This window comes from Pseudomonas sp. MEJ086 (assembly GCF_030209025.1).
GTDB lineage: Bacteria > Pseudomonadota > Gammaproteobacteria > Pseudomonadales > Pseudomonadaceae > Aquipseudomonas > Aquipseudomonas fulva_A.
Map to the genome: position 1 here is coordinate 112,355 of NZ_JARVSV010000025.1, position 57,671 is coordinate 170,025.

Annotated in this window: 48 protein-coding genes and 2 pseudogenes (2 of these 50 running past the window's edge); 33 read left to right on the plus strand and 17 right to left on the minus strand. The window is 62.7% G+C overall.

Going from position 1 to position 57,671, the window contains the following annotated elements; genetic code table 11:
- The 11 genes from sdhD to QRN22_RS16740 all read left to right on the plus strand — a co-directional run.
- Positions 1-98, plus strand: the 3' portion of a protein-coding gene (gene sdhD / locus QRN22_RS16690) for a succinate dehydrogenase, hydrophobic membrane anchor protein (protein ID WP_042553719.1). It extends 271 nt beyond the left edge of the window; the window shows 98 of its 369 coding nt (coding positions 272-369); its start codon lies beyond the left edge, outside the window; its stop codon occupies positions 96-98.
- A 3-nt stretch (positions 99-101) separates the two neighbouring features.
- Entirely contained in the window at positions 102-1,874 is a 1,773-nt protein-coding gene (gene sdhA, locus QRN22_RS16695) for a succinate dehydrogenase flavoprotein subunit (protein WP_042553718.1), read from the plus strand.
- A gap of 11 nt (positions 1,875-1,885) precedes the next feature.
- On the plus strand, positions 1,886-2,605 hold the full coding sequence (locus QRN22_RS16700) for a succinate dehydrogenase iron-sulfur subunit (RefSeq protein WP_042553717.1): 720 nt from the start codon (positions 1,886-1,888) through the stop codon (positions 2,603-2,605).
- Between the two features lie 250 nt (positions 2,606-2,855).
- Positions 2,856-5,687 (plus strand): 2-oxoglutarate dehydrogenase E1 component, encoded by a 2,832-nt coding sequence (locus QRN22_RS16705; protein WP_042553716.1) that lies wholly within the window; start codon positions 2,856-2,858, stop codon positions 5,685-5,687.
- 72 nt (positions 5,688-5,759) lie between these two features.
- Positions 5,760-6,989: a 2-oxoglutarate dehydrogenase complex dihydrolipoyllysine-residue succinyltransferase gene (odhB, locus tag QRN22_RS16710; RefSeq protein ID WP_042553715.1), complete on the plus strand. Its 1,230-nt coding sequence runs from the start codon at positions 5,760-5,762 to the stop codon at positions 6,987-6,989.
- 95 nt (positions 6,990-7,084) lie between these two features.
- Positions 7,085-8,521 (plus strand): dihydrolipoyl dehydrogenase, encoded by a 1,437-nt coding sequence (lpdA, locus tag QRN22_RS16715; protein ID WP_042553714.1) that lies wholly within the window; start codon positions 7,085-7,087, stop codon positions 8,519-8,521.
- Between the two features lie 200 nt (positions 8,522-8,721).
- A complete protein-coding gene (sucC, locus tag QRN22_RS16720; protein ID WP_042553713.1) occupies positions 8,722-9,888 on the plus strand; it encodes an ADP-forming succinate--CoA ligase subunit beta in 1,167 nt (388 codons plus the stop codon).
- Positions 9,888-10,775 carry a succinate--CoA ligase subunit alpha gene (gene sucD / locus QRN22_RS16725; protein ID WP_042553712.1) on the plus strand — a complete coding sequence of 296 codons (888 nt, stop codon included), beginning with the start codon at positions 9,888-9,890 and terminating at the stop codon, positions 10,773-10,775. Before sucC ends, sucD begins: the two co-directional genes overlap by 1 nt.
- 277 nt (positions 10,776-11,052) lie before the next feature.
- On the plus strand, positions 11,053-12,366 hold the full coding sequence (brnQ, locus tag QRN22_RS16730; RefSeq protein ID WP_042553711.1) for a branched-chain amino acid transport system II carrier protein: 1,314 nt from the start codon (positions 11,053-11,055) through the stop codon (positions 12,364-12,366).
- A gap of 233 nt (positions 12,367-12,599) precedes the next feature.
- Complete coding sequence (locus QRN22_RS16735) at positions 12,600-13,334, plus strand: DUF599 domain-containing protein (protein WP_042553710.1); 735 nt, start codon at positions 12,600-12,602, stop codon at positions 13,332-13,334.
- Positions 13,331-13,723 (plus strand): MAPEG family protein, encoded by a 393-nt coding sequence (locus QRN22_RS16740; protein ID WP_042553709.1) that lies wholly within the window; start codon positions 13,331-13,333, stop codon positions 13,721-13,723. The genes QRN22_RS16735 and QRN22_RS16740 overlap by 4 nt, the downstream gene beginning before the upstream one ends.
- A gap of 57 nt (positions 13,724-13,780) precedes the next feature.
- Here the strand turns inward: QRN22_RS16740 and QRN22_RS16745 are convergent, their stop codons facing one another.
- Positions 13,781-14,083: a hypothetical protein gene (locus QRN22_RS16745; RefSeq protein WP_042553708.1), complete on the minus strand. Its 303-nt coding sequence runs from the start codon at positions 14,081-14,083 to the stop codon at positions 13,781-13,783.
- Positions 14,084-14,354: 271 nt separating this feature from the next.
- Between QRN22_RS16745 and QRN22_RS16750 the strand changes: the two genes are divergently transcribed.
- Positions 14,355-15,596: a hypothetical protein gene (locus QRN22_RS16750; protein ID WP_042553707.1), complete on the plus strand. Its 1,242-nt coding sequence runs from the start codon at positions 14,355-14,357 to the stop codon at positions 15,594-15,596.
- Between the two features lie 92 nt (positions 15,597-15,688).
- Entirely contained in the window at positions 15,689-17,590 is a 1,902-nt protein-coding gene (gene htpG, locus QRN22_RS16755) for a molecular chaperone HtpG (protein ID WP_042553828.1), read from the plus strand.
- A gap of 530 nt (positions 17,591-18,120) precedes the next feature.
- Here htpG and QRN22_RS16760 read toward each other — a convergent pair.
- Positions 18,121-19,707, minus strand: coding sequence for an ABC-F family ATPase (locus QRN22_RS16760; protein WP_042553706.1), 1,587 nt, complete (start codon positions 19,705-19,707; stop codon positions 18,121-18,123).
- 476 nt (positions 19,708-20,183) lie between these two features.
- Positions 20,184-20,663, minus strand: a complete 480-nt coding sequence (locus tag QRN22_RS16770; protein ID WP_373565144.1) for a hypothetical protein — start codon at positions 20,661-20,663, stop codon at positions 20,184-20,186.
- Between the two features lie 396 nt (positions 20,664-21,059).
- On the opposite strand from QRN22_RS16770, the gene QRN22_RS16775 reads away from it, so the two are divergent.
- The 13 genes from QRN22_RS16775 (at position 21,060) to QRN22_RS16835 (ending at position 33,743) form a co-directional block, all read left to right on the plus strand.
- Positions 21,060-21,788 carry a GntR family transcriptional regulator gene (locus QRN22_RS16775; protein WP_042553703.1) on the plus strand — a complete coding sequence of 243 codons (729 nt, stop codon included), beginning with the start codon at positions 21,060-21,062 and terminating at the stop codon, positions 21,786-21,788.
- On the plus strand, positions 21,785-22,546 hold the full coding sequence (locus QRN22_RS16780; RefSeq protein WP_042553702.1) for an ABC transporter ATP-binding protein: 762 nt from the start codon (positions 21,785-21,787) through the stop codon (positions 22,544-22,546). Before QRN22_RS16775 ends, QRN22_RS16780 begins: the two co-directional genes overlap by 4 nt.
- Position 22,547: 1 nt before the next feature.
- Positions 22,548-23,312, plus strand: coding sequence for an ABC transporter permease (locus QRN22_RS16785; protein WP_042553701.1), 765 nt, complete (start codon positions 22,548-22,550; stop codon positions 23,310-23,312).
- A 26-nt stretch (positions 23,313-23,338) separates the two neighbouring features.
- Positions 23,339-24,322, plus strand: a complete 984-nt coding sequence (locus tag QRN22_RS16790; RefSeq protein WP_042553700.1) for an ABC transporter substrate-binding protein — start codon at positions 23,339-23,341, stop codon at positions 24,320-24,322.
- Positions 24,323-24,339: 17 nt separating this feature from the next.
- Positions 24,340-25,356: a zinc-binding dehydrogenase gene (locus QRN22_RS16795; RefSeq protein WP_042553699.1), complete on the plus strand. Its 1,017-nt coding sequence runs from the start codon at positions 24,340-24,342 to the stop codon at positions 25,354-25,356.
- An 84-nt stretch (positions 25,357-25,440) separates the two neighbouring features.
- The gene (locus QRN22_RS16800; RefSeq protein WP_042553698.1) at positions 25,441-25,863 is read left to right on the plus strand and encodes a PaaI family thioesterase; all 423 of its coding nucleotides are present in this window, start codon (positions 25,441-25,443) and stop codon (positions 25,861-25,863) included.
- Between the two features lie 4 nt (positions 25,864-25,867).
- Positions 25,868-26,656 carry a VOC family protein gene (locus QRN22_RS16805; protein ID WP_042553697.1) on the plus strand — a complete coding sequence of 263 codons (789 nt, stop codon included), beginning with the start codon at positions 25,868-25,870 and terminating at the stop codon, positions 26,654-26,656.
- Positions 26,653-28,188 (plus strand): class I adenylate-forming enzyme family protein, encoded by a 1,536-nt coding sequence (locus tag QRN22_RS16810; protein WP_042553696.1) that lies wholly within the window; start codon positions 26,653-26,655, stop codon positions 28,186-28,188. Before QRN22_RS16805 ends, QRN22_RS16810 begins: the two co-directional genes overlap by 4 nt.
- A gap of 28 nt (positions 28,189-28,216) precedes the next feature.
- Positions 28,217-29,281: an ABC transporter substrate-binding protein gene (locus tag QRN22_RS16815; RefSeq protein WP_042553695.1), complete on the plus strand. Its 1,065-nt coding sequence runs from the start codon at positions 28,217-28,219 to the stop codon at positions 29,279-29,281.
- On the plus strand, positions 29,278-30,585 hold the full coding sequence (locus QRN22_RS16820; protein WP_042553694.1) for an acyl-CoA thioesterase/bile acid-CoA:amino acid N-acyltransferase family protein: 1,308 nt from the start codon (positions 29,278-29,280) through the stop codon (positions 30,583-30,585). Before QRN22_RS16815 ends, QRN22_RS16820 begins: the two co-directional genes overlap by 4 nt.
- Positions 30,582-31,340, plus strand: a complete 759-nt coding sequence (locus tag QRN22_RS16825; protein ID WP_042553693.1) for an ABC transporter ATP-binding protein — start codon at positions 30,582-30,584, stop codon at positions 31,338-31,340. The genes QRN22_RS16820 and QRN22_RS16825 overlap by 4 nt, the downstream gene beginning before the upstream one ends.
- Entirely contained in the window at positions 31,333-32,109 is a 777-nt protein-coding gene (locus tag QRN22_RS16830) for an ABC transporter permease (protein ID WP_042553692.1), read from the plus strand. Before QRN22_RS16825 ends, QRN22_RS16830 begins: the two co-directional genes overlap by 8 nt.
- Positions 32,110-32,120: 11 nt before the next feature.
- Positions 32,121-33,743 carry a gamma-glutamyltransferase family protein gene (locus QRN22_RS16835; protein ID WP_197077013.1) on the plus strand — a complete coding sequence of 541 codons (1,623 nt, stop codon included), beginning with the start codon at positions 32,121-32,123 and terminating at the stop codon, positions 33,741-33,743.
- 158 nt (positions 33,744-33,901) lie between these two features.
- Here the strand turns inward: QRN22_RS16835 and QRN22_RS16840 are convergent, their stop codons facing one another.
- Positions 33,902-34,342: a hypothetical protein gene (locus QRN22_RS16840; RefSeq protein WP_042553690.1), complete on the minus strand. Its 441-nt coding sequence runs from the start codon at positions 34,340-34,342 to the stop codon at positions 33,902-33,904.
- Between the two features lie 313 nt (positions 34,343-34,655).
- On the opposite strand from QRN22_RS16840, the gene QRN22_RS16845 reads away from it, so the two are divergent.
- From QRN22_RS16845 to QRN22_RS26690, 5 genes and pseudogenes are all read left to right on the plus strand, one after another.
- Positions 34,656-35,645 carry an aliphatic sulfonate ABC transporter substrate-binding protein gene (locus tag QRN22_RS16845; protein WP_042553689.1) on the plus strand — a complete coding sequence of 330 codons (990 nt, stop codon included), beginning with the start codon at positions 34,656-34,658 and terminating at the stop codon, positions 35,643-35,645.
- A 74-nt stretch (positions 35,646-35,719) separates the two neighbouring features.
- Positions 35,720-36,553 carry an ABC transporter permease gene (locus QRN22_RS16850; protein WP_042553688.1) on the plus strand — a complete coding sequence of 278 codons (834 nt, stop codon included), beginning with the start codon at positions 35,720-35,722 and terminating at the stop codon, positions 36,551-36,553.
- Position 36,554: 1 nt separating this feature from the next.
- On the plus strand, positions 36,555-37,274 hold the full coding sequence (locus QRN22_RS16855) for an ABC transporter ATP-binding protein (RefSeq protein WP_042553687.1): 720 nt from the start codon (positions 36,555-36,557) through the stop codon (positions 37,272-37,274).
- 178 nt (positions 37,275-37,452) lie between these two features.
- Positions 37,453-38,169, plus strand: a pseudogene (locus QRN22_RS26685) (MCP four helix bundle domain-containing protein); the annotation flags it as partial.
- 261 nt (positions 38,170-38,430) lie between these two features.
- Positions 38,431-39,027 (plus strand): annotated as a pseudogene (locus QRN22_RS26690) (methyl-accepting chemotaxis protein); the annotation flags it as partial.
- Between the two features lie 103 nt (positions 39,028-39,130).
- Here QRN22_RS26690 and ssuD (QRN22_RS16865) read toward each other — a convergent pair.
- From ssuD (QRN22_RS16865) to QRN22_RS16890, 6 genes are all read right to left on the minus strand, one after another.
- A complete protein-coding gene (gene ssuD / locus QRN22_RS16865; protein WP_042553685.1) occupies positions 39,131-40,267 on the minus strand; it encodes an FMNH2-dependent alkanesulfonate monooxygenase in 1,137 nt (378 codons plus the stop codon).
- Between the two features lie 79 nt (positions 40,268-40,346).
- The gene (locus tag QRN22_RS16870) at positions 40,347-41,447 is read right to left on the minus strand and encodes a sigma-54 interaction domain-containing protein (RefSeq protein ID WP_042553684.1); all 1,101 of its coding nucleotides are present in this window, start codon (positions 41,445-41,447) and stop codon (positions 40,347-40,349) included.
- An 8-nt stretch (positions 41,448-41,455) separates the two neighbouring features.
- On the minus strand, positions 41,456-42,643 hold the full coding sequence (locus QRN22_RS16875; RefSeq protein ID WP_042553683.1) for an acyl-CoA dehydrogenase family protein: 1,188 nt from the start codon (positions 42,641-42,643) through the stop codon (positions 41,456-41,458).
- Positions 42,640-43,797 carry an FMNH2-dependent alkanesulfonate monooxygenase gene (gene ssuD, locus QRN22_RS16880; RefSeq protein WP_042553682.1) on the minus strand — a complete coding sequence of 386 codons (1,158 nt, stop codon included), beginning with the start codon at positions 43,795-43,797 and terminating at the stop codon, positions 42,640-42,642. Before ssuD (QRN22_RS16880) ends, QRN22_RS16875 begins: the two co-directional genes overlap by 4 nt.
- Positions 43,798-44,977: 1,180 nt before the next feature.
- Positions 44,978-45,829, minus strand: a complete 852-nt coding sequence (gene sseA / locus QRN22_RS16885; protein ID WP_042553681.1) for a 3-mercaptopyruvate sulfurtransferase — start codon at positions 45,827-45,829, stop codon at positions 44,978-44,980.
- A gap of 118 nt (positions 45,830-45,947) precedes the next feature.
- Positions 45,948-46,226: a peptidylprolyl isomerase gene (locus QRN22_RS16890; RefSeq protein WP_042553680.1), complete on the minus strand. Its 279-nt coding sequence runs from the start codon at positions 46,224-46,226 to the stop codon at positions 45,948-45,950.
- A gap of 151 nt (positions 46,227-46,377) precedes the next feature.
- Between QRN22_RS16890 and QRN22_RS16895 the strand changes: the two genes are divergently transcribed.
- Complete coding sequence (locus QRN22_RS16895) at positions 46,378-47,592, plus strand: PilT/PilU family type 4a pilus ATPase (RefSeq protein WP_197077012.1); 1,215 nt, start codon at positions 46,378-46,380, stop codon at positions 47,590-47,592.
- A gap of 48 nt (positions 47,593-47,640) precedes the next feature.
- Here the strand turns inward: QRN22_RS16895 and QRN22_RS16900 are convergent, their stop codons facing one another.
- The 7 genes from QRN22_RS16900 to alaC all read right to left on the minus strand — a co-directional run bounded on the left by QRN22_RS16900 (position 47,641) and on the right by alaC (position 56,369).
- Complete coding sequence (locus QRN22_RS16900) at positions 47,641-48,159, minus strand: thioredoxin family protein (RefSeq protein WP_042553679.1); 519 nt, start codon at positions 48,157-48,159, stop codon at positions 47,641-47,643.
- Positions 48,160-48,228: 69 nt separating this feature from the next.
- Entirely contained in the window at positions 48,229-48,948 is a 720-nt protein-coding gene (locus QRN22_RS16905; protein ID WP_231570151.1) for a substrate-binding periplasmic protein, read from the minus strand.
- 183 nt (positions 48,949-49,131) lie between these two features.
- Entirely contained in the window at positions 49,132-51,087 is a 1,956-nt protein-coding gene (locus QRN22_RS16910; RefSeq protein WP_042553677.1) for an acetoacetate--CoA ligase, read from the minus strand.
- A 60-nt stretch (positions 51,088-51,147) separates the two neighbouring features.
- Positions 51,148-51,918: a 3-hydroxybutyrate dehydrogenase gene (locus tag QRN22_RS16915; protein WP_042553676.1), complete on the minus strand. Its 771-nt coding sequence runs from the start codon at positions 51,916-51,918 to the stop codon at positions 51,148-51,150.
- Between the two features lie 52 nt (positions 51,919-51,970).
- On the minus strand, positions 51,971-53,362 hold the full coding sequence (locus QRN22_RS16920) for a GntP family permease (protein ID WP_042553675.1): 1,392 nt from the start codon (positions 53,360-53,362) through the stop codon (positions 51,971-51,973).
- A 289-nt stretch (positions 53,363-53,651) separates the two neighbouring features.
- Positions 53,652-55,052 (minus strand): sigma-54 interaction domain-containing protein, encoded by a 1,401-nt coding sequence (locus QRN22_RS16925; RefSeq protein ID WP_042553826.1) that lies wholly within the window; start codon positions 55,050-55,052, stop codon positions 53,652-53,654.
- Positions 55,053-55,124: 72 nt separating this feature from the next.
- Complete coding sequence (gene alaC, locus QRN22_RS16930; protein WP_042553674.1) at positions 55,125-56,369, minus strand: alanine transaminase; 1,245 nt, start codon at positions 56,367-56,369, stop codon at positions 55,125-55,127.
- A 248-nt stretch (positions 56,370-56,617) separates the two neighbouring features.
- Here alaC and ampC point away from each other — a divergent pair, with 248 nt between their 5' ends.
- On the plus strand, positions 56,618-57,671 hold the 5' portion of the coding sequence (gene ampC / locus QRN22_RS16935; RefSeq protein WP_042553673.1) for a class C beta-lactamase. Its footprint extends 110 nt past the window's final position; 1,054 of the gene's 1,164 nt are visible here — the first part of the coding sequence; it begins with the start codon at positions 56,618-56,620; its stop codon lies beyond the right edge, outside the window.

The window sequence follows — 57,671 nt, forward strand, 5'->3', positions numbered from 1 at the left end:
AGTGGGCCACCGTTGTGCGTTTTCTGTTCCAGGCCACGTGTGGCATCGCCATGTTCGTGTTCTTCGTCTGGGGCGTGCAGATTCTTTGGGGTTTCTGATTCATGACTAGCATCCGTACTCTTTCCTATGACGCCATCATCGTTGGTGGTGGCGGTGCCGGTATGCGCGCTGCGCTGCAGCTGGCGCAGGGCGGCCACAAGACCGCAGTGGTAACCAAGGTTTTCCCGACCCGTTCCCACACCGTATCCGCTCAGGGTGGCATCACCTGTGCCATCGCGTCGAACGATCCGAACGACGACTGGCGCTGGCATATGTACGACACCGTCAAGGGCTCCGACTACATCGGTGACCAGGACGCGATCGAATACATGTGTTCCGTTGGTCCGGAAGCCGTGTTCGAGCTCGAGCACATGGGCCTGCCGTTCTCCCGTACCGAGCAGGGCCGCATCTATCAGCGTCCGTTCGGCGGCCAGTCCAAAGGCCCGGACAACCCGACTCAGGCGGCCCGTACCTGCGCCGCTGCCGACCGTACCGGTCACGCGTTGCTGCACACCCTGTACCAGGCCAACCTGAAAGCCGGTACCTCGTTCCTCAACGAGTGGTACGCAGTGGATCTGGTCAAGAACCAGGACGGCGCCGTCGTTGGCGTCATCGCCATCTGCATCGAAACCGGTGAAACCGTCTACATCCGTTCCAAGGCCGTGGTTCTGGCCACTGGCGGCGCTGGCCGTATCTACGCGTCCACCACCAACGCGCTGATCAACACCGGTGACGGTGTGGGCATGGCGCTGCGTGCTGGCGTGCCGGTGCAGGACATCGAAATGTGGCAGTTCCACCCGACCGGCATCGCCGGCGCCGGTGTACTGGTCACCGAAGGCTGCCGCGGTGAAGGTGGTTACCTGATCAACGCCCACGGCGAGCGTTTCATGGAGCGCTATGCGCCCAACGCCAAGGACCTTGCAGGTCGTGACGTAGTGGCCCGCTCCATGGTCAAGGAAGTCATCGCCGGCAACGGCTGTGGCCCTGACAAGGATCACGTACTGCTGAAGCTCGATCACCTCGGTGAGGAAGTGCTGCACAGCCGTCTGCCCGGCATCTGCGAGCTGTCCAAGACCTTCGCTCACGTCGACCCGGTCGTCGCGCCTGTTCCGGTCATTCCGACCTGCCACTACATGATGGGCGGCGTTGCCACCAACATCCATGGTCAGGCCATCACCCAGGACGCCAATGGCGTCGATCGCATCATCGACGGTCTGTTCGCCGTGGGCGAAGTGGCTTGCGTCTCGGTGCACGGTGCCAACCGTCTGGGTGGCAACTCGCTGCTCGACCTGGTGGTATTCGGCCGCGCCGCTGGCCTGCACCTGGAAAAAGCGTTGAAAGAAGGCGTGGAAGTCCGTGGCGCCAGCGAGACCGACATCGAGCAGTCGCTCAAGCGTCTGTCCGGCGTCAACGAGCGTAGCACCGGCGAAGACGTCGCACCGCTGCGCAAAGAGCTGCAACAGTGCATGCAGAACTACTTCGGCGTATTCCGTACCGGCGAATACATGAAGAAGGGCATCACTCAGCTGGCCGATCTGCGCGAGCGCATCGCCAACGTCAAGATCTCCGACAAGAGCCAGGCTTTCAACACGGCGCGCATCGAAGCGCTGGAGCTGCAGAACCTGCTGGAAGTCGCCGAAGCCACTGCTATCGCAGCCGATACCCGTACCGAGTCCCGCGGCGCCCACGCCCGTGAAGACTACGAGGATCGTGACGATACCAACTGGTTGTGCCACAGCCTGTACTTCCCGGGTGAGAAGCGCGTGACCAAGCGTGACGTCAACTTCTCGCCGAAGACGGTCCCGGCGTTTGAACCCAAAGTTCGTACTTATTAAGGGTGGCTACCATGTCTCTTGGCAAAAGCTTGAAAGTCAGCGTTTATCGCTACAACCCGGAAGCGGACAAAGCGCCCTTCATGCAGGAATTCGACGTCGAGATCGACGGCAAGGACCTGATGGTGCTGGACGTGCTGGCCCTGATCAAGGAGCAGGACGAAGGCTTCTCCTACCGTCGCTCCTGCCGTGAAGGCGTCTGCGGTTCCGACGGCATGAACATCAGCGGCAAGAACGGCCTGGCCTGCGTCACGCCGATCTCCACCGTGGTCAAGGGCAACAAGCTGGTGATCCGCCCGCTGCCCGGGCTGCCGGTCATTCGTGACCTGGTCGTCGATATGAGCATCTTCTACAAGCAGTACGAGAAGGTGCAGCCGTTCCTGCAGAACGATACCCCGGCGCCCGCTATCGAGCGCCTGCAGACGCCGGAAGAGCGCGAGAAGCTGGACGGCCTGTACGAGTGCATTCTGTGCGCTTGCTGTTCGACCAGCTGCCCGTCGTTCTGGTGGAACCCGGACAAATTCCTGGGCCCGGCCGCGCTGTTGCAAGCCTATCGCTTCCTGGCTGACAGCCGTGATACCAAGACCGCGGAACGATTGGCGTCTTTGGATGATCCATTCAGTGTGTTCCGCTGCCGCGGCATCATGAACTGCGTGAACGTATGCCCCAAAGGGTTGAACCCAACCAAGGCAATCGGTCACGTTCGCAACATGCTGCTGCAGAGCGGTACCTGATTCACAGTTCTTTAGCTTGACCCGCAACGCCTGCCGCACCGACTTCATGTCGGTGTAGCAGTATAGCCAGGGCATCGGCCTAGCCGCCGATGTCCTTACACGAAAAATATGACGACCAGCAGGGGCATCCGGGCTGGTGCCCGGACTATCTGCGGGATTCTTGGTGGCTTTGTCGAAGTCGCTGTTACATGACTTCGAAAGCCAGTCGGTGTCCTCGCCGGTGGTGTCCCCTTACCGAGGGTGACCAAGCATGCAAGAAAGCGTGATGCAGCGCATGTGGGACAGTGCCCACCTATCCGGTGGTAACGCTGCCTACGTGGAAGAGCTCTATGAGCTCTACCTGCACGATCCCAACGCCGTGCCGGAAGAATGGCGCACTTATTTCGATAAGTTGCCGTCCGAAGGCAGTACCGCCAATGACGTATCGCACTCGACGATTCGTGATCATTTCGTGTTGCTGGCCAAAAACCAGCGTCGCGCTCAGCCGGCATCAGCCGGGACCGTGAGCAGTGAACACGAGAAGAAGCAGGTCGAAGTGTTGCGGTTGATTCAGGCATTCCGCATGCGTGGCCACCAGGCGGCTCAGCTCGATCCGCTTGGGCTGTGGCAGCGTTCTGTTCCTGCTGATCTGTCGATCAGCCATTACAGCCTTACCGACGCGGATCTGGACACCACCTTCCGCACGGGTGGTCTGGCAATCGGCAAAGAAGAAGCTACTTTGCGGGAAATCCGCGATGCTTTGCAGCAGACATATTGTCGCACCATCGGCTCCGAGTTCACCCACATCACCGATTCCGAGCAACGCAGCTGGTTCCAACAGCGTCTGGAAAGCGTGCGTGGCCGCCCTCAGATATCCGCAGAGGCACAAAGCCACCTGCTCGAGCGCCTGACTGCCGCTGAAGGTCTGGAAAAATACCTGGGTACCAAATACCCGGGCACCAAGCGCTTCGGTCTGGAAGGCGGCGAGAGCCTGATCCCGTTGCTCGATGAAATCATCCAGCGCAGCGGTTCCTATGGCACCAAGGAAATCGTCATCGGCATGGCCCACCGTGGCCGTCTGAACGTTCTGGTCAACACCTTCGGCAAGAACCCGCGCGACCTGTTCGACGAGTTCGAAGGCAAGAAGGTCGAGGGCCTGAGCTCCGGTGACGTCAAATATCACCAGGGTTTCTCCTCGAACGTGATGACGCAGGGTGGCGAAGTGCACTTGGCGCTCGCGTTCAACCCGTCTCACCTGGAAATCGTTTCCCCGGTGGTCGAAGGTTCGGTACGTGCTCGTCAGGATCGTCGCAATGATGTGGCGGGCGACAAGGTTCTGCCGATTTCCCTCCACGGTGACGCGGCATTCGCCGGTCAGGGCGTGGTCATGGAAACCTTCCAGATGTCGCAGACCCGTGCTTACAAGACGGGCGGCACCATCCACATCGTGATCAACAACCAGGTTGGCTTCACCACCAACCGTGCTGACGATGCGCGCTCCACCGAGTACTCCACCGACGTTGCCAAGATGATCCAGGCGCCGATCTTCCATGTGAATGGCGATGATCCGGAAGCCGTGTTGTTCGTCACCCAATTGGCTGTCGACTACCGCATGCAGTACAAGCGTGACGTGGTCATCGACCTGGTCTGCTACCGCCGTCGTGGTCACAACGAGGCCGACGAGCCAAGTGGTACCCAGCCGCTGATGTATCAGCAGATCGCCAAGCAGCGCACCACCCGCGAGCTGTATGCCGAAGCGCTGACCAATGCAGGTCGCCTGTCGGCAGAGGCCGTGCAAGCGCCGGTCGACGAGTACCGCACGGCACTGGACAACGGTCAGCACGTGGTCAAGAGCCTGGTCAAGGAGCCGAACAAGGAACTGTTCGTCGATTGGCGTCCATACCTGGGTCATGCCTGGACCGCGCGTCACGACACCCGTTTCGATCTGAAAACCCTGCAGGACCTGTCCGGCAAACTGCTGGAAACCCCGGACGGCTTCGTCGTTCAGCGTCAGGTCGGCAAGATCTATGAAGATCGCCAGAAGATGGGCGCAGGCGGCTTGCCGCTGAACTGGGGCTATGCGGAAACCATGGCCTACGCGACCCTGCTGGTCGAGGGTCATCCGATCCGCATCACCGGTCAGGACGTGGGCCGTGGCACGTTCTCGCACCGCCACGCGCAACTGCACAACCAGAAGGACGGCAGTGCCTACCTTCCGCTGCAGAACCTGTATGAAGGTCAGCCGCGTTTCGATCTGTACGACTCCTTCCTGTCGGAAGAAGCGGTACTGGCATTCGAATACGGCTACGCCACCACCACGCCGAATGCGCTGGTGATCTGGGAAGCTCAGTTCGGCGATTTCGCCAACGGTGCTCAGGTGGTGTTCGACCAGTTCATTTCCAGTGGCGAAACCAAGTGGGGCCGTCTGTGCGGTCTGACCATGCTGCTGCCACACGGTTATGAAGGGCAGGGGCCGGAGCACTCCTCGGCACGTCTGGAGCGTTACCTGCAACTGTGCGCCGAGCACAACATCCAGGTTGCCGTTCCGACCACGCCGGCGCAGATCTACCATCTGCTGCGTCGTCAGGTCATCCGTCCGCTGCGCAAGCCGCTGGTGGTGCTGACGCCGAAGTCGCTGCTGCGCCACAAGCTGGCCGTGTCGACGCTGGAAGATCTGGCCGAAGGCTCGTTCCAGACCGTCATCCCGGAAATCGACGCAATCGATCCGAAAAAGGTCGAGCGTCTGGTGCTGTGCAGCGGCAAGGTCTACTACGACCTGCTGGAGAAGCGCCGTGCCGAAGGCCGCGAAGATATCGCCATCGTGCGTCTCGAGCAGCTCTATCCGTTCCCGGAAGACGACCTGGCCGAAGTTCTCGCTCCGTACAAGAACCTCAAGCACATCGTCTGGTGTCAGGAAGAACCGATGAATCAGGGCGCCTGGTATTGCAGCCAGCACCATATGCGTCGTGCTGCTTCGGCGCACAAGAAGGCGCTGGTGCTCGAGTATGCTGGTCGTGATGCCTCGGCTGCGCCTGCTTGTGGTTACGCTTCGATGCACGCCGAGCAGCAGGAAAAACTGCTGCAGGATGCCTTCACCGTTTAATGCCATCGCGAAGGAGGTAGCTCAATTGGGGGCTACCTCCTCGAACAAACCGAATTTAAGGAACAGAACACAATGGCTATCGAGATCAAAGCCCCTACATTTCCCGAATCGGTCGCCGACGGCACCGTAGCGACCTGGCACAAGAAGCCGGGCGAAGCGGTCAAGCGCGATGAGCTGATCGTCGACATCGAAACCGACAAGGTAGTGATCGAAGTACTGGCCGAGGCCGATGGTGTCATCGCTGAAATCGTCAAGAACGAAGGCGACACCGTACTGAGCAACGAAGTACTGGGCAAACTGACCGAAGGTGGCGCAGCCGCGCCGGCCGCCGCTCCGGCGCAAGCCGCTGCAGCCCCGGCTCAGGCCGCAGCCCCTGCCGCCGCAGCCGCTGGCGACGACCAGATCCTGTCGCCTGCCGCGCGCAAGCTGGCTGAAGAAAACGGCATCGACCCGAACAGCATCAGCGGTTCTGGCAAGGGTGGCCGTGTGACCAAGGAAGACGTGGTTGCCGCTGTCGAAGCCAAGAAAAACGCTCCGGCTGCTGCTCCTGCTGCCAAGCCCGCCGCTGCTGCAGCTCCGGTCGTCGCTGCTGCTGGCGATCGCACCGAGAAGCGCGTGCCGATGACCCGCGTACGTGCCACCGTCGCTCGTCGTCTGGTCGAAGCTCAGTCGAACATGGCCATGCTGACCACGTTCAACGAAGTCGACATGTCCGAGATCATGGCGCTGCGCTCGCGCTACAAGGACCAGTTCGAGAAAGCTCACAACGGCACGCGCCTGGGCTTCATGTCCTTCTTCGTCAAGGCTGCCACCGAAGCGCTGAAGCGTCTGCCGGCGGTCAACGCTTCGATCGATGGCAACGACATCGTTTACCATGGTTATCAGGATATCGGCGTAGCCGTTTCCAGCGACCGTGGTCTGGTCGTACCGGTGCTGCGCAACGCCGAGTCGATGGGCCTGGCCGATATCGAAGCGGGCATCGCCGCCTACGGCAAGAAAGCCCGTGACGGCAAGCTGTCCATCGAAGAGATGACTGGCGGCACCTTCACCATCACCAACGGTGGTACTTTCGGTTCGATGATGTCGACGCCGATCGTCAACCCGCCGCAGGCCGCGATTCTGGGCATGCACAACATCATCCAGCGCCCGGTTGCGGTGAACGGCCAAGTGGTCATTCGCCCGATGATGTACCTGGCACTGTCTTACGATCACCGCCTGATCGACGGTAAAGAAGCCGTGACTTTCCTGGTGACCATCAAGAACCTGCTGGAAGACCCAGCTCGTCTGCTGCTGGACATCTAATACACCAGCCTCGAGCTGCAAGCGCCACGCTTCGAGTAGGAGCGCTCCGTTTTGTAGCTTGAGGCTTGAAGCTTGACGCTGAAAAGGAATCTTTTATGAGCCAGAAATTCGACGTGGTAGTCATCGGTGCCGGCCCTGGCGGCTATGTTGCCGCCATCAAGGCTGCACAACTCGGCCTGAAAACCGCGTGCATCGAGAAGTACCAGGACAAGGACGGCAAGATCGCCCTCGGTGGTACCTGCCTGAACGTCGGTTGCATTCCGTCCAAGGCGCTGCTGGACAGCTCCTGGAAGTACCATGAAGCCCATGACGGCTTCGCCGCTCACGGCATCAGCACCAAGGGCCTGAGCATTGACGTGCCGGCCATGGTCGGTCGCAAGAACACCATCATCAAGAACCTGACTGGCGGCGTTGCCGGCCTGTTCAAGGCTAACGGCGTAACCCTGCTGGAAGGCCACGGCAAACTGCTGGCTGGCAAGAAAGTGGAAGTCACCGACAAGGACGGCAAGACCTCCGTCGTCGAAGCCGAGAACGTGATCCTGGCATCCGGCTCGCGCCCGATCGACATTCCGCCGGCTCCGGTCGACCAGGACGTCATCGTCGACTCCACCGGCGCACTGGAATTCCAGTCCGTACCGAAGAAACTGGGCGTCATCGGCGCTGGTGTCATCGGTCTGGAGCTGGGTTCGGTCTGGGCCCGTCTGGGCGCCGAAGTGACCGTACTCGAAGCGCTGGACAAGTTCCTGCCTGCTGCTGACGAAGCGGTCGCCAAGGAAGCGCTGAAGACCCTCACCAAGCAGGGCCTGCAGATCAAACTGGGCGCTCGCGTGACCGGTTCCGAAGTCAAGAAGAAGCAAGTCACCGTCAACTACACCGATTCCGAAGGCGAGCAGAAGATCGTTTTCGACAAGCTGATCGTTGCCGTTGGCCGTCGTCCGGTCACCACCGATCTGCTGGCTTCGGACAGCGGCGTGGACCTTGACGAGCGTGGCTACATCTTCGTCGATGACCAGTGCGCCACCAGCGTTCCGGGCGTTTACGCCATCGGCGACGTGGTGCGCGGCATGATGCTGGCTCACAAGGCCTCGGAAGAGGGCGTGATGGTTGCCGAGCGTATCGCCGGCCACAAGGCGCAGATGAACTATGACCTGATCCCATCGGTCATCTACACCCACCCGGAAATTGCGTGGGTTGGTAAAACCGAGCAGCAACTGAAGAGTGAAGGCGTTGCCGTCAACGTCGGCACCTTCCCGTTCGCCGCCAGCGGCCGTGCCATGGCAGCCAACGACACCGGCGGTTTCGTCAAGGTGATCGCCGACGCCAATACCGACCGCGTACTGGGTGTACACGTGATCGGCCCAAGCGCAGCAGAGCTGGTGCAGCAAGGCGCTATCGGCATGGAGTTCGGTACCAGCGCTGAAGACCTGGGCATGATGGTCTTCTCGCACCCGACCCTGTCCGAAGCTCTGCACGAAGCAGCGCTCGCAGTAAACGGTGGCGCGATTCACATCGCCAACCGCAAGAAACGCTAAGAAATCGTCTGTCCGGTAGCGGCTCAAGGGTCGCCACCGTACGGACGGTTTTTCGCGAAGCAGAACCAAGGTGCATTGCCCGCGCAGGGCTCAGGCCCATGCGCGGAATGTGCACCTGACTGCCTAGAGGCGGTCACAGGTGGTGCGGCACGCAAGTGCAGCACCGATGCGCAATACCTAAACGAAAACGGTAGACAAGCATGAATCTTCACGAGTATCAGGGTAAGCAGCTGTTCGCTGAATACGGCCTGCCCGTATCCAAGGGCTTCGCCGTAGACACCCCGGAAGCAGCAGCAGAAGCCTGCGAAAAAATCGGTGGTACCGAGTGGGTCGTCAAGGCTCAGGTACACGCTGGTGGCCGCGGTAAAGCGGGTGGTGTGAAACTGGTCAAGAGCAAGGAAGACGCCAAGGCTTTCGCCGCCAACTGGCTGGGCAAGCGTCTGGTGACCTATCAGACTGACGCCAATGGTCAGCCTGTCACCAAGATCCTGGTCGAGTCCTGCACCGACATCGCCAAGGAGCTGTACCTGGGCGCTGTAGTCGACCGCTCCAGCCGTCGCATCGTGTTCATGGCTTCCACCGAAGGTGGCGTGGACATCGAGAAGATCGCTCACGAAACGCCTGAGAAGATCCTCAAGGCCACTATCGATCCGCTGGTCGGCGCTCAGCCGTTCCAGGGTCGCGAGCTGGCATTCCAGCTGGGCCTGGAAGGCAAGCAAGTCGCTCAGTTCGCCAAGATCTTCGTAGGTCTGGCCAAGCTGTTCAAGGATCACGATCTGGCTCTGCTGGAAGTGAACCCGCTGGTCATCAAGGCCGACGGCGACCTGCACTGCCTGGACGCGAAGATCAACATCGACGCTAACGCCATGTACCGTCAGCCGAAGCTGAAGACCTTCCACGACCCGTCGCAAGACGACGCCCGTGAAGCTCATGCCGCCAAGTTCGAACTGAACTACGTTGCGCTCGAAGGCAACATCGGCTGCATGGTCAATGGTGCCGGTCTGGCCATGGGTACCATGGACATCGTCAACCTGCACGGCGGCAAGCCAGCCAACTTCCTCGACGTAGGTGGCGGCGCAACCAAAGAGCGCGTGACCGAAGCCTTCAAGATCATCCTGTCCGACAGCAACGTAGCTGCCGTTCTGGTGAACATCTTCGGCGGTATCGTTCGTTGCGACATGATTGCCGAAGGCATCATCGGTGCAGTGAAGGAAGTCGGCGTCAAGGTTCCGGTTGTCGTCCGTCTGGAAGGCAACAACGCTGAACTGGGTGCCAAAGTCCTGGCCGAAAGCGGCCTGAACATCATCGCGGCAACCAGCCTGACCGACGCTGCTCAGCAAGTCGTCAAAGCTGCGGAGGGCAAGTAATGAGCGTCCTGATCAATAAAGACACCAAGGTTATCTGCCAGGGTTTCACTGGTTCGCAAGGTACCTTCCACTCCGAACAAGCCATCGCCTACGGCACCAAGATGGTTGGCGGCGTGACCCCAGGCAAAGGCGGTACTACCCACCTGAACCTGCCAGTGTTCAACACTGTGAAAGAAGCTGTAGAAGCTACCGGCGCTGACGCTTCGGTCATCTACGTTCCAGCTCCTTTCTGCAAGGACTCGATCCTGGAAGCTGCTTTCGGCGGCATCAAGCTGATCGTCTGCATCACCGAAGGCATTCCTACCCTGGACATGCTGGATGCCAAGGTCACCTGCGACGAGCTGGGCGTTACCCTGATCGGTCCTAACTGCCCAGGCGTGATCACTCCGGGCGAGTGCAAGATCGGCATCATGCCGGGTCACATCCACCTGCCAGGCAAAGTAGGCATCGTGTCGCGTTCCGGCACCCTGACCTATGAAGCCGTCAAGCAGACCACCGACGCCGGCTTCGGCCAGTCCACTTGCGTGGGCATCGGTGGTGACCCGATCCCGGGCTCCAACTTCATCGACATCCTGAAGCTGTTCCAGGAAGACCCGAAGACCGAAGCGATCGTCATGATCGGCGAGATCGGCGGTTCGGCTGAAGAAGAAGCGGCTGCCTACATCAAGGCCAACGTCACCAAGCCTGTAGTTTCCTACATCGCTGGTGTGACCGCTCCTCCCGGCAAGCGTATGGGCCATGCTGGCGCCATCATTTCCGGCGGCAAAGGCACTGCAGACGAGAAGTTCGCTGCACTGCAGGACGCTGGCGTGAAAACCGTGCGTTCCCTGGCTGACATCGGCAAGGCCCTGGCCGAGCTGACCGGTTGGGAAGTGAAGAAGGCGTAAGCCATCTGATCTGATCGAAAGAAGGCCACCCTCGGGTGGCCTTCTTTTTTGTCCCGAAAAAGTTGTTCAGGCGACAGCCGCTTACAGCCAATGGTCAGGTGGGGTGGCACGGGTAGGGCGGTTGCGGCAAAATCGTTAGCCTTGCAACTAATAGGTTTGGTCTCTACCCGAGGCGAGCCTGCAACCAAGGTTCGCGCCACGAGAGCGAACGACGTTTCCCACTATCCATCGGGATTCCCTCTCTCAACTCCGATTTAGCGATGTGGTATTTCTTCAAATGACTTCCCTGAAAAGCCAGGACGTTCTCGCCCTGGGGTTCATGACTTTTGCCCTGTTCGTCGGGGCCGGCAACATCATTTTTCCACCCATCGTCGGCATGCAGGCAGGCCCCCATGTATGGCTGGCCGCGCTTGGCTTTCTGATCACAGCGGTCGGTCTGCCGGTGATCACCCTGGTCGCTCTGGCCAAGGTCGGTGGCGCCATGGACGCGCTGAGCAGCCCGATCGGCAAAGCCGCCGGTGTGCTGCTGGGTACGGTCTGCTACCTGGCGGTCGGCCCCCTGTTCGCCACCCCGCGTACCGCCACGGTGTCCTTCGAAGTGGGCCTGGCGCCGTTGACCGGCGATAGCCCGCTGGCGCTGTTCATCTACAGCCTGGTGTATTTCGTGATCGTACTGGGCGTCTCCCTGTATCCGGGGCGACTGCTGGACACCGTCGGGCGCGTGCTCGGCCCGATGAAGATCCTCGCGCTGCTGATTCTTGGCGGTACGGCCTTCGTACTGACACCCGGTGAAGTGGGGCCGGCAACCGCCGTCTATGAGGCGGCGCCATTCTCCCAGGGCTTCATCAATGGTTACCTGACCATGGATACCCTGGGGGCGCTGGTCTTCGGCATCGTCATCGTCAATGCCATCCGCTCCCGTGGGGTCGAGTCGCCACAATTGATCACCCGTTACGCCATCATCGCCGGGCTGATCGCCGGGGTCGGCCTGGCCGTGGTTTACATCAGCCTGTTCCGCCTCGGTGCGGGCAGCCATTCCATCGCGGCCGGCGCCACCAATGGCGCTGCGGTGTTGCATGCCTACGTTCAGCACACTTTCGGGGCACTGGGCAGCGGCTTCCTGGCCGTGCTGATCTCGCTGGCCTGCCTGGTCACGGCGGTTGGCCTGACCTGCGCCTGTGCGGAGTACTTCAGCCGTCTGGTACCGCTGTCCTATCGCAGTCTGGTGGTGATCCTAGCCGCGTTCTCGCTGCTGGTATCCAACCTGGGTCTGACCAAACTGATCCAGATATCCGTGCCGGTCCTCACCGCCATCTACCCGCCATGCATCGTCCTGATCGCTCTGAGCTTCTGCTGGGGGCTATGGAATTCGGCTGGTCGCGTGGTCGGACCGGTGATGCTGGTGGCAACGCTGTTCGGCATCGTCGATGGCCTGAAGACCGCTGGCCTGGATGGCGGTTTGCCGCAATGGCTGGTCAGCCTGCCACTGGCCGAGCAGGGTCTTGCCTGGCTGTTGCCGGCGGCCATCATGCTGGCCATCGCCAGTGGTTACGACTGGTTGCGTGGCAAGCCGCAGGAAGTGCTGGCCTGAGCATATCCGGTTGATCGAAAGCCGCTCGTATCAAACTGTGTGAAAACTACTGCGCTCGCTCATGCGGCGTTAAAAACCGGCTAAAAATGCTCATTTACAACTCGTAAACTGCGCTTTTTCGCCGGTTTTTGCCTTGCCTGACCTTCGCTCGCTACGTTTTCACACAGCCTGCAATGAGCGGCTTTTTCTTATCTCGCCTGGCTATAATCGCTCCAGCCTTACAAGGAGCTTGCATGCCCATCAGCGAAGAATATCTGCCGCACGTCCTGGCCGTTCTCTGGTTCGTCATCTGTTGGGGCGGCTACACCCGTTACGCCCAGGCGAAAGGTCGCACCACACCCTGTCTGGCCAGCGTTCTGCACCTGTATCGCGAGGACTGGATGCGGCGCATGCTGTTGCGCGACAACCGCATCGCCGACGCCAACGTGATCGGCAACCTCGAGCGCAATGCCTCGTTCTTCGCCTCCAGTACGCTGATCATTCTTGCCGGTATCCTCACCGTGCTCGGCGCCTCGGATCGTGCGGTATCGCTGTTGGCCGACCTGCCATTCGTGCAGGTCGCCAGCCGTGGCATGTCGGAAGCCAAGCTGTTGTGCCTGGGCGTGGTCTTCGTCTATGCCTTCTTCACCTTCAGTTGGTGCATGCGCCAATACAACTTCGCCGCGGTACTGGTGGGCTCTGCGCCGATGATTGGTGAGCGGCACGTCACCGAGCAGGAGCGCAAGGCGTTCGGTGAGCGCACCGCGCGGGTCATCTCGATGGCGGCCAACCAGTTCAACTATGGGCTGCGCGCCTACTATTTCGGCATGGCGACGCTGGCCTGGTTCATCAACCCCTGGTTCTTCATGATGGTCACCGCCGGTGTGGTGGTGGTGCTGTACCGACGCGAATTCCATTCCGATGTGCTGGAAGTGATGGTGTATACACAAACGCCGACGTTCGAGCCGGCCAAGGAGAAAACCGAATGAGTATTCCGTTCTGGTGCATTTTCATCAGCGCCCTGCTGATTTTCGTGGCGAAGGCGCCGCTGGCCAAGGCGATGAAGGAGGAGGGTGGGCGCTACGACAACCATCATCCCCGTGCACAACAGGCGCGTCTTAGCGGATTCGGTGCGCGTGCACTGGCCGCTCATCAGAATAGCTTCGAAGCGTTTCCGTTGTTCGCCGTCGGGGTCTTGATGGCGCACGTCACCCAGAGTAGCGGCTGGCTGGTGGACTGGCTGGCGGTGATCTTCGTGGTCGCGCGGGTGCTTTATCTGCTTTTCTACTGGGCAGACCTGCACTGGCAACGCAGTCTTGTATGGGCGATCGGGATGGGTTGCACGCTGCTGTTGATGCTCACGCCAGCGTTGCGGTGAACCGGGGGGAGGGGCGCGTTACCCGCAGCAGGCTGCGGGTAACGTGAAGATGACCGCTTATTGCTGTTTCTGAGTCGGCGCAGCCGGTGCAGCTGGGTCCGCAGGGGCTGCCGGCTCGGCAGGTGCGGTAGTGGCTGGCGGAGTCTGAGCCTCTTCCTGTTGCTCTTCGGCGCGCTCCTGAGCGGCCTCAGTTTCTTTCTGAGCAGCTTCGTTGCTCTCCTCAGCGGCGTCGTTCATCGACTCCTGAGCTTCGGTACGCGCTTCTTGAGCGTCTTCCGCTTTGTTTTCGGACGGCTTGTCACAGGCCGCAAGGCCCAGCGTGGCAGCGAGCATGAAGGCGTAAGCGACTGACTTTTGCATGGGGGTGTTTCTCCTTATGGGTAAATACCATTACGGTTTTTCGAGGCGTCAAAGTGGATATAAGTTCATTCCCTTTCTACTCGATGCCCGATAACGCACGGTGTGCACCCTTGAAAGCACCAATTCAGGGCCTGTCACAAAATCGGAAAATTCTCGACTTCTCGATGGAATGAGCGCGCTTCGATGATTATCGTGACGCTCACTCCTGCGGTGCGCGCTGGAAAGTGATCGCATCCCATGCCGATCCTGGCAACTGATCTAAGGAAACTGAATGGACGCGTTGTTGATCCTGGGCGGCCTGCTGCTGATACTCGTCGGCCTGGTGTTGCTGGTAATGCGTGGTTTCGCCACCAGCCTGCTATGGGGGTGGGCATGCTTGTTGCCCCCGCTGACGCTGCTGTTCATCGTGCGCCACTGGCGCCGTGCCAGGCATGCGCTGGCCTGCTGCGCGCTGGGCATGATCCCGCTGGTGGTCGGTCTGGCGGTGATGGCAGGTCAGGATCCGCAACGCCTGGAGGCCATCATCGGGCTCGAGTGGCTAAAGCCCGAGAAGCCAGCGCCAGGCGAATTGCATATCCAGCTGCACGGCCAGCTCAACGGTGAGCCGTTCGTGCCTCAGGAGGGAGAACTGATCGACGGCGTGCTCAGCCTGCGTGAAGGCCAGGACTTCTTCGCCCGTCGCGAGCTGATCATTCGTGGTCTGCCGCTGTCTGCCGATGGCCTGCGCCTCGATGTGTTGCCGGAGGACCAGGGACAGTTGCCGGAAATCGAGTTCAACTGGCTGCTGCCGGATCAGGATCTGCCCGAGGCACGTCAGCTCAAGGGGGGCTATACCCTGCATCTGGATCTGCAGCCCGAGGCACCCAACCGCCTGGTGGGTGAATTCCATCTGGTTCTGCCACCGCAGTTCGAGACCACCCTGAGCGGCAAGGTCGAGGTGTTTCGCAACGGCCTGCGTTATCACGAGGGCAGGGTGGATCGCACCGTCGACTCTCGCGACACCCTGGCCTACGTCCTCACCGACCACCTGCAGCGGCGCTTTTCCACCCGCGACGTTCAGCTTTCGCCACTACCGGCTACCGGCGTGACCGGCAGCAACCTGATGCTCGACGTGAGCGCTCGTATCGATGGCCGCGAACAGCGTTTGCCGGTCAGCCTGAGCAAGCACGCCGAGCGGGGCTGGCGTGTCGACGATGACCGCTTCGCCGAATTGCCGGCCGCAGCCCCGCCGGCGCCGGCTGCCGTTCCGCCTCAGCCCGCTGCGCCGCAGCAGCCACAACCTGTGCAGGACCCCCGCAGGGACTTTTCCCTGGTGCGCCTGCTCAGCGAGCCGCAACGCTACGTCAACCAGCCGTTGCGGGTGTTCAGCGAAAAGGGCAGCTCGATTCAGGGGCAGTTCGCCGGGCTCGAGCAGGGGCAGGTCATTCTCAGGCAGCGCCTCAACGGCTCGGGCGAAGCACGCTTTGCCATGCCCGAAGCCGACATCGTTCATGTCGAACTGCTCGACGAGTGAGTCCAGGGTGACTTGAAGTTTTCCCGAGCCGCCCCCACTTGATGGTCATCCGCCGTACCGCGGCTTAGCCATCAATGTGGAGTTAGATGACCATGAGTGTGGAAACTCAAAAAGAAACCCTGGGCTTCCAGACAGAGGTGAAGCAACTGCTGCACCTCATGATCCACTCGCTGTATTCCAACAAGGAAATCTTCCTGCGCGAGTTGATCTCCAACGCCTCCGACGCCGTCGACAAGCTGCGTTTCGAGGCGCTGGCCAAGCCCGAGCTGCTCGAGGGCGGTGCCGAGCTGAAGATCCGCGTGACCTTCGACAAGGACGCCAAGACCGTCACCCTCGAAGACAACGGTATTGGCATGAGCCGTGAAGAGGCCATCGCGCACCTTGGCACCATCGCCAAATCCGGCACCGCCGATTTCCTGAAGAACCTCTCCGGCGACCAGAAGAAGGACTCGAGCCTGATCGGTCAGTTCGGCGTCGGCTTCTACTCGGCGTTCATCGTTGCCGACAAGGTCGAAGTATTCACCCGCCGTGCCGGTCTGTCGGCTGGCGAAGGCGTGCATTGGGCCTCCAAGGGCGAGGGTGACTTCGAGGTCGCCAACGTCGAGAAGGCCGAGCGCGGTACCCGCATCGTCCTGCACCTCAAGAGCGGCGAAGAAGAGTTCGCTGATGGTTGGCGCCTGCGCAACGTCATCAAGAAGTACTCCGACCATATCGGCCTGCCGATCGAGCTGCCGAAAGAAAGCCATGGCGAAGAGCAGGACAAGCCGGCCGAGGAGTGGGAAGTGGTCAACCGCGCCAGCGCGCTGTGGACGCGTCCGCGTACCGAGGTTACCGACGAGCAGTACCAGGAATTCTACAAACACGTTTCCCACGACTACGACAACCCGCTGAGCTGGAGCCACAACAAGGTCGAAGGCAAGCTGGAATACACGTCGCTGCTGTACGTGCCCGGTCGTGCGCCGTTCGACCTGTACCAGCGTGAAGCACCGCGTGGTTTGAAACTCTATGTACAGCGTGTGTTCATCATGGACCAGGCGGACGAGTTCCTGCCCCTGTACCTGCGCTTCATCAAGGGTGTGGTCGACTCCAACGACCTGTCGCTGAACGTCTCCCGTGAAATTCTCCAGAAGGACCCGGTGATCGACTCCATGAAGTCGGCGCTGACCAAGCGTGTGCTGGACATGCTGGAGAAGCTGGCCAAGAACGAACCCGAGCAGTACAAGGCGTTCTGGAAGAACTTCGGCCAGGTCCTCAAGGAAGGTCCCGCGGAAGACTTCGCCAACAAGGAGAAGATCGCCGGCCTGCTGCGCTTCGCGTCGACTGCCGAAGGCGAGGGCGAGCAGGTGGTTTCCCTGGGCGACTACATCGGCCGCCTCAAGGAAGGCCAGGACAAGGTCTACTTCCTTACCGGCGAGTCCTACGCGCAGGTCAAGAACAGCCCGCACCTGGAAGTCTTCCGCAAGAAAGGCATCGAAGTGCTGCTGCTCACCGACCGTATCGACGAGTGGCTGATGAGCTACCTCACCGAGTTCGATGGCAAGTCGTTCATCGACGTTGCCCGCGGTGACCTGGACCTGGGCTCGCTGGACTCGGAAGAGGACAAGAAGGCTCAGGAAGAAGTCGCCAAGAGCAAGGAAGGTCTGGTCGAGCGTCTGAAGGGCGCGCTGGGCGAGCAGGTCGCGGAGGTTCGCGTCTCCCATCGCCTGACCGATTCGCCAGCCATCCTGGCCATCGGCGAACAGGACCTGGGCTTGCAGATGCGCCAGATTCTTGAGGCCAGCGGCCAGAAGGTGCCGGATTCCAAGCCGATCTTCGAATTCAACCCGAACCACCCGCTGATCGAGAAGCTGGATGCCGAGCCGGACGAAGACCGTTTCGGCGATCTGTCGCACATCCTCTTCGATCAGGCCGCTCTGGCTGCAGGCGACAGCCTGAAAGACCCAGCCGCCTACGTGCAGCGCCTGAACAAGCTGCTGGTCGAGCTCTCTGCCTGACCCGCTAGCCGCTATGCAAAACGCCGCTCGATCGAGCGGCGTTGTTGTATCTGCAATCTGGTTTTTTCGATTTGGTAGCCAGGGTCGAGCGCAGCGACACTCGGGAAAATCCCTGGGTATCGCTATGCTCAAGCTAGGCTACGTCCTTGCGGCGAGCGCAAATGGGGAAGCCGATATCCGCTCTCGACACGCTCGACCCACAGGATGGACGTCGCTTTATCCGTCCACCGCTCGTTGCCTGAATGGTGGATGAAAAGCGTCAGCGACGCGCCCCGATCCACCCTACGAATCCATCAATGAGACCGCGCGGCGATCCTGATGAAAGATTACGAATGTGGGAGCGCGCCATGCGCGCGAAAAAACGCGGCCACGGCCCGCTCCCACAGGAGGAAACCTGATCTCGGCTACCCCCAGTGGGGCCGCAGCCTGCAACCGATATGGCCTGGCCTGCGAAGCCAATAATCAGCCCATACAAAAAAGCCCCATCATCCAGCGGATGACGGGGCTTCTGGTCGTGCCGGTTCAGACGATCAGACGATGATGCCCTGGCTGCGCAGGTAGTCGTCGTAGGTGCCGCTGAAGTCGGTGACGCCGTTGTCCGACAGCTCGATGATGCGCGTGGCCAGGGAGCCGACGAACTCGCGGTCATGGCTGACGAAGATCAGCGTGCCCGGGTAGTTCTCCAGCGCCAGGTTGAGCGCTTCGATGGATTCCATGTCCAGGTGGTTGGTCGGTTCGTCCATCACCAGCACGTTGGGCTTCTGCAGGATCAGCTTGCCGAACAGCATGCGGCCTTGCTCACCACCGGAGATCACCTTGACCGATTTGAGGATCTCGTCGTTGGAGAACAGCATGCGGCCCAGTGTGCCGCGGATGACCTGTTCGCCCTGGGTCCACTGACCCATCCAGTCGAACAGGGTCACGTCGTCCTCGAAGTCGTGGGCGTGATCCTGGGCGTAGTAACCCACCTCGGCGCTTTCCGTCCACTTCACGGCACCGGCGTCCGGGCTCAGTTCACCGACCAGGGTGCGCAGCAGGGTGGTTTTGCCGATACCGTTGGGGCCGATGATCGCGACGCGCTCGCCGGCTTCGACGGTGAAGCTGAAGTTCTTGAACAGCGGCTTGCCATCGAAGCCCTTGGACATCTGTTCGATGGTCACGGCCTGGCGATGCAGCTTCTTGGTCTGCTCGAAGCGGATGAACGGACTGACCCGGCTCGACGGCTTGACCTCGGCCAGCTGGATCTTGTCGATCTGCTTGGCACGGCTGGTGGCCTGCTTGGCTTTCGAGGCGTTGGCGGAGAAGCGGCTGACGAAGTTCTGCAGCTCGGAGATCTGCGCTTTCTTCTTGGCGTTGTCCGACAGCAACTGCTCGCGCGACTGGGTCGCAGCGGTCATGTACTCGTCGTAGTTGCCCGGGAACAGGCGCAGCTCGCCGTAATCCAGATCCGCCATGTGGGTGCAGACCGAGTTCAGGAAGTGACGGTCGTGGGAAATGATGATCATGGTGCTGTTACGCGCCGTCAGAATCGTTTCCAGCCAGCGGATGGTGTTGATGTCCAGGTGGTTGGTCGGTTCGTCGAGCAGCAGCACGTCCGGATCGGAGAACAGTGCCTGAGCCAACAGCACGCGCAGTTTCCAGCCAGGGGCGACTTCACTCATCGGGCCGAAATGCTGTTCCAACGGAATGCCCAGGCCGAGCAGCAGCTCGCCGGCACGGGATTCGGCGGTATAACCGTCCATTTCCGCGAACTCGCCTTCGAGTTCACCGACCTTCATGCCGTCTTCTTCGCTCATTTCCGGCAGCGAGTAGATGCGGTCGCGCTCGGCCTTGACCTTCCACAGCTCCTCGTGGCCCATGATCACGGTGTCGATCACGTTGAATTGCTCGTAGGCGAACTGGTCCTGGCGCAGCTTGCCGAGACGCACGTTCGGCTCGAGCATAACCTGGCCGCCGGAAGGGTCGAGGTCGCCACCGAGGATTTTCATGAACGTCGACTTGCCGCAGCCATTGGCGCCGATCAGGCCGTAGCGGTTACCGTTGTTGAACTTAACGGACACGTTCTCGAACAGCGGCTTGGCACCGAACTGCATCGTGATATTAGCTGTGGAAATCAAAGTGCTCTAACTCGCATGTTTCAGAGGTGTGGATTCAGTCTTGGGGCAGTTTTGGGGCAATTCGTAGCGTGTTCACCGCTGCCCAGTCGCCCTCGCCATCGATCCATCGGGCATAGCGGGTCAGCAGAATCTGTATCGAATGGCCCAATTGCTTGGCGATGAAAGCCGGGGCCATGCCTGCCATCAGACACATAGTTGCGTAAGTGAGGCGCGCATTGTACGGAGGACGGTAGCGAATACCCAGCGCTTTCAAGGGCGGGGCCGCTGATGATGCAGGTCACTCGTCTGTTGATCGTCCAGGCGTTCTGCTTGCGAGGGCAGCAGCAGGGCGTTCGCTGTGTGCCGATGTCGACGATGGGGCGCTCAGCGTATGCCCTGGCTTCTCCAGCGCCTCGACTGGGCGGTCGGCCCGCACCGCCGACACGGGAAGTGCTGCGCGTTGCGCAGCGGGAGCTACAGGCCGGGCGGCGCCAGCGCTACCTCTTGTCCTCGCAGTCGATTACCGTGACATTGTTGATGATGTCCTTGCTGTCCGTGAACAGGGTGATATTGCAGAAATAGTCGACGATGGTGACGTTGTCGTAGTAGCCCACATCGCGGTAAACCGGCTGGCTGTAAGCCGGCATGATGCCTGTTGCACCTTGGCCACCAATGGTGACCCACGTTTGTTGCTCACCGACATACTCCACGCCCGTTTTGATGAACTCTTTCTCGGGGCTCAGGTGCGTTTGCAAGCGATTCCAGGCATAGAAACCGCCCGATCCGTATGGCGAAGGTCCCATTCCGTGGTCGGGCTCGCCGAAGACCGCAAAGGCGTTGCTGGCGGGCTGGCCTATCAGCAGCTTGGCAGCTTCCTCCACGTCGTTGCCTTTCTTGGTGTTTACCGTCGAGCAGGCGCTGACTGCAATCAAAGCCATTGCCAGGCAGGTTTCTCTGATTGGTTTCACGCTCTTCACTCCTTGGTACGGGTATCTGCGCCGGGCCAGCACAGGAAATACCCTGAGGCAATCAAGGTAAAAACAAGCCATCGGTTCGTCAAGGCAGGCCCCTCGCTCGGTAGAAATTGCACTCGGGTTGGTGATTCCCACGCGCCGGGCGTGGTGTCAGCGGCGTTGGCCAGCGCTTGGTAGAGCGCCTGGGGAATAACCTTCAAAGGCCCGGCATGAGCGGCATGGCGCTTGAGTTTTTATGCATTAAAGTTTCCTTGAGCTGCTTAGTCTATTCCTGCAGCCTCTATGTTTAGCGGAATTAATTCGTTCGAAATTCGCCTGTTCTGGTCTAGCTTAACGGCCATTCGTAGGCATCGCAGAACCTCTCTGTGAGCTGCTCACCGTTATTGCCAAGGCTGCCGAATGTCTCTTTCCATCGCCCCCGCCGATCGTATGCTGGATGCCGCCAACCAAGGCGATGCCGCCTATGGGCGGATCCGCCGCGACATCCTGTCCTGCCGGCTGACGCCAGGCGCGCTGATTACCGAGCCTGGGCTGATGGAGCTGTACGAGATTGGCAAGAGCAGCTGCCGGATCGCGCTGACGCGTCTGTCCCACGAGGGCTTCGTCAGGTCTCTGCCGCGCAAGGGCTATCAGGTCGCGCCGATCACCGTGAAGGACGTCGAGGAGGTCTTCACCCTGCGCGTGCAGCTCGAGCCGTTGGCGGCTCGGCTGGCGGTCGGCCGCGTCGACATCGAGCGCCTGCGGGAGCTGGAGGCCGCCTGCCGGGTTCGCCACCCCGTTTCTCTGCCTGATCAGATCGATGTATTCATGGACGCCAACAAGGCGTTCCACCTGGAGATCGCCCGGGCCACCGGCAACGAACGGTTGTTGCGTACGTTGTCCGGGCTGATGGACGAGATGACGCGACTGGTGGCGCTGGGGTTCAACGTTCAGGGCACCAAGCCCGAAATCAAGCACGACCACAACGCCATGATCGCCGCGTTCGAGGAAGGCGACGGCAAGCGCGCCGAGCTGATCGCTCGCCGGCATATCGAAACCTTCCAGGCCATGACCCTGGAGAAAGTCTATGCCAGCCTCAGCGAAGCCGGCGCATCGCTGCCGCTGCTGGCGGCGAGGTTCGCCCGATGAATGCCGCACTGCAGCAGGATCTCGCGGTGTCGGCGATCACCTTGCAGGGTATCGGCAAGCGCTTCGACGCCCTCGAGGTGCTGCGCGATATCTCCTTCGAGGTGGGGCAGGGCGAAGTGGTCGCGCTGCTGGGCACTTCGGGGTGTGGCAAGAGCACCTTGCTCAATATCGTTTCCGGGTTGCTCGCCCAGGATCAGGGCCAACTGCGTTTGTTCGGCCAGGCTTCGGCAGCTTTCAGCGACTGGCGGCGCATCGCCTACCTGTTTCAGGAGGACCGCCTGCTGCCCTGGCGCAGCGTGCAGGCCAACGTCGCCTTCGGGCTGGAGGGCAGTGGCGTCGGCAAGGCCGAGCGTGCCCGGCGGGTTGCCGAGGCGCTGCGCCTGGTTGGCCTCGAGGCCTTTGCGAAATCCTGGCCGCATCAGTTGTCCGGCGGCATGCGCAGCCGGGTCGCTCTGGCGCGCAGCCTGGTGGTGAAACCCCAGGTGCTGCTGATGGACGAGCCGTTTTCCAAGCTCGACCCGCACACCCGCAGTCAGATGCACGACGAGCTGCTGCGTCTGCAGGCGCTCACCGGCATGACGGTGCTGTTCGTCACCCATGACGTGGAAGAGGCGGTGGTGCTCGCTGATCGGGTGGTAGTGCTGGAGCCGCGCCCAGGCCGCATTCGCGCCATCCATCCAATGGCCTTGCCGCGCCCACGGGTGCCCACCGAGCCTGCCGTCAACGAACAGGTTCGTCGCCTGCGTCTGGAGGTCTGACATGGATACCGCCAAGCGCTTTTCCAGTCTCGCCCTGCAACGCTTCGCGCTGATCGCCGTGGTCGGCCTGCTCTGGTGGTACGCCGCAGGTCGCCTGCCATCGTTCGTGCTGCCCGGGCCGGAAAAGGTTCTCACCGCACTGGGCAACCTGCTGCAGAGCGACACCTTCCTGCATGACCTGAGCGCCACCCTCGGTCGGGTGCTCAGCGGCTTCGCACTGGCCACGCTGGTCGGCACGCCGCTGGGCCTGGCGCTCGGCAGCAGCCCCGCACTGGCGCGCTTCTTCGAGCCGGTGCTGTCGGTGTTCAACACCGTGTCGTCGGCGATCTGGGCGATCTTCGCCATCATCTGGTTCGGCATCTCCGACGCCACCACGGTGTTCGTGGTGTTCATGACCGCCATGCCGCTGATCCTCACCAACGTCTGGCAGGGCGCGAAGACCGTGGAGCGGCAATACGTGGAGCTGGCGCGCTCGTTTCGCCTGTCGCGGCTGCAGATCCTGCTGAAGATCTCGCTGCCGAGCATCCTGCCGTACTTCTTTTCCGGTGCCCGCCTGGCGTTCGGCTTCGGCTGGCGGGTATCGCTGGTGGCCGAGACGCTCGGCGCTTCCGATGGCATCGGCTATCGCCTGCGCCAGGCGGCGGACCTGGTGCAGAGCGACCAGGTGTTCGCCTGGACCGTGTTGCTGGTCGCCCTGATGTTGGCGCTCGAAGCGGGGGTGCTCAAGCCCCTCGAACGCCGGCTGTTTCGTTGGAAAACCCCCTAGCTCCTCCCTCTATCAAGGATCAATCCATGCGTAAGTTGATTGCCGTCGCCGCCCTGGCCGCGACCGCGGTGCTGCCTTTTGCTGCCCATTCGGCGGACAAGGTCCGTATCGGTTACTGGACCAGCGGTGTGAGCCTGGGCTACGGCTCGGTGCTCGAATCCAAGGATTTCCTCGCCGAACGCGGCATCGAAGCCGAATTCGTGCACTTCCCCGACGTCAATGCGCCGATCCGCGCACTGGCCGCCGGCTCCATCGACCTGGCGTTCGGCGCACCGCTTGCCGGGGTGTTCTCGACGGCGGCCGAAGGCGTGCCGATCCGGATCTTCGCGGCGACCCAGCCAGCCGACGTGCAGTTCGTGGTGCCGGCCGATTCGCCGATCACCTCGCTGGCCGAGCTCAAGGGCAAGAAAATCGGCATGTCGCCGGCCGGCTCTTCGGTGGCGGTGATCGCTGGCGCCGTGCTGGCCGGCAACCATGGCATCCAGACCAACGACTTCTCCCTGGTCGGCGGCAACGAGTCGCGCCTGGCGCAGTTCCTGGCGCAGAAACAGGTGGATGGCGCGGCCCTGCGTTCGGTCACCATCGCCCAGCTCGAAGACGAGCTGAAGGTAAAGCGCCTGGGCAGCTTCGCCGAGGAATGGAAGACCCTCACGCACGCCGAGGCGGTGCCGTACATCGGCGTCGGCACGGTGGCCGCCAAGCTGGTCGACGACAAGCCGGAGGTTGTCGCCCGGGTCATCGCTGGCCTGCGCGACACGCTCGCCTGGGGCAAGGCGAACCCGGATGAAGTCGTCCGCATCCTGCAGAAGAGCGCCAACCTGCCCGAGCAGGATGCCCGCGTGTACGTCGGCCAGTGGGATGCCATGAACCGCATCGCCTTCGAGCCGGCGGACATCGAAACTCTGCGCCGTCAGCACCAGGTGTTCGTCGACGGCGGCCTGATCAAGGGCGAACTCAAGGACGACCTGTTCGCCACCGAACCCTACACCCAAGCCAAACACATCAAGTAATCACGGAGACAACGACTGTGAGCAAGACCATGAAAGCTCTGGTACTCGACGAACACGGCGACCTCGACCAGTTGCGCGTCGTCACCGACAAGCCGATACCGGCAGTGGGCAGCGGACACGTGGTAATTCGCGTTGGCGCATCGTCCTTCAATTACCACGATGTATTCACGGTGAAGGGCATGCCCGGCATCAAGGTGCCGCTGCCGGTGGTCATCGGCCTGGATCTGGCCGGCACCATCAGCGAGCTGGGTGAAGGAGTCGAGGGCTGGAAGGTCGGTGACCGCGTGCTGATCAACCCGCTGAAACCCGACGTCGGTCTGATGGGCGAGATGGTCGACGGCGGCATGGCCGAGTACGCCCTGGTCGATGCGCGGCAGCTGATCCGTCTGCCCGATGCCGTGAGTTTCGAACAGGCGGCGGCCTTGCCGGTGGCGTATGGCACCGCCCACCGCATGCTGATCACCCACAACACCGTGAAGGCAGGGGACCGCGTGCTGATCCTCGGTGCCAGCGGTGGCGTGGGCACCGCCTGCGTGATTCTCGCCAAACTGCTGGGCGCCGAGGTGATCGCCTGTGCGGGCAGCGACGAGAAGGGCGAGCGCCTCAAGACCCTGGGTGCCGACCACGTCATCAACTACCGCGATACCGACTTCTCCAAGTGGGCCATCGGCCAGTACGGCAAGCCGCAGCGCCGCAACTACGAAGGCGGCGTGGACGTGGTGATCAACTTCACCGGTGGCGACACCTGGCTGCCATCGCTCAAGTGCATCAAGCGCGGCGGCACGCTGCTGGTGTGCGGCGCTACCGCCGGCCACGACCCCAAGGAAGACCTGCGCTACGTCTGGAGCTTCGAACTCAACATCAAAGGCTCGAACAGCTTCTACGAAGACAACCTGGTCGGGCTCCTCGACCTGATCGCCGAAGGTCGGATCGACCCGATCATCGACCGCGTACTGCCCCTCGAACAGGCCGCCGAAGGCCTGGCGCTGATCCGTGATCGCGAAGTGCTGGGCAAGGTGGTCGTCACGCCCTGACCGGCTTGCATCGATCAGCACCGTGCAATCGTCCGTTTGCGGGCGATTGCAGCACCTTCGAAACAATTCAACAGGATTGATCTCATGACCGAAACGACACTTCCGAGCGCTGCCGATATCCAGGCCAAACTGCTCAAGGGCCCTTATCACCAATGGCTGGGCCTGCAGGTTCTGGCCGTGGGCGAGGGCAGCATCGAGCTCAGCGCGAAATGGCGCGAAGAATGGGTGGTGAATGTCGAGGGTGGCTACACCCACGGCGGCATACTCGCGGCGCTGGTCGATCTGACCGCGGACTGGGCGCTGGTGTCCAGAACCGGCAAAGGCGTGCCGACCATCGACCTGCGTGTCGACTACCACCGGCCAGCCAAGGGCGATCTGCGCGCCACGGGCACGGTGATCAAGTTCGGCAAGCAGTTCTCGGTGGCCGAGGCGCAGGTCTTCGATGGCGAAGGCCATCTGGTTGCCAGCGGCCGCGGCGTCTATTCCACGCCCGCCCCTAAGGTGTGATCCCATGAGTGCGGCACTGGACCACCTGGTCATCAACGCGCGCTTCGATCTCGATGCGGCCGCAGCCATCTTCGCGGGCCTGGGCTTCACGCTCACGCCCCGCGGGCATCACTCTCTCGGCTCGATCAACAACCTGATCATGTTCGACGAGGGCTACCTGGAGCTGATCGGGCTGCCCGCCGGCGGCGAGCGTCTGCGCCAGGAAATCCTCGACAGCCCACCTGGAATCGACGGCCTGGTACTGGCCAGTGACGACCCCCGTGCCACCCATGCAGCGCTGGTGCAGGCCGGCTTTCTGGTCCAGCCGGTGCAGCATTTCTCCAGGCCGGTGGAGGTCGATGGGGCCTCTCTTGACGCTCGCTTCGGTACCGTCCGGCTGGTGCCTGGGCAGTTCGCCGCTGGCCGGGTGTACTTCTGCCATCATCAAACACCGGAACTGGTCTGGCGGCCCGAGTGGCTGGGCCACGCCAATGGCATTCACCGCATCGAGCGGCTGACGGTGGTCAGCGAGCAACCGGAGCAGACACGTCAGGCGTTCGAGCGCCTGGGGCGTTTCGACGGACGATTCAGCGTCGAGGTCATCGATAGGGCGGCGTGGCGCCCCAGGGATGTGCAAGCTGTAGGGCAAGAGCACGAGCGTGCCGAGCGCTTCGTTTCCATCGGCCTGCGTGGTGGCGATCCGGCAGACCTGGCGCGCCGCGCCACGAGTCTCGGCTTGCCCCATCGGCAGGAGGCCGATCGGGTCACCATCGTCATCCCGGGCTTCGCCACCGTGCTGGAGTGCCTGGCATGAATGCGCAGATCGCCAATTTGGGCAGTGTGATCGGCCGCGACAGTCCGGGTGAGCGACTGGCGTTCATCGGCCTCGACAGCCAGTTGAACGAGTCGCGCTGCACCTACCGTGAACTGGACGAGCTGGCCAATGGCATTGCCTGTGCGCTGCTGGCCCGGGGCTTCGTCCAGGGGGAGCGCATTGCCTTGCTGACCTTCAACTCGGTGGCTTGCATCGCGGCCGTGCTCGGCATCATGCGCGCCGGGCTGGTCGCCGTGCCGGTCAATCACCGATTCCCCAGGACGCTGATCGATTATGTGATCGCCGACAGTGGCGCGCGCCTGCTGTTCTGCGACGCGCCGCATCGAGATGCAGCCCCCGACATGCCGCGCGTATCGCTGGAGGCGGATGAGCTGGCGGCTTTCGCTCAACGGGGGCCTCTGCAAGCCTTCCAGCCGCTCGGTGACGAGCCGGCGATGATGCTTTACACCTCCGGTTCCACTGGCAAGCCCAAGGGCGTGGTGCTCAGCCACCGCGCTCACCTGTGGATCGTGCGCACCCGTTTGCAGGCCACCCCGCTGGCCGACGAGCGTGCGTTGATCGCGGCGCCGCTGTACCACATGAATGCGCTGGCGCTGGCGCTTCTCGTCCTGGCCAGCGGTGCCACCGCGATACTGCTGCCGCAGTTCAGTGCCGTCACCTATATCGAGGCGATCCAGCGTTACCGCTGTACCTGGCTGACCGCCGTGCCGCCGATGATCGCCATGATGCTGCGCGAGCAGGCGCTGCTGGAGCGCGCCGACCTGTCATCCGTGCGGGTGGTGCGCATGGGCTCGGCGCCGGTGAGTGCGAGCCTGCTCGAGCAGATCCACCGCCTGCTGCCGAATGCACGGATCATCAATGCCTATGGCACCACCGAAGGTGGTCCGGTGGTCTTCGGCGCCCATCCGCAGGGGCTGGCCAGCCCGGTGCTATCGGTGGGGCATGCCCACCCGGACGTGCAACTGCGCCTGCGCGATGAGGCAGGGCTGCTGGCGGATGAGGGCGTGCTCGAGTTGAAGAGCCCCGGGCTGATGTCCGGCTACCACAACCGGCCTGACCTGGCCGCGCCGTTCACGGCCGATGGCTTCTACGTGACGGGCGACGTGTTCCGCCGCGATGCCGATGGTTTCCATACCTTCGTGGGCCGTCGTGACGACATGTTCGTCAGCGGTGGCGAGAACATCTATCCCGGCGAGGTGGAAAAGCTGCTCGAACGTCACCCCGCGGTGCAGCAGGCCTGCGTGGTGCCAGTCGAGGACGAGATCAAAGGGTTCAAACCCATGGCTTTCGTCGTGCGGCGCCAAGGCAGCCAGGTCAGCGAGGCCGAGATCAAGGCCTTCACCCTGGAGCATGCGCCGGCCTATCAGCACCCGCGCCGGGTATGGTTCGTCGACACCTTGCCGCTTGCTTCCACCCACAAGATCGACCGCAAGGCCTTGCTCGACAAGGCTCGGCAAAACCTCCAGAACAGTGGCCGGACCACCGGAGCGTTGGAGCGCCAACCCATCTGACTTTCAACACAACCCAGGATCTGCCTCCATGCGCTTCGCCATTCGCTCATTGCTGCCCCTCACGCTGGCAGTTGCCAGCCACGCCCATGCCCTCGACGAGGTCACCGTCGCCCTTGCCATTCCCGCCGCCGTTCACGACGGCGCGCCATATGCCGCAGCCCAGGAACTGGGGCTGTTCACGGAACAGGGGCTGAGCGTCGAGACCGTGGTCTTCCAGGGGGCTGGCGCCTTGTTGCCACAGGTTGCCAGCAAACGGGTGACATTCGGCTTCCCGGTCGCCGAGCCGGTGCTTTCCAGCCACTTCAACAAGAACCCGTTGCCGCTGCGCTACTTTTACAACGGCGTTCCCAGCCAGACTCTGGAATACCAGGTACTCGCCGATTCGCCGATCAAGACCCTGGCCGATCTCGAGGGCAAGAAGATCGGGGTCGGTGCCTTGACCTGGGGCACCTTGCCGAACAGCCGCGCAGCCCTGCGCGTCGCCGGCCTGGAGCCTGGCAAGAACGTCGAATTCGTCGCCGTCGGCGCGCTCGGCGCGGGTTTTCAGGCGCTGCGCAGCGGTCAGGTGGATGCGCTCAACTTCAACAACAGTTGGGGGGACATGCTGGAACTGTCCGGCACGCAAACCCGGCGCATCCAGTATCCCGAGGTGTTTCAGAACAACCCCGGCAACGGCTTCATCGCTCACCAGGACACCTTCAAGGACAACCCCGATCTGATCCGCCGTTTCGGCCGCGCCTATACCGAGGCACAGTTCGTGTGCGAGGTGAACCCGGCGTTCTGCGTCCAGGCATTCTGGCGTCAGCACCCTGAAAGCAAGCCTGCCGATGCCCAGGGCAAGGGCCTCGAAGACGCCAAGACGCTGCTCGCTCGCCGTTTGCAGCGCACCCTGTATTTCCCGGATGGCAGCCCGCGCGTACCGGGGCAATATGACCTGCAGGCGATTCGCGCTGCGGTACAGGCCATGGCCGAGGCGGGCGAGTTCCCCAGTGCCGAGGTGCCGGTGGAGCAGGTGTTCTCCAACGAGTTCGTACCCGCCTTCAACGATTTCGACCGTGACGCGCTGCGCAAGCGTGCGGAGGCGGCGAAATGACCCCGGCGTTCGAAATCGACATTGCCGATGGGCTGATCGACCAGCCCCGGCGCGTTCGGGTGCTGGGGCTGAGCGCGGGTGTGGCGCATCTGACGGCGACCCTGGAACATCCCGATGGCAGCCTGTGGCAGAGCGAGGCCAGCTTCGAAGTCGCTGCCGACGGCGTGCTGGATATCGATGCACAAGTGCCCCTTGCTGGCGACTGGAGCGAGCTGGAGGCGCTGGCGCCGGTGTGGGCGTTGCGCCAGCTGAGCCCGCCCCGCAGGCCGCAAGCCAGCGAGGGGCTGGAACCCCTGTCGATTCGCTTGCAGATAGGCGATGCCGCTGGCGGTAGCGCCTCGGCCACGCTCACCCAGCGCTTTCTCGCCCCCGGGGTGAGCCGCCGTGAAATCCGCGATGAGGGGCTTTCCGCAACCGTGTTCAGCCCTGCCAGCGATGGCCCACACCCGCTGGTGATCGTGCTCAATGGTTCGGGCGGCGGTACGCCGGAGCAACGTGCGGCGCTGTATGCCGCCCATGGCTATGCAGCACTGGCTTTGGCCTTTTTCAAGGCGCCGGGGCGGCCCGAGCATATTTCCGACACGCCGCTGGAGTACTTCGAGCAAGCACTGCTCTGGGCGCGGCGCGAGCTGCAGCCGCGGCATGGCTTCATCGCTGTCGCCGGCTTGTCTCGCGGCGGTGAGCTGGCATTGCTGCTGGGGGCGACCTTTCCCGAGTTGGTATCCGCGGTGATCGGCTACGTGCCGAGCGCGGTGATCCACGGCACCTTGCGGGCAGGGCGTCCGGAGCAGCCACGTGACGCCGACGCATGGACATGGCGTGGCCAGCCGCTGCGCAATGTCTGGAGGGACAACCCCGCGGCGGACTGGCGGGCCTTCGACCAGCCCCCCGAACCCGGGGCGGCGATTCGCCAGGCACCGGCCTTCGTGGCAGTGGAAGCCCATGCAGCCAGCGTCGCGGCGGCACGCATTGCCGTTGAGCGCATCGATGGGCCGATCCTGCTCATCTCGGGGACCGACGATGGTTTCTGGCCGTCCAGCGCTTACAGCGAGCGTATTCAGGCCGAACTGCAGGCGGCAGGGCATGCCTGGCCGGTCAGCCATGCGCGTAACGAAGGGGCAGGTCACGCCATCGGCTTTCCCTGCATGCCCACCACGCAGATCGCCAAGGTTCATCCGGTCGCCGGTGTGCTGATCAGTGGTGGCGGCACCCCGGCAGCCAATGCCCGTGCCAACCGAGAGAGCTGGCAGGCCGTGCTGAAGTTCCTGGCCGATGCGCTGCGTGCACGGGAGACGCAGCCATGAGCGCGGCCCTGACCCTCCAGGCGGTGGGGCTGACCTACCAGACCCGTCGCGGAGAGATTCAGGCCCTGGCCGACGTGAGCATGAGCATCGCCGACGGGGAGTTCGTCGCGGTGCTCGGGCCCTCTGGCTGTGGCAAGTCCACCGTCCTCAAACTGGCGGCAGGCTTGCTCGACGCCAGCCAAGGGCGAGTGGTGGTCGCCGGGCAGGCGATAGAAGGCCCTGGCCGGCATACCGGCGTGGTGTTCCAGAAACCCAATCTGCTGCCCTGGAAAACCGTGCTGAACAACGTGCTGCTACCGGCACGCACGCTTGGCCTGCCCATCGACGAGGCTCGCCAGCGGGCGACGGCGCTGCTCGAGCTGGTCGGCCTCGGCCCGTTCGCCAACGACTACCCGTTCGAACTCTCCGGGGGCATGCAGCAGCGTGTCGGGATCGCCCGCATGCTGTTGCACGATCCGCAACTGCTGCTGATGGACGAGCCGTTCGCCGCCCTCGATGCCTTGTCACGGGAGGCACTGACCCTGGAGCTGCAACACATCTGGAGTCAGCAGCGCAAATCGGTGCTGTTCATCACCCACAGCATTCAGGAGGCGGTGTTTCTCGCGGACCGGGTGCTGGTCATGTCGCCGCGCCCCGGGCGCATCATCGACGAGGTGGCGATCACGCTACCGCGCCCGCGCACCCTGGAAACCCTGGCCGACCCGGCGTTCATCGCGCTCTGCCAACAACTGCGAAGGCACTTCACCCATGCGTAGATTGCTTCCCGTGCTCTATCCACTGACCAGCCTGGCGGTGCTGATCCTGATCTGGGATCTGTCCGTGCGCCTGCTCGAAATTCCCGACTATCTGCTGCCTGCGCCGCTGACGGTCTATCAGGCGCTGGCGGGCGGTTTTGCCGATGGCAGCCTGTGGCCGCACATCGGCGTCACCCTGGGTGAAACCCTCAGCGGTTACGTGATCGGCTGCCTGCTGGCGATCGTCCTGGGCGCCTTGCTGGCCGAGTCGGAAACCTTCGAGCGCTTCGTGTATCCCTTGCTGATCGGCCTGCAGGCGACACCCAAGGTCGCACTGGGGCCGATCATTCTGGTCTGGTTCGGCTTCGGCATGGCCTCGAAGATCGTGCTGGTGGCGCTGGTCTGCTTCTTCCCGCTGTTCGTCAATACGGTGAACGGCATTCGGCGAACCGACCCCGAATTGCTCGACGCCTGCCGTTCGTTTTCCGCGTCGCGGCTCTACCTGCTGATCCACGTGAAGTTTCCTGCGGCGGCGGGCGAGGTGTTCGCCGGTTTGCAGATCGGCGTGTCGCTGGCGCTGATCGGTGCGGTGGTCGGCGAGTTCCTTTCCGCCCAGCGTGGCCTGGGTTATCTGATCGCGTCCAGCTCGGTGAGCATGAGCCTGTCGACCATGTTCGCCGGTGTCATCCTGCTGGCGCTGATCGGTCTGTGCGGTGCGCAGACCGTGCGCTGGCTGCAACGCCGTGTGATCTTCTGGGAGCCGGGCGCTGTCCGATCCCGTAAACATTGATGGAGAACCCGATGTCCTTTGACTGGCACAACCCTTATCCGTCGATCCGCATTCCGTTGTTCGCTCGCAACGTGGTGTCGACTTCGCACCCTCTCGCGGCCCAGGCAGGCCTGCGCCTGCTGCTGGCCGGCGGCAACGCCGTGGACGCGGCAATCGCCGCGGCGGCGATGCTCACCGTGGTCGAGCCGGTGTCCTGTGGCCTGGGTAGCGACGCCTTCGCCCTGGTCTGGGACGGCCAGTCGCTGCAGGGTCTGAACGCCTCGGGCACGGCACCTGCCGCCTGGACACCGGAGTATTTTCGCCAGCGCCACGGTGAGGATGGCAAGGGCCACGCGAAGCGCCCGGTACGCGGCTGGGATTCGATAACGGTACCTGGCGCGGTGGCCGGTTGGGCCGCGCTGCACGAGCGCTTCGGCAAGCGGCCGTTCGCCGACGTGCTGGCTCCGGCTGCCGAGGTGGCCGAGCGGGGCATTACCATCGCCCCGATCGTTGCCCACAAATGGGCGGCCGCGGTGCCCGATCTGCGTGATCAGCCCGGCTTCGCCGAGGCCTTCATGCCTGGCGGCCGGGCACCGCGAACCGGCGAGAAATTCGTCTTCGCCGACGCTGCGCGCACCTTGCGGCTACTGGGCGAGCACGGCGCACGGGCGTTCTACGAGGGTGAGATCGGCGAGGCCATCATCGCCCACGCACGCGCCACCGGTGGCAACCTGAGCGCAGCGGACCTGCGCGACTATCGACCGGAATGGGTGACGCCCATTTCCCAGCGTTATCGCGGTTACGACGTGCACGAGATACCGCCCAACGGGCAGGGCATCGCCGCCCTCATCGCTCTGGGCATTCTCGAGCATTTCGACCTGGCGGCTCTGGCGGTCGACTCGGCTGCTTCGCAGCACCTGCAGATCGAAGCCATGAAGCTGGCCTTCGCCGACGTCTATCGCTACGTGGCCGACCCGCGCAGCATGGAGGTCACGCCAGAGCAGATGCTCGATCCCGCGTACCTCGCGCAACGCGCCAAGGCCATCGATCCGGGCAAGGCGAGCAATCCCGGTTTCGGTCTGCCCAGGTCGGGCGGTACCGTCTACCTCAGCGTCGCCGACGAGAACGGCATGATGGTGTCCTTCATCCAGTCCAACTACATGGGCTTCGGCTCGGGCGTGGTGGTGCCGGGCTATGGCGTCAGCCTGCAGAACCGCGGTGCCGGTTTCTCCAGCGACCCGGCCTCGGCCAACGTGGTGGCACCTGGCAAACGACCGTTCCACACCATCATTCCGGCGTTCCTGACCTGCGACGGCGTGGCGCAGATGAGCTTCGGGGTGATGGGCGGCGACATGCAGCCCCAGGGCCACGTACAGACCCTGGTGCGCATGCTCGACTATGGCCAGCAACCCCAGGCTGCCTGCGATGCGCCGCGCTGGAAGGTCAACCGGGACTTCTCGGTGGACCTGGAAGCGAGCATGAACGCCGACGCCGTGCGCGGTCTCGCGGCCCTGGGCAACCCGTTGAAGTCGGTCGAGGACCCCTACATGGACTTCGGTTCCGGGCAGTTCATCTGGCGGCTCTCGGATGACCCGAACCACGGCTACGTGGCTGCCAGCGACGGTCGCCGGGATGGCCAGGCAGTGGGGTTCTGACGGGCCGTACGGGGTGCTGCCCGGGCACTCTGTGGGTTGTCGCAGGACGATGACTGGCGCTCAGCGTGGCTATCCAGCCGTTCATGATCAGGCGCTATCACCAGTTCGGGCAGCGTGTGCGAGGGCATGCCGAGACAGCGATGCCCGTGCTGGCGGCCCTAGGAGCGATTCACGAGGTCAACGAGATGGTTCAGCAGAAAGTCATTGCTGAACTGTGACAGAAAGGTCTCGGCCGACGAAAAGACGATCCATTGCCCGTGTTCCTTGCGAATGATCAGCGATGGATGCTCGGGAGACAGGTTGCTGACGGTCACCTGCAGAGACGAGTCGACGATGCCGGGTTTGATATCAACGGTGTTGCCGGCCAGGACGATCTTCAGCGACTCGAGCTCGACGATCGCGCCATCGAAGGCGTGCGGTTCTTCGCTGCGGATCAGATCGAGGCCGCCAACTCCCGAAATATCGACATTGATCATCCTGATCAGCTCGCTCAACTGTTCCTTGACCAGGCTGATCTGCCTGTATCGTTCGGCGATGGCGTCATCGGTTCTTTCTCGGTAGATCTTCAGCGCTCTTATCAGGTCGTTCTTGTTGGCCATTGCGTTACTTCCTCCGTGATGTCTCCTGACTCTAGTCCAGCATTTCGACTGGTGCCGAGTGCCACCACCGCTTCGCCTGAAGCGTCGGCCCTGAGTGGCGGGGCCGTTTCCGGCCGCAACTGTTCGCTGAACAACAGCGAATTAACACATTGCCCGTGGCGTGGCAGAAGGGCGCGCTGAAAGCCCCGGAAACCGGGCCCTGGGCGCTGGCACGAGTGCTGCAATGTCCTGCTCAATCGCGGAAAGGATCCGAGCGGCGCCTTCACGGCGGCGTCGGCTGTCGTTCCGCTTCTGTCCCTGTCAGGAGCATTCCATGCGCCAATCCCGTGTCGCCAATTCGTTCGTACGGCTGCTGGCCTTAGCCGCTACCGCTTTCACGCTGTCTGCGCCGTTGCAGGCGGCAGAGCTGCCCAAGGAACTGAAGCTCGACTACGCCTACTACTCACCGACCAGCCTGGTGCTCAAGCGCTTTGGCTGGCTGGAGGAGAGCGTAGGCCCCGATACCAAGGTGAGTTGGGTGTTCAGCCAGGGCAGCAACCGCTCTCTCGAGTACCTGAACAGCGGCGGTGTGGATTTCGGCTCCACCGCAGGATTGGCCGCAGTGCTGAGCCGTGCCAATGGCAGCCCGATCAAGACCGTTTACGTCGCCAGCCGCCCGGAGTGGACCGCACTGGTGGTCGGCAAGGACTCGCCGATCAAGACCCTGGAGGATTTGAAAGGCAAGAAGATCGCGGCCACCAAAGGCACCGATCCGTTCCTGTTCACCTTGCGCAGCCTAGCCACCGTCGGCCTCGACAAGAACGACGTGGAGCTGGTGCATCTGCAGCACCCGGACGGCCGCACTGCCCTGGAAAAGGGTGACGTCGATGCCTGGGCCGGTCTCGACCCGCTGCTCGCTGCCAGCCAGCTGCAGGCTGGCTCGCGCATTCTCTATCGCAACCTCGACTTCAACAGCTACGGCGTGGTGAGCGTCACCGAGACCTTCGCCAAGGAGCATCCGCAGGCCATCGACAAAGTGCTGGCCGCCTATGAAAAGGCCCGTGAATGGGCCCGCGCCAACCCCGAGGAACTCGCCAAGATTCTTTCCGAAGAAGCCAAGCTGCCGCTGGAAGTGGCCAAGCTGCAACTGCAGCGCACCGACTTCAGCAACGCCCAGCCCGGCCCTGAGCATATCGCAGCGCTCAAGGCTGCCGCACCCATCCTGCTCGAAGAGCAACTGGTACGCCGCGGTACCGACGTGAACGCCGTGGTGGACGCACTCATCGAGCCATCGTTCGGCAAGCAGGCCATCGCCGCCAAATAGGCGTGGTTGCAGCGCGGGCCTCTGTTAGCTGTGGCCCGCGCTGCGTTCACCTCGCTTCGACACCGGAGTCTTTCATGACAATCAAGAGCAAGTCGCTGCCGGCTTTGCGCAGTTCCCCATGGAAACCGGGGTTCGATGCCAGTGCCTGGCGTCGGCGCGCCAAGGGATTGGTCATCCCGCTGCTGCTGATCGTGTTTCTGGAAATCGTGGTGCGCATCGGCTGGATTCCGTCCTATCAGATGCCGGCCCCCAGCGAGATCGTGCTGACTCTGCACGAGCTGGCCGAAGGGCCGCTGTGGGGGCATATCGGCGCCAGCCTGGCGCGGGTATTCGCCGGTTTCGCCATCGGCGCCGGGCTGGCCCTGCTGGTGGCCGCCTGGGTGGGCCTTAGCCGTGAGGCTGAAGCCTATCTGGAGCCCACCTTCGCGGGGCTGCGGGCGATTCCCAGCCTGGCCTGGGTACCGCTGCTGTTGCTCTGGCTGGGCATCGACGAGACCTCCAAGGTCGTTCTGATCGCCATCGGCGCGTTCTTTCCGGTTTACGTCAACGGCGTCGCGGCCATCCGCAACATTGATCGCAAGCTGGTCGAGGTGGGCCAGATGTATGGCTTCAGCTCGCGTCGCCTGGTCTCGCGCATTCTTCTGCCGGCTGCGTTGCCCGGGCTGATGACCGGCTTGCGCAGCGGGCTCAGCCTGGCCTGGATGTTTCTGGTCGCCGCCGAACTGATCGCCGCCACCAAGGGGCTCGGTTACCTGCTCACCGATGGCCGGGAAACCTCGCGGCCGGACATCGTCCTGGCCTCGATCATCGTCCTGGCCTTGCTCGGCAAGCTCAGCGACGGCCTGCTGGCCAAGCTGGAGCAGCGTTTGCTGGGTTGGCGTGACGCATTCACGGGCAAGGAGGTTTGAGATGGCTGCGTCATTGCTGGATATCCGTGTGGAGCGCAAGAGCTTCGCTGGCGTGACCGTGCTGCAAAACGTCGCTTTATCCCTGCGCGAGCGGGAGATCGTCAGCCTGCTGGGCCCCAGTGGCTGCGGCAAGAGCACCTTGCTGCGCATCGTCGCAGGCCTGGAGCGTGAGTACACGGGCCGCGTGCTGCTCGGTGAGCAGGGTGGCGCCGTCTCTTTCGTGTTTCAGGAGCCGCGGTTGATGCCCTGGCTCACGGTGGAGCAGAACATCGGCTTTGCTGACGACCGCGACTACGACCGTGAGCGAGTGACACAACTGATCGCCGAAGTGGGCCTGGAGGGTTTCGCCAGCGCGCTGCCCAAAGCGCTCTCCGGCGGCATGGCGCAGCGCGTCGCCCTGGCTCGCGGGCTTTATTCGCGGCCACGGGTATTGCTGCTCGACGAACCCTTCAGTGCAGTGGATGCCTTCACCCGCATGAAACTGCAGGATCTGCTGCTCGAGCTTGCCGAACACCATGCCATCGCCCTCCTGGTGGTGACCCACGACGTGGATGAGGCGCTGTATCTCAGTGACCGGGTACTGGTGATGGGCAATCGCCCCAGCGGTATTCGGCAAGAACTGATCGTCAACCTGCCACGTCCTCGTGACCGCCGTGATGGAGAGCTGTCGCGGCTGAAAGCCGAGGCGCTGACCGAGCTGCACCTGGCTCATGCGATCTGAATGGTGGCAGACCACGCGACAGCGATGTTCGTCGTAATGGCTAAATGCTTCATCTTTACACCCCGCTGCCGATAGAGATGGAAAGGCATACGCGATGCTTTATTTCTAGCTCTATGGGGTGCATGCGATGTTGAGACGGTTGAAAATTGCCAAGCGAACGCTCCTGTGCTTCGCGCTCATGGTCGTGCTGGTATTGGGGCTCGGCGGTTTCAGCTTGCTGCAGTTGGCGAGCATCAGGGGCGAAGGGCTGGAGATCGAAAACGATGCCCTTCCGGGGATAGCCATTGGCGATGACATAGCCCTTGCGTTTGCCAATACGCGTTTCGATGTCATGAAGATGCTCTCCACGCGCGATGCCGCCCAACTCACCGAGGCCTACGAAGAACTGAAGCAGCGCAAGGCGGAGTTCGCTGAGGCCATGGCAGCTTATCGGCCCTTGATAACCTCTGCGGATGAGCGCGCGCTGCTCGACAACATAGACCGTATCTTCCAGGGCTATGGCGGCCAGGCAGAACAGGTGCATCAGCTGGTCAGATCCGGGCAGGGCGAGGCAGGACGAGAGCTGGCGTGGACGCAGATGGCCAGTGTTGCGAAAACCATGGTCGATGAGCTGGGCAAGCTCGAACAGATCAACGATGCGTCCGAGGAGGCATCGAGTGCCAATGCCACTGCCGAGTACGACAAGGCCAAGCTGATCACCCTCATCACGATGCTTATCGCAGTGGTGGTAACGGTGGTGCTGGCGTGGCGTCTGACCAAGAGCCTTTCCGGACCCATCGGGCAAGCGCTGGCGGTATCCGAGACCGTGGCGGCAGGCGACCTGCGGCCGACATGCGCTGACATCTCGGGCATCGACGAAGCGGCCCTGCTGTTGCAATCCATGGAGCGCATGCGTGGCAATCTGCGCTCGACACTGACGCATGTCGGCGATGCGGCGAGCCAGTTGTCCTCGGCCACCGAGGAAATGAGCGCGTTGATGCTGAGCAACAACACTGACCTGGTGACCCAGAATAGCGAGATCGAGATGGCCGCGACCGCCGTGACCGAAATGAGTCAGGCGGTCGACGAGGTCACGCGCAATGCGGTATCGACTTCAGAGGAATCCAGGGCCTCGTCCCGTACGGCGAAGCTCGGTGAGGAGGAGCTCGAGCGGACGGTTCGGTCCATCATCGAGCTGACCGAAAACGTCTCCAGCGCCTCCGAGCAGGCTCAGCTTCTGGCTTCTCGAACACTGGAAATTACCAAGGTGCTGGAGGTCATTCGCTCGGTTTCCGAGCAAACCAACCTGCTGGCGCTGAACGCCGCGATCGAGGCCGCCCGTGCCGGTGATGCTGGCCGCGGCTTTGCGGTGGTTGCCGATGAGGTGCGCGCGCTGGCCCACCGTACCAGTGAGTCGACCCGTGAAATCGAAACCATGATCGGCCACATTCAGCAGGGCACTCGGAGTACCGTATCGGCCCTGGAAGTGAGCAGCGAACAGGCTCAGCGAACCAAGGGCCAGGCTCAGTCAGCCAAGGATGCATTGAGCCTGATCGCCAGCTCCGTAACGGTGATCGATGATCGCAATACGGTGATCGCCAGCGCATGCGAGGAGCAGTCTCAAGTCGCCCGGGAGGTCGACAGCAACCTGGTACGTATCCGTGACCTCTCTGCTCAGTCCGCGGTTCGCGCCGATCAAACGGGCAGTGCCAGCCGTGCGCTTGCCGAACTGGCTACGGGCCTGAGCGTCAAACTGAGGCATTTTCAGCTGTGAGCAGTGGGGCGGCCTGATGCTCGCCCCGGCAAGCGGAGTGCGGGTTTGGGCCGTGTGGGCGCGACGGCCGCGGCTGCCCACGGCTATTCGAATGTGGGGCGGATCAGGCTGCGTTGTCGTTCTTTTGGCCAGCACGAATGTCGAAGGCGCCGCCGGTGAAAGCACCCTCGACGGTGACCTTGCCCTTGCCTGGCAGCAGTGGGAACACCAGTTCGGCGAAGCGGTAGGCCTCTTCCAGATGCGGGTAGCCGGAGAGCACGAAGCTGTCGACGCCGAGGTCTGCATATTCCTGAAGACGCGCCGCTACCGTTTGCGGGTCGCCGACCAGCGCAGTGCCGGCACCGCCGCGTACCAGTCCAACGCCAGCCCACAGGTTGGGCGCCACCTCCAGCTTGTCGCGCTGGCCGCCGTGCAGGGCCGCCATGCGCCGCTGACCTTCGGAATCCATCTTGGCGTAGTTGGTCTGCGCGGCGGCGATGGTTTCATCGTCCAGATGGCTGATCAGCTCGTCGGCGGCCGCCCAGGCCGCGGCGTCGGTCTCGCGCACGATCACGTGCAGGCGTACGCCGAAGCGCACGGTGCGGCCGTAGGCCGCTGCACGGGCACGCACGTCGGCAATCTTCTCGGCCACTGCCGCTGGCGGCTCGCCCCAGGTCAGGTAGGCGTCGACATGCTTGGCTGCCAGGTCGTGGGCTGCCGGTGACGAGCCGCCGAAGTACAGGGGCGGGTAGGGCGTCTGTACCGGCGCGAAGAAGTTCTGCGCACCGCGTACCTTGAGATGCTTGCCGTCGAAGTCGACGGTCTCGCCTTGCAGCAGTTGGCGCCAGATGCCGAGAAACTCGTCTGAAGCCTCGTAGCGCTGGTCATGATCGAGAAACACACCGTCCGCTTCCAGCTCGGTGGCGTCGCCGCCTGGCACCACGTTGAGCAGCAGCCGGCCGCCGCTGGCCTGATCGAGGCTGGCCGCCTGGCGGGCCGAGGCGGTGGGGTTGCCCAGGGAGGTACGCAGCGCCACCAGCAGTTTGATGCGCTGGGTCACCGGCACCAGACTTGCCGCCGTGACCCAGGGATCGAGACAGCTGGCGCCGGTTGGGATCAGCAGGCCATCGTAGCCAAGCTGATCGGCGGCCACGGCGATCTGCCTCATGTAGGCGTTGGTGGCGGGACGGCCGCTCCCGGAGTGGCCCAGATAGCGGGTGTCACCGGAGGTGGGAAGAAACCAGAATATGTCCAGGCTCATGAAATGCATCCTTATACGCGATCGTGGGGGAAGGCTATTCAGCCTTCTTCTATCGCATGCTCGGCATGGTCATCGTTCGTCAGATCGACAGGTTGATGACCCGGTTGCCCTGCGAACTTTGTGCAGGTTTTCGTTTGTTGACCACCAGCTCGCCAATCGCGATCAGCCTGGCCCGGGTGACGTTGCGCGTCAGCCCAAGCAGGCTGGCGGTGTGTACCTGGTTGTAATGGCTGAAACGGTAGGCGGCCCTTAGCAGGCTGTCTTCGACCTTCTCGTGCAGGGCGCCGCTCTGCTCCTCGAACAGCCGCTGGAACGCGCGCTGCAGCAGGGCATCGGCGGACTCGTCGACCGGTGGTGCGCCGTCCTGGCGCTCGATACGCATGTTCGACAGGCGCAGGTCGTCGTGCTCGATCACCCCGGCGCGGCAGATCAGCAGCGTATGGTGGATGACGTTCTCCAGCTCACGGATGTTGCCGGGCCAGCTGTAATTGACCAGCTTGGTTTGAGCCTCGTGGGTCAGGCGCACCTCGCCATAGCCGAGGCGATTGCTGTAGGCCGTGATGAAGTGCCGGGTCAGCGGCAGGATGTCACCAGGGCGCTCGCGCAGCGGGTGCAGTTGCAGGCTGACGACATTCAGGCGGTAGTACAGATCCTCGCGAAAATGCCCGGCGTTGATGGCCTTTTCCAACTGCACGTTGGTGGCTGCCAGCACCCTGACGTTGATTGGAATGCTTTTGCGTGAGCCCAGGCGTACCACCTCGCGCTCCTGCAGAACGCGCAGCAGCTTCACCTGGATGGGCATCGGCAAGTCACCGATCTCGTCGAGGAACAGGGTGCCGCCGTTGGCCTCCTCGAACCAGCCGGCCTTGGCGGCCAGGGCGCCGGTGAAGGCCCCCTTTTCGTGGCCGAACAATTCGGCCTCGACCAGCGACTCGGAGAAGGCGCCGCAGTTGACCGCCATGAACGGCCCGTTGCGCCGGCCGCTGAGGTTGTGGATGTGCCGCGCGACCAGTTCCTTCCCGGTACCGGTTTCGCCGATTATCAGGACGCTTGCCTCGCTGGGTGCGACCTGTTGCAAGTGGGCGAGCAGCGCCTGCGATTTTGGGTCTTCGAAAACCTGAGCGGTTGCCCGAATCGAGGTAGCCAGTGCGGGGGAGGGAGGAAGCGTCAGCAGCTGCATGGTTATCCCTATGAGTAGAAGGTTGGCGTGGGGCGTGTCTGGTTGAGAGCCCAGTCGCCCAGTTCCTGGATCTTGTAGTCCACGGGGTCGTGCAGGGTTTGCGTGCGCAGGTTGCGCCAGTGTCTATCGAGGCGCAGCGAGGCATGGGTGGCGCGAGCGCCGGTGACTTCGAACAGGCGGTTGCAGATATCCAGGCCGGTACGGCTGGCCGCCACCTTGGCGGTGGATATGGAAATGGCCAGTCGGGCGCGTTCTTCGGCGCTCAGCGCATGCTCCTTGCTCCAGGCCTCGTCGAGCTGCGCGGCGGCACGTTCGACCAGCAGGCGTACGCCTTCCAGGCCAACCCAGAATTCACCGTAGTGGCGCAGGATGTACGGGTCCTCGCTGGTGTGCTGAGCCTTGGATCTGAACCACGGGCGACCCTCCTTGAGGGTGTAATGGCGTGCGTCCTCCAGAGCACCTTCGGCGATGCCGAGAAAGATGTGCGAGAAGTGCAATTGCGCGATCAGTGGCCGGAGACAGGCGAACGGTGTACTCAGCGGGCCCGGATCGAGCAGCAGCTCCTCTTCTTCGACGCGCACCCGCTCGAAGGTCGCGCTGCCGCTGTCGGTCTGCCGCTGGCCCATGTTGTTCCAGTCGTCATGCAGGGTGATGCCGGTACGGCCACTGGGGATAGCTGCGATCAGCAGTTTGCCCCCGGCACTCTCGTCGACGGCCGAAGCGATCAGCATTTCCGAGTCGGTGGCTCCCGAGCAGAAGCTCTTCTTGCCGGAGAACTCGCGCCAGCCGTCGAACTTCTTGACGATGGTTCGGGTGTCCAGCGGGTTCAGGGCGTTGCCCCAGAACCAGTTCTTGCGCGCGGTCTGCTCGTACCAGGGTTGCCATTGTTCCGGGCGGGAGAACAGGCGCACGGTCGCCAGCATCAGGTGCTGGAAGCCGAAGACATGGGCGATGGAGCTGTCGACCTTGGCGAATTCACGCACCACCCCCAGGGTCTCGGTCCAGCTGGCACCCAGGCCGCCGAACTGAGTGGGGATGCTGAGCGCGAGCAGGCCGCTCTGGCGGATGGCGTCGCGTTCGGCTTTTGGCGTACCACCGGCTTCGTCGCGCTCGACAGCGGTTTCGGCAAAGTCGGCCGCCAGCTTTCGCGCGGTTTGCAGTGGGCTGATAACTGCAGTTTTATGATGGGCGCTCACGCGTTGGTCCTCGCGGTCTGGGTACTGGGCAGCACGTCGTTGGCGATCATTTCGCCGAATGGGCCCGTGAGATTGGTGATGCCACGGCCGGCGAGGCTGGCATAGGGCTCTGGTAGAAGGGGAAAGACCAGCTCGGCGAAGCGGTAGGCTTCCTCGAGGTGGGGGTAGCCCGAGAAAATGAAGCTGTCGATGCCGAGATCGGCGTACTCCTTGATGCGAGCCGCCACCTGCTGCGGATCACCGACCAGCGCAGTGCCGGCGCCGCCACGCACCAAGCCGACGCCCGCCCAGAGATTGGGGGCGATTTCCAGGCTGTCGCGGCGCCCGCCATGCAAGGCGGCCATGCGCCGCTGGCCTTCGGAATCGAAACGCGCGAAAGACTTCTGCGCGGCCTCGATGGTTTCGTCCGAGATGTGTTCGATCAGGCGATCTGCAGCCGCCCAGGCTTCTTCCGCCGTTTCCCGCACGATCACGTGCAGGCGAATACCGAATTTCAGGGTGCGGCCATGCTCGGCGGCGCGGGCCCGCACGTCGGCGATTTTTTCGGCCACCGCGGCCGGCGGTTCGCCCCATGTCAGGTAGACGTCGAGCTGTTCGGCGGCCAGTTCGTGGGCGGCCTCCGACGAGCCACCGAAGTACAGCGGTGGATAAGGGCGTTGCAGCGGTGGATAGAGGGCTTTGGCGTTATCGACCTTGAGGTGCTTGCCGTCGAAATCCACGGCTTCCCCTTGCAGCACGCGACGCCAGATACGCAGGAATTCGTCGGTGACTTCGTAGCGCTCGGCATGGCTCAGGTGAATGCCGTCGCCGCGATTCTCATCCGGGTCTCCGCCAGTGACGACGTTGATCAGCAGGCGCCCGCCCGATAGACGATCGAGGGTCGCGGTCATGCGCGCCGAGACAGTGGGCGAAATGATCCCGGGGCGGATCGCGACCAGATAGCGCAGGCGCTCCGTCATGGGGGCCAGGGCCGAGGCGACCACCCATGAGTCTTCGCAGGAGCGACCGGTTGGAATCAGCACGCCGTAATAGCCCAGGCCGTCGGCTGCCTGGGCGATCTGCTTGAGGTAGTTGAGGCTTACCGGGCGTGCGCCCTGACTGGTACCGAGAAAGTGACCATCGCCATGGGTCGGCAGAAACCAGAAGACATTCATCGGGCAGCCTCCTGCTCATGGCGGGTCGGGCATCGGTGCTGGTGCCGGGAGGCGTGGGGCGAGACCGCTGACGGCCTGCGTTGTGTCCTGGGGGTGGTGCGGCGAGCAATCATGTACGCGTCCTGTGACAGGGCCCCGTGAAGAGGGCGGCACATGCAGACAGCAAGAGCTGTACCAGCAGCATTGACCACGGATTGCGGAGCCTTGAGGCAGCTGGTGAGAGTGGCAGGTGTTTCTCCGCACAACCTAGTGTTGTGCAACTGTTGCTGAGCCAACAGTTGTTGGGCGTACAGCTCAGATGCAGGAAGAGATCGGATGGTGCAGGGCATGGCGTGCTCGTTTCGCGTCCTGTTCACCAGGGTTATACGAGCAAAGGCTTATTCTTCAAAAGAATTTGAATGGATATCGTTATAGCTGTTTTGATTTATTTCCGCTGATCTTGCTTTTTTGTTTGCGATTTTAAATCTATATAAATCATATATTTGAGTGTTTTATATGAAGTATTTTCTAGTTTTATCATGCTTCTTTTCGGGTGACTGAGCGGCCGAACGTCCTGTTGGGAAAGCGGCTCGTGATCAGTGTCTAAAGAATGGTTTTCAATCGATTTTTCCAACATATCGCATCTTTTAGATGCTTTTCGTGCCGGCAGTGTCTGTCCTGCAACAGTGTCGCCCGCCCAATGCATCCCAACCAAGGGATGTTCTTCAGTTCTCAGGTGATTTACAGGCTCTCGAATCACCGAAAAATCGTAGATAAATGCATTGTTATCAATGATATACAAGGTTTTTTTAAATTAATTATCACGCGATTTGACACTAGTTCATTTGCGTCGGGCTCGTCCCTTGGAGAAGATTTCCCCAGGCACGCAATGCGATGCGTCTGGTGGTTTAGCCGGGACTGAGTCACCGGCGTGTCAGTGCCTGGACTGTTCGAGGGAATGTTCGATGGGGGTTATCTGCACATGGATGTGCGCAGTCCACCCTTTTCAACGTACTGCCCTGATGTTCTTGGGCGTGACGTTCCTCAACCCTGCCGTGCCGATCAATCGGGCGCGTGATGGCCGATGTCTTTCATTGGCTAAGCACATTCAAATGGGAAATGGCGAGACGATCAGATCGGCACGGGTTCAGGTCAGCGCTGGCGCGCATCTTCCTCGGGGATGCACGCGCGCCAGGCTTCTTCAGACCACGCCAGTCGCTTTGGGCGTGTCCTGGCGGCTGCCCCATTCTGTCCAGGAGCCGTCATACAGTGCGGCTTCCGGCAGGCCGGCAATTTCCAGACCTAGCAGCAATACCGCGGCCGTTACGCCGCTACCGCAACTGGTGATCACCGGTTTTTTGCCATCGACGCCGGCCTCGGCGAACAGTGCACGCAGCGCGTCGGCTGGCAGCAGGGTGTGGTCACTGCGCAACAGCCGGCTGTAGGGCAGGTTGTGGCTGCCCGGGATATGGCCAGAGGCAACCCCCGGGCGGGCTTCTGCGGTACTGCCATCGAAACGGTTGGCGGCGCGAGCGTCGAGAATCAGGGTGTCCTGATGATCGATGGCTTCGAGTACGTCGCCCAGGCCCTTTAGCCTGCGAGTATGCACGTTGGTCTCGAAGGCTCGCTGAGTGGCGGTGGCCGGTTCGCCTGTTTCACTGGGGCGGCCTTCGGCCAGCCATTTGGGCAGCCCGCCATCGAGCACGGCGACCCGCTCGTGACCGAAGTAGCGAAACAGCCACCAGGCACGGGCGGCGGAGAACAGCCCCTTCTGATCGTAAACCACCACGCGACTGCTGTTGTCTACGCCCTGCGCGCCGATCAGGCGGGCGAAGCGGCCCTGGGATGGCACGGTATGGGGCAGTGGTGTGTCGGGGTCGGAAAAGGCGTCGATATCGAAGAAGCGCGCGCCGGGTATATGCGCCTTGAGGTACTCCTCGTGGCCGTTCTTCGGTTCATTGGGCAGGTAGGTGCTGGCATCGAAAAGCACAACGTCTTCAGCATCGCCCTCGCGGGCGAGCCATTCGCTGCTGACCAGGGGACCAAAACTCATCCTTCCATCTCCTTTTCTTGGGTGGTTGCCCCTGCATCCTGCCAGCTTGGCCGGCAGGTGGCACCCAGTCGCGATGGATTTCCTCTAGACCGTTTTCACCTATACATAGATAGGCACGTCAGTCGCGGTAGAACACCTGTACCAGGTGATAGCCGAACTGGCTCTTGATCGGGCCGTGAACTTCGCGCAGCGGTTTCTTGAAGATCACCTGATCGATGGCTCGCACCATCTGACCGGGTCGTACTTCGCCCAGATCGCCGCCTTTTTTTCCCGATGGGCAGGTGGAATGCTTGCGCGCCAGCACATCGAATGCCTCGCCTGCTGCGATGCGTTTTTTCAGGCCGGCAGCTTCCGCTTCGGTCTTGACCAGAATGTGGCGGGCCATTGCCTTTGCCATGACAGGTTCCTCATTTTACCGGGCGCGTATTGTGCCAGTATTTGCCGCGTCATCAGCGTGACGTCGATTTTCCGGCTTCTCCTGAGCGGTACATCGACCCATCTTGGCCTAAGGTCAAAAGACTCCAGTTAGCCGACAGGAATACTGCCCCATGGACCTCCAAGCAATGCTGAAAATCCTCTCCAGCCAGGACGGGTCCGATCTGTATCTGTCGACCGGGGCGCCGCCCTGCGCCAAGTTCAATGGCGTGCTCAAGGCATTGAGCGGCGAGCCGCTGAAGGCCGGGGCAGTGGCCGACATCGCCGATGCCATCATGGATGGTGCGCAGAAGGAAGAGTTCGAGCGCGAGCTGGAAATGAACCTGGCGATCTCCCTCAACGGCGTCGGGCGCTTCCGCATCAACATCTTCAAACAGCGCAATGAAGTGTCCATCGTCGCCCGCAACATCAAGCTCGACATCCCTCGCTTCGAGGACCTGAAACTGCCCGAGGTGCTGCTCAAGACCGTAATGGAAAAGCGCGGCCTGGTGCTGTTCGTCGGTGGCACCGGCTCGGGCAAGTCGACTTCGCTGGCGGCCCTGATCGATTACCGCAATCGCAACAGCGGCGGGCATATCATCACCATCGAGGATCCGGTTGAATACGTGCACCGGCACAAGAAGTCGATCATCAACCAGCGCGAGGTCGGTGTGGATACCCGCAGCTTCCATGCGGCGCTGAAGAACACCCTGCGCCAGGCGCCGGACGTGATTCTGATCGGCGAAATCCGTGACCGCGAAACCATGGAGCACGCGCTCGCATTCGCCGACACCGGGCACCTGGCGATTTCCACCCTGCATGCCAACAACGCCAACCAGGCGCTGGACCGGATCATCAATTTCTTCCCCGAGGATCGTCGGCCGCAGTTGCTCAACGATCTGGGCAACAACCTCAAGGCCTTCGTCTCCCAGCGTCTGGTCAAGACCACCGACGGCAAGCGCCGGGCGGCCGTCGAAGTGCTGCTCGGCACGCCGACCATTCGCGATCTGATCAAGCGCAACGAGTTTGCCGAGATCAAGGAAATCATGGAGAAATCCAGGAATCTCGGCATGCAGACTTTCGATCAGGCGTTGATCGAACTGGTGAACGAAGGGGCAATCGACGAAGAAGAGGCGGTCAAGAACGCCGACTCGGCGAACAACGTTCGCCTCAAGCTCAAGCTCTATCGTGAGACCCCGGCCGCTCCAGTGCCGGTGGCGCAGGCCGCGCCACCGGCTGAGGCAAGCCCGCCGAAAACTGCCGAACCTGCCGACTGGGGGCTGGAACTGAAGCTGGAAGACATCGAGGTGGATACGCCGCCCGAGGATCCCGGCCGCCACGGCATCTGAGCCTGGTGCTTGCGTTGGCCGGTGCTGAATGAGTCGCCTGCCGACCGCTCAGCGGCGGCTGCGCTTCTCGTGGCTTTCGATGATCGTCAGCAGGTCATCCAGCGTGCTTTCCAGGTGCCGCCCGGCGCGGTAGTCAGGGGTGCTCGCTTCCCCGCCGGATATGACCGCCTGCGGCTGTTCGACGAAGCGGCCGATGGGCTCGAAGCCTTCGTCCAGGATCACCACCAGCGGAATCGGCATGCGCTCCAGATTCAGGCGCTCCTTCAACGCGTGCTCGGCACGGCCCTTGGAGACGATCGCCAGTGCCACGCGGGGCTGCAAACGCTGCAGGTGGTCCATGGCCGTGAGGTTGAGCTGGCAGTCCGGGCACCACATCTCGCCAGCGGCCAGCAGGTGATAGCGACCTGCCACGGCCTCCAGCCGCTGGCGGGTGTCAGCGCTCAGGGCACCTTCGCCATTGAGCTGCTCTTGTGCGCGTTGCACGGCAGCGATCTCGGCGGGCAATCCGTGGCTGACGAAAGCATCGAAACGTTCGCCGATGGCGAACAGCGCCTGGTAGGAAGTCATGCTGAGTTCTCGTGCAGGGTGGCAGGGCAGTCCAGCAGAAAATTCGCCAGGCGGCAATCGATGATCACCCTAGCGCTTCGGCACGTAGCGCTCGGTGATGCGCTGCAGGATGCCGTCGCTGCGCATGCTCTCCAAGGCATCATGGACGGATCTGACCAGTTGCGGGTCGCATTGCAGCGAGCAGGCGATGTACATGTCCAGCGGTGCCAGCGGCGCGCTCATCGCCAGCTCGGGGCCGCTGTCCCACTGGTGGCGGCCTTCCAGTACGGTGGTGAACCAGGCGTCGACACGTCCTCGTCTGACCAGCTGGATCGGCCTGTCACCGAGCTTGAGGACATAGAGCTGGTCGTCGGTGAAGCCGTTGCTTCTGAGCAGTTCCTCTTGCGCGGAGCCGAGGCCGACGGCAATCATTCGGTAACGCTGGCGGGCTTCCTCCAGGCTGGCGACCGGGTTGTCGAGGGTGAAGAAGGCGCGATACAGGGGCTGGATATTGGCCACCCAGGTGAAGTGTTCTTCCCGCTCGGGAGTGCGCGAAAGGGGGACGATCATCACGTCGCGCGATTCCTGCGTGCGCTTTTGAGCGCGCAGCCATGGGGCATTCTCGACCAGCGGGTTATAGCCAGCGCGCTGCAGCGCCATGATGGCGATGTCACCGGTGATGCCATTACCGTTGTCGCCCTGCAGAGCCAATGGTGGCGCGTCCGGCATGTAGAGCTGGATATCGCGCAGCTCGGCAGCTAGCGAGCAAGGCAGCAGCAAGGACAGCAGGCAGGCGATCAGGCGCAACACGGACATTCCTGGGCGGTATGTCGCGAGTATAGAAGCTGTTCGAGTGGATATCCGTGAAACATTTCAGGTGTTCACGCGGCGTTCGACCCATTGTTCGGCACTGCACGGGTCGACTCGGTCGCTGCGCGCCCACGACGGTCGTCGGGAAGTCTCCCGACCCTGAGGGTCGGGAGTCGGGCTCATTCAGCCTTGCAGTTGCGGCAGGTTGCGGTAGAGCTCCAGCGCCTGCGGGTTGGCGAGGGCGTCGGTATTCTTCACGGGCTGGCCGTGCACCACGTTGCGTACCGCCAGTTCGACGATCTTGCCGCTGATGGTGCGCGGAATGTCCGCCACCGCGACGATGCGTGCGGGTACATGGCGAGGCGTGGTGTTGGCGCGGATCACCTGGCAGATCCGTTTCTGCAGCGCATCGTCGAGCGTCACGCCGTCGCGCAGGCGCACGAACAGCACCACGCGCACGTCGCCGTCCCATTGCTGGCCGATGGCGATGGACTCCAGTACCTGCTCGATCTTCTCCACCTGGCGATAGATCTCGGCGGTACCGATGCGTACGCCGCCAGGGTTGAGCACCGCGTCCGAGCGGCCATGGATTATCAGGCCGCCATGGGGCGTTTCCTCTGCGTAATCGCCATGGGCCCAAACGCCCGGGAAGGTCTCGAAATAGGCGCTGCGAAACTTCTCGCCGTCGGCGTCGTTCCAGAAGCCTACCGGCATGGAGGTGAAGTGCTTGGCGCAGACCAGCTCGCCTTTCTCGCCGATCACCGCCTTGCCGGCGTCATCCCACACCTGCACGTCCATGCCCAGCCCCTTGCACTGGATCTCGCCGCGGTACACCGGCGAAACCGGATTGCCCAAGGCGAAGCAGGAGACGATATCCGTGCCGCCGGAGATGGATGACAGGCAGACATCGGCCTTGATGTCGCGATACACGTAATCGAAGCTCTCGTGGGCCAGCGGTGAGCCTGTGGAGAGTATTGCCTTCAGGCGCTGCAGGCGGTGGCTTTCGCGCGGTTTGGCGCCGGCTTTTTCCAGCGCTGCGATGAACTTGGCGCTGGTACCGAAAATACTGATGTCCTCGGCGTCGATCAGGTCGATCAGGCGGTTGGCATCCGGGTGAAACGGCGAGCCGTCATACAGCACCAGCGTGGCGCCCAGCGCCAGCCCGGAGACCAGCCAGTTCCACATCATCCAGCCGCAGGTGGTGTAGTAGAACAGCGTGTCGTCCGCCGTCAGGTCGCTGTGCAGACCCAGCTCCTTGACGTGCTGCAGCAGGGTGCCTCCGGCACCATGGACGATGCATTTGGGTACCCCGGTGGTGCCGCTGGAGTAGAGGATGTACAGCGGGTGCTCGAAAGGCACGGGGGTGAACTGCGGTTCGCCCTCTGCGCGATAGAAGTCCTCCCAGCGCTCGACATTGGCCTGGGTCTGGAAGTCGCCCGGCTGGGTGGCCGGGTTGGCGTAGGGCACTATCACCAACTGCTGCAGGCTGGGGAGCTGCGAAAGGATTTCGTTGAGCTTGTCGGTCAGGTCGAGGTTCTTGCCGGCGTAGCGATAACCCGCGCAGGCGATCAGTACCTTGGGCTCGATCTGGCCGAAGCGGTCGATCACCCCCTGGGTGCCGAAGTCCGGCGAGCAGCTCGACCAGGTGGCGCCCAGGCTGGCGGTGGCGAGCATGCCGACCAGGGTTTGCCAGGTGTTGGGCATAAAGGCCGCGACCCGATCACCAATGCCCACGCCGGCTTCTTGCAAGCTGCGCTGCAAGCCAGCGACATGGGCGGCGAGTTGCGCGTAGGTGAGTTGCTCTCGGCTGCCGTCTTCGCCGATGGCGACGATGGCCGGGTGCTCGTCGCGGCGGCGCAGCAGATGCTCGGCGAAGTTCAGCGTGGCGCCCGGGAACCAGTGAGCGCTGGGCATGGCCGGACCTTCTTCGACTACTGCCTGCGGTTGCTGGCTGAAGCGAATGTCGAAGACATCGACGATGGCCTGCCAGAACGCTTCGCGCTCGCTCACGCTCCAGGCGTGCAGCGCCGTGTAGTCGGCCAGGGCGAGGCCGTGGCGGCTGTTGACGAAGCGGCGGAAGGCGTCCATGCGTGTGGCGCTGATGCGTTCGGCCGTGGGCGTCCAGAGCGGTTGCTGCATTGGGTTACCTCACTACTTTTTTATTCGTGGGCAGGGGCGTTCGGCCCTGCCGGTTTCCATCTATTGTGCCAGCCAGCCGCCATCCATGTTCCAGGCCGCACCGCGCACCTGGGCGGCTGCATCGCTGCATAGAAACAGTGCCAGCTCGCCGAGCTGCTTGGGCGTCACGAACTCCAGTGACGGCTGCTTTTCGGCCAGCAGATTGCGCCGCTCGCCTTCGCTGTCGCCGCTCTCTGCCGCGCGGGCATCGATCTGTGCTTGCACCAGGGGCGTCAGTACCCAGCCAGGGCAGATGGCGTTGCAGGTGATGCCGGTGGTGGCGGTTTCCAGGGCCACGGATTTGCTCAGGCCGATCAGCCCGTGCTTGGCCGCGACGTAAGCGCTCTTGCCGGGCGAGGCCGCCAGGCCGTGGGCCGATGCGATATTGATGATGCGACCCCAGTTGCGTTTGCGCATACCGGGCAGGGTCAAGCGGGTGGTGTGGAAGGCCGAGGAGAGATTGATCGCGATGATCGCGTCCCAGCGTTCCGGGGCGAAGGTCTCCACGGGCGAGACGTGCTGGATGCCAGCGTTGTTGACCAGGATGTCGACGGCGCCGAACTCCTGCTCGGTGTAGGCGATCAGCGCCTCGATCTGCTGTGGATCCGAGACATCCGCCGGGTGGTGGCCGACCTTGCCGCCGAACGCCGCCACGGCATCGATGGCCGCCTGGGCGTCGCCGAAACCGTTGAGTACCAGATCGGCACCGGCTTCGGCCAGCACCAGCGCGATGCCCAGACCGATGCCGCTGGTGGAGCCGGTGACCAGTGCGGTCTTGCCTTGCAGATTCATACGAACTCCTCATGCGCGCGGTTCCTTGTCAGCACCGCGCGCCTCATGAAAATTAGACGATGCCGGTGCTGTAGAAGACGCCAATGACGAAAAACACTGCCAGGGTCTTGATGATCGTTATGCCGAAAATGTCCTTGTAGGCTTCGCGGTGGGTCAGCCCGGTGACCGCCAGCAGGGTGATCACCGCGCCGTTGTGGGGCAGCGTATCCATGCCGCCGCTGGCCATGGAGGCGACGCGGTGCATGACTTCCAGCGGGATGTTGGCGGCGTTGGCGGCGGCGATGAAGCTGTCGGACATGGCCGCCAGGGCGATACTCATGCCCCCTGACGCCGAGCCGGTGATGCCCGCCAGCAGGGTCACCGTGACCGCTTCGTTGACCAGTGGATCAGGGATGCCCTTGAGCGCGTCGGCGAGGATCAGGAAACCCGGCAGCGATGCGATCACCGCGCCGAAGCCATACTCCGAGGCAGTGTTCATCGCCGCCAGCAGCGAGCCACCCACCGCGCTCTTGGTGCCTTCGGCGAGCTTCTCGCGAATCACCCCGAAGGCGCTGACCAGCACCAGCACGATGCCCAGTAGCAGCGCCGCCTGCACCGCCCAGATGGCGGTCAGCTTGCTGACATCGGTCTGCAGCGGAGCCGCCATGCCGGCCAGTTGCAGGCTGTGGGTCTTGCCGTAGAACTCGGGAATCCAGTGGGTGAACAGCAGGTTGGCCACGCCCACCAGAATCAGCGGCGCGATGGCCAACCATGGGCTGGGCAGCTTGATGTCGTCCGGGGTTTCCGGCTCGTTGCGCAACTCTGTGCCGTAGCCCTCGCCAGCCCGCAAGGCCTTGCCCAACTGGCGGCGCAGATAGAGCATGCCGACACCGAGTACGAACAGGCTGCCGATCAGCCCCAGCCAGGGTGCGGCCCAGGCGGTGGTATTGAAGAAGGTGGTGGGAATGATGTTCTGGATCTGCGGGGTGCCGGGCAGGGCGTCCATGGTGAAGCTGAATGCGCCTAGGGCGATGGTGGCGGGAATCAGCCGCTTGGGAATGTTGCTCTGGCGGAACATCTCCGCCGCGAAGGGGTAAACCGCGAACACCACCACGAACAACGACACGCCACCGTAGGTCAGCAGGGCACAGACCAGTACGATCACCAGCATCGCCTGGCCGGTGCCGAACAGGCGGATGGCGGCCGCCACGATGGAGCGCGAGAACCCGGACAGCTCGATCAGCTTGCCGAATACGGCGCCGAGCAGGAATACCGGAAAATAGAGTTTGATGAAGCCAACCATCTTCTCCATGAACACCCCGGTGAAGGCGGGCGCCACGGCGCTGGGGTCGGTGAGCAGCACGGCACCGAGCGCGGCGATGGGGGCGAAGAGGATGACGCTGTAGCCACGGTAGGCAGCCAGCATCAGTAGAGCCAGTGCAGCGAGGGCGATGATGACACTCATCGTCTATCTCCTGACCCTGCAGCACGGCGAATCGAGAGGCTGCCGTAGCCTTCGAGTAACTCGCACAGGCGCTGTGGGCGCTTTTGTTTTTGTTGTCGGCGGCGGGTGGGCCCGCGGCTGACTCATAGCGAGTTCTATGCCAGGTTTATAAGCTGTTGAATTTAAAATACTTTATTTTTTGCTAAGGTGCGCTGCCTGCTGTCAGTCCCATTTTCGGGATGAAAATCAGACGTTGCGCCTTTCTGGCCTGCTTCCTGCGGTTGTCCCAAAACCGGGATTGGTCCCGAAATCAGGACGAAAGGCCCAGTTCGAGCATTTTCCGGTACAGGGTGGAGCGGCCCAGGCCCAGGCGCTGCGCAGCCTGCGGTACATCACCCGCGGTAGCGACCAGCGCCTTGCGAATCAGCTCGCGCTCGAAGTTCGCCCGGGCCTGATGGAAGTCTTCGATCTGACCGTTATCCGCAGGCGCATCGGCCGTTTCGGGCAACGCCTGCAGCGTACCGATCGCCGTTGCCACCGCCGCACGATCGAGCAGCGTCTCATCGCTGAGCAGGCAGGCGCGTTCCAGCACGTTGTGCAGTTCCCGGACGTTGCCGGGCCACGCATGACGAGCGAGCAGGGCCATGGCCTCCGGGTGCAGCTCGTGGCGTCCCTGCAGCGCATCGAAGATCGCCTCGCAGAGCGCCGGCAGGTCTTCCAGGCGTTGGCGCAATGGCGGCACGGCGATGGTCAGCACGTTGAGTCGGTAGTACAGGTCGGCGCGGAAGGTGCCTTTGCGCACCGCCGCCTCCAGGTCGATGGAGGTGGCGGCGATCAGCCTTACATCGCTGCGCAGCACCTCGTTGGAGCCCACAGGCTCGAACTCCTTCTCCTGCAACACCCGCAGCAGCTTGCTCTGCAGCGGCAGCGGCATGTCGCCGATTTCGTCGAGAAACAGCGTGCCCCCGTGGGCGATCTGCAGCTTGCCAGCCCGGCCCTTGCGGTCGGCCCCGGTGAAGGCGCCGGGTGCCGTGCCGAAGAATTCCGCTTCGAGCAGGGTTTCCGGAATCGCCGCCGTATTCAGGCTGACGAAGGGTTTGCTGGCCCGCGGCGAAGCATTGTGAATCGCGTGAGCCAGCAGTTCCTTGCCGGTACCGGTCTCGCCCAGCAGCAACACCGCGGAATCGCTGGTCGCGCTGCGCCTGGCCAGGCGTTTGACTTCCAGGCTGCGGGCGCTGGTACCGATGAAATGGGCGAAGCTGTACTTGGCCTGGCGGGACTTGAGTTGCGAGCGCGTGGAAGCCAGTTCCTGCTGCATCGCCTGGTAGCGGGCCAGCAACGGTGACAGCGATTGCAGCTCGTCGAACAGCGCGAAGCCGATGGCGCCGATCACCTCGCCGGCATCGTCACGGATGGGCAGGCGCATCACCACCAGAGGTTCCCGTGGCGTGTCCATCATGTCCAGCAGGATCGGCCGGCCGCTCTTCACCACATCGCGCAGTAGGCTGCCGGGAATCACGCTTTCGCAGGGCCGGCCGATCGCTTCGCTGGCGCCATGCAGGCCGAAGCGCTGTGCGTAGCGCTCGTTCATCCAGACGATACGGGCGTCGCGGTCGACGATGATGGTGCCTTCGCTGGATTGCTCGAAGATCTCGAACAGCGAACGGATGGCCGACTGGCGAATGTGGGGGTAGTTGCCGAGGTCCTGCATGGCGCGCTCGTCTGCGGGGTGAGCGCCGATCATAACGCGGCGCGGCACCCTTGCGGTGCCGCGCCATGGCTGTCAGCTGGCTTCGCTGGCCTTGCGCGGCGTTTTCGCGGCAGGCGCCTCGATCAGCCCATCGGCCCGGAACATCGACTTGATGCCACGTACGGCCTGACGGATACGATCCTGATTCTCGATCAGTGCGAAGCGCACGTGGTCGTCGCCGTAATCACCGAAACCGATGCCCGGTGACACGCAGACCTTGGCTTCGGCCAGCAGCTTCTTGGCGAACTCCAGGGAGCCAAGCTGGGCGTAGGCCTCGGGAATCTTTGCCCACACGTACATCGAGGCCTTGGGGTTCTCGACCATCCAGCCCAGCTCGTGCAGGCCCTTGACCAGCACGTTGCGGCGCTGGCGATACTGCTCGGCGATATCACGCACGCACTGCTGGTCCCCTTCGAGCGCGGCGATGGCCGCCACCTGCAGCGGTGTGAAGGTGCCGTAGTCGTGGTAGCTCTTGATCCGCCCCAGGGCGTTGACCAGCTCGGGGTTGCCGACCATGAAGCCGATTCGCCAGCCAGCCATGTTGTAGCTCTTGGAGAGCGTGAAGAACTCCACGGCGATGTCCTTGGCGCCTGGTACCTGCATGATCGACGGGGCTTTCCAGCCGTCATAGACGATGTCGGCATACGCCAGGTCGTGGATCACCAGTACGTTGTACTGCTTGGCCAGGGCCACCACACGCTCGAAGAAGTCCAGCTCCACGCATTGCGCGGTGGGGTTGGAGGGGAAGCCCAGAATCATCATCTTCGGCTTGGGGATGCTCTCGCGGATCGCGCGCTCCAGCTCGATGAAGAAGTCCACCCCTGGCACCAGCGGCACCGAGCGCACCTGGGCCCCGGCGATCACTGCACCGTAGATATGAATCGGGTAGCTGGGGTTGGGCACCAGCACGGTATCGCCATGATCCAGGGTGGCCAGCATCAGATGCGCCAGGCCTTCCTTGGAACCGATGGTGACGATGGCTTCGCTTTCCGGATCGATGTCGACCTGATAGCGGTCCTGATACCAGCGCGAGATCGCCCGGCGCAGGCGCGGAATGCCACGGGAGGTGGAGTAACCATGGGTGTCTTCACGCTGAGCGACCTGCACCAGCTTTTCCACGATATGCGGCGGTGTCGCGCCATCGGGGTTGCCCATGCTCAGGTCGATGATGTCCTCGCCACGGCGGCGAGCGGCCATCTTCAGTTCAGCGGTGATGTTGAATACGTAAGGGGGGAGACGATCGATGCGCGCAAAGCGGCGCGGAGCTTGGTCAGCCATGCTTTCCTCGAAGAACGTAAGCGCCCGGAACCGTCCGAGCGACGTAGACCACTGCGGTGGCCTGGGCGGACAATAATCTCAGTCGCAGGCTTTGTCGAGAGGCTCTGCAGAAACGCTCGCGAGGTTGTCGACACTGGCCCATGGCCCTGCATGAAGCGTTATCCTTGGCGTCGATTCGAATACCGGTGACCCCTGCGACTCGGGTGACTGGTGTCACATCCAGGAAAAAATGGAGAGCAGTTGCAAAAATGAAGCATGGATATATCGCCATAGGTCTGTTCACCGTCAGCCTCGGTACGTCGCTTTCGGCTGCCGCCATGTCCGAGCAGGCGTTTCAGGCCCGCGCCGCTGAAGTGTTCAAGCCGCTGATGGCAACGTACGACGTTCCTGGCCTGGCCGTTGGCGTGACCTGGAAGGGCAAGCGCTACGTTTACACCCAGGGCATGGCGGACCGGGCTGCGGCCATTGCGGTCACGCCCGACACGCTGTTCGAGCTGGGCTCGCTGAGCAAGACCCTGAACGTCACCCTGGCGGCACTGGCGCAGCAACGTTCGCTGTTGTCCCTCGATGACCGGGTGGCCAAGCATATCCCCGAGCTGGACAAGCGCCCCTTCGGCGCTCTGAGCCTCATGAACCTGGCCACCCACCAGAGCAGCGGCCTGCCATTGCAGCCGCCGGACGAGGCCAAAGACGACGCCAGTCTGCTGGCCTGGCTGAAACAGTGGCAGCCTGAGGCCGGTAGCGGTCACGAGCGCTCGTATTCCAATGTCGGTATCGGCATGCTGGGGCGGATTTCGGCCAAGGCATTCGGGCAGTCCTATGCCCAGGCCCTTCATGACCAGGTGCTGCAGCCCTTGGCGCTCGAAGATACCTACGTCAACGTGCCTGCCGCGCAGATGAGCCGCTACGCTTATGGGTACGCCCGTGAGAGCAACGCGGCGATCCGGGTCACCCCGGGCATGCTCGATGCCGAAGCCTATGGCTTGAAGTCGGATATCGACGACATGCTGCGCTTCGTCGATATCAACCTGGGCGCGGTGTCGGTACCCGAACAGCTTTCCGCCGCCATACAGACGACGCACCAGGGCGTCACCCGAACGGCCGAGTTCACCCAGGCGATGATCTGGGAGCGCTACCCCTGGCCGGTTTCCCGCGAGGCGCTGCTGGCCGGCAACGCACCGGCCATGGCCCTGGAGCGTCGCCCGGCCAGTCGCCTGAGCAGCCGGGACACCTCCGAGCAGGGCGTGCTGTTCAGCAAGACCGGCTCGACCAATGGTTTTGGCGGCTATATCGCCTTCATCC

What these genes read in the sequence shown, in the direction of transcription:
- sdhA (WP_042553718.1), top strand. Translation starts at nt 102, where the DNA reads ATGACTAGCATCCGTACTCTTTCCTATGACGCCATCATCGTTGGTGGT.
- QRN22_RS16700 (WP_042553717.1), top strand. Translation starts at nt 1,886, where the DNA reads ATGTCTCTTGGCAAAAGCTTGAAAGTCAGCGTTTATCGCTACAACCCG.
- QRN22_RS16705 (WP_042553716.1), top strand. Translation starts at nt 2,856, where the DNA reads ATGCAAGAAAGCGTGATGCAGCGCATGTGGGACAGTGCCCACCTATCC.
- odhB (WP_042553715.1), top strand. Translation starts at nt 5,760, where the DNA reads ATGGCTATCGAGATCAAAGCCCCTACATTTCCCGAATCGGTCGCCGAC.
- lpdA (WP_042553714.1), top strand. Translation starts at nt 7,085, where the DNA reads ATGAGCCAGAAATTCGACGTGGTAGTCATCGGTGCCGGCCCTGGCGGC.
- sucC (WP_042553713.1), top strand. Translation starts at nt 8,722, where the DNA reads ATGAATCTTCACGAGTATCAGGGTAAGCAGCTGTTCGCTGAATACGGC.
- sucD (WP_042553712.1), top strand. Translation starts at nt 9,888, where the DNA reads ATGAGCGTCCTGATCAATAAAGACACCAAGGTTATCTGCCAGGGTTTC.
- brnQ (WP_042553711.1), top strand. Translation starts at nt 11,053, where the DNA reads ATGACTTCCCTGAAAAGCCAGGACGTTCTCGCCCTGGGGTTCATGACT.
- QRN22_RS16735 (WP_042553710.1), top strand. Translation starts at nt 12,600, where the DNA reads ATGCCCATCAGCGAAGAATATCTGCCGCACGTCCTGGCCGTTCTCTGG.
- QRN22_RS16740 (WP_042553709.1), top strand. Translation starts at nt 13,331, where the DNA reads ATGAGTATTCCGTTCTGGTGCATTTTCATCAGCGCCCTGCTGATTTTC.
- QRN22_RS16745 (WP_042553708.1), bottom strand. Translation starts at nt 14,083, where the DNA reads ATGCAAAAGTCAGTCGCTTACGCCTTCATGCTCGCTGCCACGCTGGGC.
- QRN22_RS16750 (WP_042553707.1), top strand. Translation starts at nt 14,355, where the DNA reads ATGGACGCGTTGTTGATCCTGGGCGGCCTGCTGCTGATACTCGTCGGC.
- htpG (WP_042553828.1), top strand. Translation starts at nt 15,689, where the DNA reads ATGAGTGTGGAAACTCAAAAAGAAACCCTGGGCTTCCAGACAGAGGTG.
- QRN22_RS16775 (WP_042553703.1), top strand. Translation starts at nt 21,060, where the DNA reads ATGTCTCTTTCCATCGCCCCCGCCGATCGTATGCTGGATGCCGCCAAC.
- QRN22_RS16780 (WP_042553702.1), top strand. Translation starts at nt 21,785, where the DNA reads ATGAATGCCGCACTGCAGCAGGATCTCGCGGTGTCGGCGATCACCTTG.
- QRN22_RS16785 (WP_042553701.1), top strand. Translation starts at nt 22,548, where the DNA reads ATGGATACCGCCAAGCGCTTTTCCAGTCTCGCCCTGCAACGCTTCGCG.
- QRN22_RS16790 (WP_042553700.1), top strand. Translation starts at nt 23,339, where the DNA reads ATGCGTAAGTTGATTGCCGTCGCCGCCCTGGCCGCGACCGCGGTGCTG.
- QRN22_RS16800 (WP_042553698.1), top strand. Translation starts at nt 25,441, where the DNA reads ATGACCGAAACGACACTTCCGAGCGCTGCCGATATCCAGGCCAAACTG.
- QRN22_RS16805 (WP_042553697.1), top strand. Translation starts at nt 25,868, where the DNA reads ATGAGTGCGGCACTGGACCACCTGGTCATCAACGCGCGCTTCGATCTC.
- QRN22_RS16810 (WP_042553696.1), top strand. Translation starts at nt 26,653, where the DNA reads ATGAATGCGCAGATCGCCAATTTGGGCAGTGTGATCGGCCGCGACAGT.
- QRN22_RS16815 (WP_042553695.1), top strand. Translation starts at nt 28,217, where the DNA reads ATGCGCTTCGCCATTCGCTCATTGCTGCCCCTCACGCTGGCAGTTGCC.
- QRN22_RS16820 (WP_042553694.1), top strand. Translation starts at nt 29,278, where the DNA reads ATGACCCCGGCGTTCGAAATCGACATTGCCGATGGGCTGATCGACCAG.
- QRN22_RS16825 (WP_042553693.1), top strand. Translation starts at nt 30,582, where the DNA reads ATGAGCGCGGCCCTGACCCTCCAGGCGGTGGGGCTGACCTACCAGACC.
- QRN22_RS16830 (WP_042553692.1), top strand. Translation starts at nt 31,333, where the DNA reads ATGCGTAGATTGCTTCCCGTGCTCTATCCACTGACCAGCCTGGCGGTG.
- QRN22_RS16835 (WP_197077013.1), top strand. Translation starts at nt 32,121, where the DNA reads ATGTCCTTTGACTGGCACAACCCTTATCCGTCGATCCGCATTCCGTTG.
- QRN22_RS16840 (WP_042553690.1), bottom strand. Translation starts at nt 34,342, where the DNA reads ATGGCCAACAAGAACGACCTGATAAGAGCGCTGAAGATCTACCGAGAA.
- QRN22_RS16845 (WP_042553689.1), top strand. Translation starts at nt 34,656, where the DNA reads ATGCGCCAATCCCGTGTCGCCAATTCGTTCGTACGGCTGCTGGCCTTA.
- QRN22_RS16850 (WP_042553688.1), top strand. Translation starts at nt 35,720, where the DNA reads ATGACAATCAAGAGCAAGTCGCTGCCGGCTTTGCGCAGTTCCCCATGG.
- QRN22_RS16855 (WP_042553687.1), top strand. Translation starts at nt 36,555, where the DNA reads ATGGCTGCGTCATTGCTGGATATCCGTGTGGAGCGCAAGAGCTTCGCT.
- ssuD (WP_042553685.1), bottom strand. Translation starts at nt 40,267, where the DNA reads ATGAGCCTGGACATATTCTGGTTTCTTCCCACCTCCGGTGACACCCGC.
- QRN22_RS16870 (WP_042553684.1), bottom strand. Translation starts at nt 41,447, where the DNA reads ATGCAGCTGCTGACGCTTCCTCCCTCCCCCGCACTGGCTACCTCGATT.
- ssuD (WP_042553682.1), bottom strand. Translation starts at nt 43,797, where the DNA reads ATGAATGTCTTCTGGTTTCTGCCGACCCATGGCGATGGTCACTTTCTC.
- sseA (WP_042553681.1), bottom strand. Translation starts at nt 45,829, where the DNA reads ATGAGTTTTGGTCCCCTGGTCAGCAGCGAATGGCTCGCCCGCGAGGGC.
- QRN22_RS16890 (WP_042553680.1), bottom strand. Translation starts at nt 46,226, where the DNA reads ATGGCAAAGGCAATGGCCCGCCACATTCTGGTCAAGACCGAAGCGGAA.
- QRN22_RS16895 (WP_197077012.1), top strand. Translation starts at nt 46,378, where the DNA reads ATGGACCTCCAAGCAATGCTGAAAATCCTCTCCAGCCAGGACGGGTCC.
- QRN22_RS16900 (WP_042553679.1), bottom strand. Translation starts at nt 48,159, where the DNA reads ATGACTTCCTACCAGGCGCTGTTCGCCATCGGCGAACGTTTCGATGCT.
- QRN22_RS16910 (WP_042553677.1), bottom strand. Translation starts at nt 51,087, where the DNA reads ATGCAGCAACCGCTCTGGACGCCCACGGCCGAACGCATCAGCGCCACA.
- QRN22_RS16915 (WP_042553676.1), bottom strand. Translation starts at nt 51,918, where the DNA reads ATGAATCTGCAAGGCAAGACCGCACTGGTCACCGGCTCCACCAGCGGC.
- QRN22_RS16920 (WP_042553675.1), bottom strand. Translation starts at nt 53,362, where the DNA reads ATGAGTGTCATCATCGCCCTCGCTGCACTGGCTCTACTGATGCTGGCT.
- QRN22_RS16925 (WP_042553826.1), bottom strand. Translation starts at nt 55,052, where the DNA reads ATGCAGGACCTCGGCAACTACCCCCACATTCGCCAGTCGGCCATCCGT.
- alaC (WP_042553674.1), bottom strand. Translation starts at nt 56,369, where the DNA reads ATGGCTGACCAAGCTCCGCGCCGCTTTGCGCGCATCGATCGTCTCCCC.